Source organism: Stieleria mannarensis, from assembly GCF_014154935.1.
Lineage (GTDB): Bacteria > Planctomycetota > Planctomycetia > Pirellulales > Pirellulaceae > Stieleria > Stieleria mannarensis.
The window spans coordinates 1-56,171 of the sequence record NZ_JACEHH010000059.1; the positions used below are offsets into that span (position 1 = coordinate 1).

Below are 56,171 nucleotides of genomic sequence, written 5' to 3' on the forward strand. Positions count from 1 at the left end.
GTTAGCGAGCGGCCCGAGGGGTTCACCCCGCGTCCAGCGCCCCAAAAACGCCAAGTTAAGAATTAACCCTCCCTGGCAGGGAGGGTCGAGCCCAGCGCGGGGAGGGTGATTCGTGGCGTTTGACTGAATCCGAGCCACAACAAACCCTCCCCGCGTCGTCGCTTACTCCTCCGCGACCCTCCCACTGGGAGGGTGAATTCAATTGCTTGACGGCTTCATGCGTTAACTTGATGCCGATGGGATTCGGTGTCCAGCGCCCGCCACTGGCTCACGCCACGTGCTGGCACGCGACCTTACACCGTTTCCATAAACCCGGCGTCGTCGGTGATCACGATCGTGTCCAGTGCGGAACCGGCTTCACGCACCGCGACCTTCAACGTGTGGGTTCCGGCATCCAGATCAAACTGAACCGCTTCTCCGTTCTCGGTGACGGTTTGCCAGGTCATTTCTCCGTTGGTCACCTGCATGTGCCATTTCACCCACGGCCCGTCATCGATCGCGATCCAGAACGAATTGGACGCACCGTCATCGGCACTGACCAACGCGTGAATACTGAACACGCCGGCATGATCGACGGTGAAGTCATACGTCAATTCATCGCCGACCGACGGCGAACTGTAGTGCGGCGTCCCGTTGGACGCGACCAGGAATTCATTCCCGTCGTCGTCGCACTCAACCATCCAGTCACCGCTACGGTCCATCTGCGTTGCATCGATCACGATCGTGTTGCTCGACAGCTTGCTGACCATCCACTTGTCCAACTTCACGCCGTCCTCACGAACCTTCAACTGCATCGTGTGATGCCCGGCGTCCAAGTAAAAACTGGTCGCATCCTGGTTCCAACCGTCCGTCACCGTTTGCCAATCGAAGGAACTGCCGGTGTCCATGTGCCACTGAACCCACGGCAGGTCGTCGATCTTAATCCAAACCGAGTTGTCAGAACTGCGAGACGCCTTCACCAACCCGGACAATTCATAGTTGGCGGTGTGATCGACCGAGAACTGATACATCACCTTCTTGTGCGACGGCGGCGTGTTGTAATGTGATCCCGTACCGTTGGGAGCCTTGATGTACTTGCCGCCGGAGGCGTAACTGGAGCTGTAGACCTTCCACGGATGATCAATCCACTCGTAATCCTCCGCTTCAAACATCTTGTCGACCGCCGCTTCATACATCCCGGCATCGATCGTGTTGTCGCACTCGTGATCGTCCAAATGGATCAAGTCCGTCTTGCCGCTGGCGTCGGCATTGCTGCCGCTGTCGGCATCATGGCCTTGATACTGCGGCGAGAACACGAAGTCTTGTGGTGCGATGAACTGAACGTAGTAGTCGCCGCTTTCCAAGTCTGTGAATGAATACACCCCGTGGTTGTCCGTCGTCGTCGTCGCCACAACGTTGTGGGCCGAATCCAACAACTTAACGGTCACGCCCGGGATTCCCGGTTCGTTGTGGTCCTGCTTACCGTCACGGTCCAAGTCGTTCCAGACGTAGTTGCCGATCTTGCCCGATGGCGCGGCAACGGGATTCTTGTAGTGGCTGGGGTCGGAATCCGCAACGGTATCGGCGACCACCGATCCCACGTTTGCATAGACACCTGCGGCGAGGTGTTGGAATTTCACCTTGCGAATCTTGAACCGATCTTCCGGCGTGGTATCGGCCGTCGATGCGGCCAGCACCAGTACGTTTCCAGAGACCTCATTGCCGTTGAAGTCAGCCCAGCGCGAATAAGAACTGGTCGTGTTGCTGACCTCATTCAGCGCTAGTCCGTTCAGCAGAGCGTCGCTGAGTGTTTGATGGCTTCCGAACGCACCGGGGATCGTTCCGATCCAAATCGACAAGTCGCTGTCGTTGACAACGCTGTCCAAAAATGCCTGGTCGACGACGACGTTTTCGGAAAATTCGAACAATACAAAATTGTCGCGACCGACGTTGTCCACGCGGTGCGTGCCACCGCCGCCGTCACCTTCGCCGGAATCTGTCACTCCCAAGCCGCCGGAGAAAATCCCCAAGAAGGCTTCGGCCCAGATGCCGTTCGAATCTCGGCTAAACGCACTCGCGTTCACGGAGACTCCATCGGTCGTGAAGGTGCGGATGTTGCCATTGGCCCCGTCCAGACCGCTGCTGCCGTTGAAGTAGAACGTGCTGGTCGCCCCCGTCGTCGTCAACGATTCCGCCGTCGTGCTGTAGCTGTACGTCCAAACTTCACCGGGCGACAGCAACCCATCGTTGCCGGCGTCTGATCCGTCAAAGAGCGGTGTGAAGTCATCGCTGGTGTTGTTCGGTGTCCCGTTGTCATCGGTCACCACGACTTCTGCAAACGTAAACGTCGTTTCGCCGGTGTTGGTGACCGTGTAGGTCCAGGTCACCGGAGCACCGGGAGCAATCTGAACCGCTTCGGCCGGTGTATCGGCATCGACGCCGTTGGTCGATTTTTCGATGTCGATGTTCGGAATCCCTGGTGGTTGGGGCGCCGGGTTGGTGTAGTGACTGGGGTCGGAATCCGACGCCACGCCGATGTCCACCGAGGCGATGTTGCCGTAAATCCCATCGACCACGTGCTGGAATTTGACCTTGCGGATCTTGAACGCATCTTCGGGCGTGGTATCCGAGGTCGATGCAGCCAATACCAGGACGTTTCCGACGATTTGATCGCCGTTGAAATCAGCCCAGCGCGAATACGAACTGGTCGTGTCGTTGTCTTCGTTTGCCAGTCCGCTCAGCAAACCGTCCGAAAGCGTTTGATGGCTTCCGTAGGCGCCCGGGATGCTGCCGATCCAAATCGACAGGTCGCTGTCACTGACCACGCTGTCCAGATAAGCCTTGTCGACAACGATGTCTTCGGAGAATTCGAACAACACATAGTTGTCGCGGCCGATGTTGTCGACGCGGTGTTTGCCGCTTCCGCCGTCACCTTCGCCGGAGTCGGTCACACCCAGACCGCCAGAGAAGATACCCAGGAAGGCTTCGTCCCAGTTGCCGTTGGAGTCCCGGCTGAAGGCACTGGCGTTGACCGAAACACCGTCGGCGGTGAAGCTGCGGATGTTGCCGCTGGTGCCACTCAACGAACTGCTGCCGTTGAAGTAGAACGTGCTGGTCGCCCCGGTACCGGTCAGCGTTTGAGCGGTGGAACTCGCGGTGTATTCCCAATCTTCGCCGGGCGAAAGAACCCCGTCGTTCCCGTCATCGGGGCCCACGAAGGTCGGAGTGAAGTCATCGCTGGTGTCACCCGGCGTGCCATTGTCGTCGGTGACAATCACATCGGCCGCGGCGATCGGAGTGTCGCCGGTGTTGGTGACGATGTACGTCCAAGTGACCGGAGCCCCCGGTGCAATTTCGACTGCTTCGCCGGGCGTGTCGGCTTGCACGCCGTTGGTCAGTTTTTCGATGTCGATGTCGGGAGTGCCGATCACGACATAGTTGGCCGGGTCGTCGTCGGTGACATCGTCAAGTCCTTCAACGATGGGCGTTCCGACCACATCAGCGGTGTTGGTGAACTGGCCGGCCGAGGTGGCGGTGATTGTGGCGGTGTACAACCAAGTTTCGCCGACTTGCAGAATACCGTCGCCGTCATCGCCGCTAACGTAGACCGGATTGAAGGGTGTTCCACCGGCGTTGTCATCGGTCACGATGACGTCCTTCAAGTCGACTTCGCCGGGGTTGGTCACTTCATAGTTGAACGTCACCTGATCACCGACGTTGAAACTCGGGCCGGGACCGGTGTCGGCATCCAGGCACTCGACCATCTCGTTCGGATTGGTAAATTTCAAATCGGTGATCGCACCGCTGCTGGGGAACGTAACGACCAACGACGTGACTTCGTCGACATCGATCAGGATTCGCTGGAAACTGTTGTTCCCAAGTGCCGCGATGTTGAAGGATTGCTGACCCGAATTCGTCATCATCGTGACGACCGTGCCGCCACTCTCATCCGAATCGATGTCCAACAATCCGATGTGATCGATGCGAACTGCGGTGTCAAAGGTAAACGTGACCGTCCCGCCATGAGCCTCATCGTCGGGGTCATTGGAGTCACCGTCTTCGGAGATGATCAAGACATTGCCCAGGGCGACACTGTTTTCCCCGGTCGCACCACTTCGGCCGCCATAGCCGACACCCGGACCAGCGAAGTCTTGGTTGGGCGTGCCAAGGTCATGGTCACCACCGGTCGGCGTGGAACTATCAAAGATCATCGCGACGTCTGGGGCACCAGAGCGAGCATTGTCCGCGGAGATCGTGACCCCCAAAGAGGCATACTGGTTGTCGATCACGGTCCCTTTGGCGTACCCATCAAAGTCGATCACGTGCATTTCACCGCTACCGGCGACCACGTGCTCGACACATTTTTCGATATCAATTTCCGCCTCAGCACCAACGATGTAGTTCGCGGGATCGTTGTCGGTCACATCATCGGCAATCGGGGCACCGTTCTCATCGACCGGCGTTCCCACCACGGTGCCGATGTTCGTGAATTGGCCGATGGCGGTCGCGGTGATCTGAGCCTGGTACAGCCACGTTTCGCCCGGATCGAGTCGACCGTCCTGGTCATCATCGCCGACGTTGAAGAGGTTGCCGAATCCGTCGTCTTCTTCGACGGGATCGGGATTGAAATCGTCAGCCGTCGCAGTCGGCGTCGTGCCCGGAGTCGCGTTGTCATCGGTGACGACCACGGGGCTCAGTTCAACATCACCGGGGTTGGTGACGAAGTAGGTGAACACCAGCGTGTCGCCCAACTGAGCCGTGGGACCGGGCGGCGTGTCCGCGTCGACGCCGAAGTCGTTCAAGTCCGTGTTCGGGACGTCCGCGGGTGTGCTCAGATCAGCGCCCAGTTCGTTTTGAACCGCGAACAGGTTCTTCGTTTCTTCGACCAGCGCCGGGTTGCCCGAGGTATAGGCGGCTTGCGTCAGCGCGATCACTTCGGCTTGGGTGTACGCGTAGTCGACGTTGGGATTGGCGGCGTTCAGCAGTGCCGCGGTCGCGTGGCGTCCGAGGGCATTGAACCCGCCGCCGCCGCGGCCGAGGGCATCCAGCAACGTCAAACCGGCCGCGTCGCTGACGCCAAAGACCGAGTTATACGAGTCTAGGGGAGAGAACCCTGTGTCCGGCCAACCCTTCAGCGGCGCCGGTCCAAATTCCGAGTGCGTCTTCCAAAACCCCGGCGTCAGCCCCTCACCGCCGGTGGTCTGATCCGCGACGACCTTGACAAATTTCTCGATATCAATCGCCGGATTCAAAGGCGGAGGAGGAATAAAGATCCCGGCGTCCCAGGTCAGGTCATCCACCAAGCCCAGATTGATGACCTCGGTCAGCCCCGTCGATTGATCGGCGTCGCTGTCGACTTCATCGTTGGTTCCTTGATTCTGGCTTGTCAGCACGTACCCCGCGGGCAACGTCGAGGTCACAAACTCGACGAAGTAATCACCCGGTTGCAGGTTTTCAAACAGGTAGAACCCGTTGACGTCGGTGACGTCGGTCGCGATCACCGGTCCATCCGACCCGTCCGTTTCCGGAATCCCATCGCCATCGCCGTCGCGATAAAGATTCACCGTGACATTCTCGACGCCGGGTTCACCGCCATCCTGAATCCCGTCCAGGTCGTTGTCGTACCAAACGTAGTCGCCGAGGTTCACCAGAAGCGGTTCAATGGGGCCTACCGTCGGTTTATTCCCGCCTGAGAAATCCTGTGTGAAAACACCCGAAAACGAGGAGTCCTCGCTGTTGATTTGCACCCCGATGTCCAGTCCATCGAAGAACACTGGGCGAGGATCGCCCGACGGGTTGAGCGTTCCTGGCTGAGTAAGCTCGCCGCCGGTAACGATAAAGCGAAAATCAAAGTCAGCATCGGAACCCGCGTCCAGGAAGCCAAACTGAGATATTTCACCGGTCAGTAGCACCCCCGTGACATCGGGGGTGCCGTTAAAATCAAGGTCGATCTCGCCCGTGACAATAAAGTCATCCCCCGGGACCCCACCGACCAAACTGCCCGTTTGCGGATCAATTTCTATGGCAAGCTCGATTGTTGGATTGCCACCGACGAAGACAGGGAAAAATCCCGGAGATTGTTGGAACGTAATCGGTGGGGCCGCCGAAGCTGAAAGGACTCCAGACTGTGCGTCATATTGAGTTGTTCCATTAGAGCTTCCCGAAAACGATGGAAAGTCGGGAGTGATTCCCAACAGCGCCAATACTCGCCGATCCTCCAGTGATTGGACCAACAGCTTGCGTTTCGCCGTTCGCTTCCCGCGTTGTCGTTTCGGAGACTCGTGACGTTTCTTGGAGCGGAATGCAAATGGGTTTGAAATCATTGGAGCAATTACTTAGCGGGGTGGACTCAATGCGTTCAAGAATCGTGATAGCGATCGAGCATAATCCCAATCTGTAGATTGACGAGATTGGCGGCAAAAACACGCAAAAAGAACGGGAGTCCCCGTCGATTGTTCCGGTGGCGGAAGTCCCTTAATTAGAAAAATGCAGGAAAAACCATATTGCTAAACTCAGCTACAACACAAATCGCAAGGGGAATGCTGATTTATAATAAGAACGCATGACCGCAAGTCTGGGCAACGTACCGACCAAACGCAGAGACCTGTGTTCCTCCCAAGCCCCGTTCACAACGTGGCCCTTGATGTGATTTGGCGGCAGGCCGCCATGACTTCGAGACGGCAAAGAATCGTCAGGTCGGCAGTCGCCCGCCCAAACTGAACTGTGGGATCACGACTGGTTGCTGTTGTGAGATCGCGAAAGAAACGATCTAGGGGCGGCGGCGTCTCCTCACTGCCGCTCGATAACCCCGATTGTCGATCTTAAATCTGACAGAACGCTAACAGCTGTTGTCGATTAAACCATCTTGGCGAACGATGCCCATCACCTCAAATGCCTTCAGTTCGCTCCGGACAAACAAATCGCCACAGAGTCTGTCGCCCGATCTAAGCGGCTGCAGCAGGAAGCGTGAAAACTGATGAAGCCACCGCATTCGTAACGCTCTAGGCGATGGTTTACCAACCGCCTACAAAACTGCATTGCCCAGCGACGAACCTTCTCAGCAGAGCGCATCAAAGACGCGTCCACCGAACGACCAGATTTTCAGATCGTCAACCACTACTAGTGAAGAAATCACGCCCGCTGAAGTCGGGTGCACCATCAACTATTGCAACCGTGCCGCGACCGCAGATTAGCTCTTATAGAAACGTCTCGTATGTGAGCGTTAAATCGCCGACGCCTGCAATCGATCCGCTCGTTTTCGGCCGCTGCGACGTGTAAGTCCGATCCCACCCAACCCAACCAACCAAACGGCCATTGCACCGGGTTCGGGCACTGGGCGACCGATGTCCGCCGTTCCCAGGTTGGTGTTCAGGTAGGACGCCGTAAACGAGAAGTCGCGTCCGGTCTCCAGGCTGCCGATTTTGATCAGTACGTCGGAATTAAGAACCCCGTCATCAAAGTACTGACCTGAATCCGCTGTGGCGGCGAAGTACAATCGCCCATTGCTCGTGTACATCGAAGAATCGAGATCGGTAATCGTGCCCGCGAGAAGCGGGATGTTCGGCGAGCTCGCGTCTTCAGCACCACGTACCAGAAACGTTCCTGTCCCGATCAAGTTACCCGAGTCATCAATCGTGGCCTGCAAAGTGAATTGTCCAGGGGTACTGTTCAACACCGGCATGGATGACCAGTTCATCCCGTAAACCAAATCATTAACACCATTATAGGCCCCCAGAACAATCGGCGAAGTTGAGCCGTCCGTCTCTCGAAAGGAAATCGCAGTCCCTTTGGCAGAAAAAAGCCCGCTGGAACCAGTGAAGCTATACTCCGCGAAGTCAAGCGTGATGTCCGGGGCAGGTGCCGGCAACAATTGTCGCTGAACAATCCCCGCCACTGCAGGACGTGTCGCCAATGTGATGGTCAGCACCACGATGAGTGCGACGGCAATTCGCTGCAACTGTCTTGCTGCTGATAGATTCACCTTACTGTCTTCCATCTTCAAACCTTCCGATCGCCCGCTTTTGGTCGTGTACACACCGAGCTTGTCCGTAGGTGGCGAGTCTAAACCAATCACGCGGCATTGCAAGTAGCATTTGTCCACTCTTCGTGTGGCACTAGTGAGTGCCTATCGGACAACTTCGGACCCCACCGACAGGACGATTGGATCTCCCAAATCCCAAATTGTGCGAAACGCTTAATCCCTCCAGCCTAACCTCGACCGAGTGGTCGTGGTACTCTTTTATTCGCAGCAAATGCTTAAGTATTCTGGTATATCCTCACCTTAAGTCGTCGGGAGGCACCGAGAATGTAATCGATTCGACGACGACGCCGATCCCTCCTACGATAAGCAGTCCCCTGTCTTCAGCGGCAAATAGGACGCTACTGGATTGCTTCGATCAAGTCCTGCATCCCGAAATTACTCACCGAAGACAGGCCCGTAGCGGCCTATCGAATCAAATAGCTGTTGATGAATAAACGGGACAGTACTAGCCCGAATCGCAAGCGAGTGAATGTGCGGCGCCGCTTGATCGCGCCGCAGATTCATCGTCAATGGGCCAGTAAAACAGCGGTGCTGCAAATGCTCGCGTGCTTCGTCCGAAGGAGCCGATGAGGGCAATCCCGACCGCTCTCACGGACCGTAAATCGCTCGAACCATCGGCAGCATACCCCAAATCAGAATCGCTGATACACCGACGACGGCAAGCACGACCAACCCGGAAATCCCGGCGATTTTCATGAGTCGACGCCGAAATGACTTGCGAGCATTGGTCTCCAGTAAGCGGGCGGTCAACTCCATGGTGATGCTTTCAGCTTCGTCATGGGACGTCGATTCAACCACCGCAATGCGACGCGCATCGCTCGATGACGCTGCAGCGGACGCCTCCGCCGTCCCCGGATTTCCCACAGAGTTGGCTGACAGACCCCCTCCACCGTGAGCCGTAGGGGACGCTGTCGTGGCGTCTTTTCCGTCCGGCCCGGCAGATTTCACCAATCTCTCGGTGTCCAACGGCTCCGCTCCCTCGACCCACAGGTGAATGCCCCCTATCACCACCGATCGGTCCCCTGGACGAATCCGCCGAATCAGCGAACCGTTCGATCCAAGCCGTTCCGGGTGCAGTTCGATCAGCCACACGTCCTGGTCGAAGCAGACAATCCCGTGGTCGCAGCGCTCGAGGTCGGCGTTGTGAAGTCGGATCAAACTGGGATGATCCTCACCCATGATCGAGACATTGCGGCTGAGTGACTTTCTCCGCGGACCTCGGCCCCAATCCAGAATCAACGAAGCGGCTGGCAGGGCGTCCGAAGAGGCGTCCCCATCGCCGGTTTCAGCACCGAAAATTCCCCCGCCCCCAACGAAACGCCGGTGATCACCGGGTTCCTGGGTGACGTCAGCGCTGTCGTCGTCCAAATCAGATTCCTGGCTAAATCCGATCTCGTCGTGATCGTCCTTGAAGTAGAACTGGATCCGCGCTTTCCCAACCATCAGGACATGATTTTTGCTGACACGCCCCCAAATCGGAAATGCCAGCGGGCAGGTCGGCCAGACCTCGATCCGATCTCCACACGCAACCACCAAATAGACGACTGGCGGCAGCTTGGAATCGCCGATCTGCACATCACAGTTCGGGTCGGATCCGACGAGCGCGAACGGCTGCTTCAGATCAATCCACGACTCCTCGCCGTGTTTGCGGATCCGCGCCCCCCATCGCTTGGCAGCCCAAAGCCTCATGTTTTCGGAACTCTTCGTCAATGTTGGTACGGAGGTCGTTGCAATCAGCTCATTGGCAGTGTTCGGTACCATACGTCAAACACTTCTCCGGAGTCATTGAGAGACAAAACCCGCGATCGTAAACGGCCAAACGGGTGAAAAAACCATTTTCCCCAACGCGGGGCGAGAAAAGCGATTACGAGCGGCATGGATCTGCCGCCTGTACCATTCAAAACGAAACTCCCCTGGTTGGGTACAGCCAATTCTGTGGTTTTTCTACGATCCCCCTCACCCAACGGATAATAGAGATCGCACCGGACGCAAACGTGCGAAAAGGCACATCGACAGCCGTGCAGATACTGTCGAAGCTCCGCCCCCAAGCGGCCCCCAACGGCGCCCCTGGAAAGATAGGCAGGCTGAAAGGCCTGGGGGTTGTCGATAGCAACGCCTTTTAAAATTTGCCAATTGACGGCCACCTGGACGCGTCTATCCTTGCGGCTGACGCGAGAGGTGGGACGCACGTCCACCCGCAGGATTTTGATGCTCAAGGGGCAAACCTGCGCAGTGTCGAGTCGGGCCAGGGCTCACCAGAATTCAGCGGTGACGCTTGGCTAACTTGACGCTTTACCTTTGCTCCACCCACAAAAACGCGATCAAAACGGGGAAGAAAACGCCTCGCATCATTCCAGGCTAGATACACGATGGCTCGCACCAAGAAACGAAAGCACCCCCCAGGGGTAGCCGGGACCCACCCCACGCCCCCGAGTAAGTCCAAGTCACAGAAGCCCAGTTCACGCGGGGGGAAACGCAAGAACCGTTCCGGCGCGAGACGATCCGATGGCTCGGTGGGGCAAGCGGCACTGACTGAAAAACCGTATGCGCGCTCTCGCACCCAATCGGAACTAGTGCCCTTCCCCCCTCCGTCGAAATGGCCTGCGGTTTACTGGCAGGTGATCGCTGCCTTGGCGGTCGTGTTCATTTATTCCTACTGGCCTACGGTCCAATGGATGGTCGGCTCATGGATCAGCCAGCCGGATTACTCTCACGGATGGGCAGTCCCATTCCTGGCCGGGATGATCTGCTACTACCGCAGCGAATCGTTCCCGGGCGTTGCTCGAGGTACCTCATGGAGTGGGCTGTCCTTGATCGGTCTGGCGATTGTCATGCGACTGGCCAGCCGGTTCACCTACACCGATTTCCTGGACGCGTGGTCGATCTTGCCATTGGTTGCCGGTGCGGTCTGGTGTCTTCTGGGAATCCGCGCGATGTGGTGGGCCTTGCCTGCGATCGGATTCCTATTTTTCGCCGTCCCAATGCCTTACCGGGCGGAAACGATGCTCAGTTGGCAGCTCCAGGGCGTTGCGACGGACCTGAGCACGATTTTTCTGAGAGTCTTGGGTCAACCCGCTGTCGCGGAGGGGCATGTCGTTTGGATCGGAAATGAACGCCTTTCGATCGAGCAGGCGTGCTCCGGGCTGCGAATCTTCGTCGGCATGGGCGCGTTTGCGGTTTTCTGGGCAGCGGCCAACGTGCGTGGCTGGTCCGACAAAATCGTGATTTTGGTCGCGGCGATTCCGGCGGCGATTTTTGTCAACTCGGCCCGAATCGTACTGATCGGTTTCGGCTACCTGATGTTCGAAAGCGAGTCGGCGCGTCGCTTGATCCACGACCTTTCTGGGATTCTGATGATCTTCGCCTCCTTTGCGATCATGTGGCTGGTGAGCGTTTACTGGCAGCGGTTGTACGCACCGGTGAAAAAGCTGACGGCCAAGGAGATCCTGCGGGAGTCAGGGTTTAATTATGCCCAATCTTCGGATGGAGCCAGTGGAATCCCCCACCAAAGCTAGGTAGATTAACGGTTCCCGCAGTTTTGGTGGATTTCTGAGACTTTCCTGACGGCAGGACCGTTCCCCTTTCGGGATTGTATTAATCCATTATAGGGATTGTCACCAATGTTCCAGGATCGATGATCGGTTCGCAAAATCCTGCTCGGAGACTTTCTAGGAATCGTTAGTTTTCGAGCTAGCTTGGCCTTTCTTGTCGTTGCCTTCGAAACGCTTTCGCACCGCTACTTAGATCACCTCAATGAACCAATCCGTCATTGTTTCTGACCCGGTCATTCGTCAGCATCACGCGGGCGAATCCAAATCGTTTGACCCCTGGTTGTTGTGGGTCACCTTGCGTCGATGCTGGTACTGGGCTGTTCCGGTGGGCTTGGTCCTGGCGTGCCTGGCCGCCTTCGCCGTCCTGGCAACGTTCGAGCCTCGATACCAAGCCCAGCACTTGATCGAAGCCAACGAGGACTACATCCTGTACCGCAACGTGCTGAAGACGGTCGATGATTTGGCGCGAACCGAAAAGACGATCTTCTACAACGAAATCGTCCTCCGCCCAGTCCTCAGTGATCCCGCGTTGAGGGCGGCTCCCAGCCTCCGCGATCCCGACTCGGCGGAACGCAACCTACGCAACAATCTTTCCATCGCCGCTGCTGGGTCGTCGGCACGAATGATGGTCTCTTACCAAGACTCCGATCGGGAGTATGCCGCGAAAATCTGTAACGCGGTCGTTGACGCATACATGAACCAGCGTTCGGTCTTGGACCAGAAGCGTGTCGCCATTCTGGAGGAGTTGCTGGATCCTGAAATCGATTTTTGGAAGAACAAAGTCGAAGAGAACAAGGCCAGGGTTCGCGAGCTGACCAAGACCATGAAGGGCTATGATCCCAGCAGCCCGCTCGGTTTCACCCGCAATGAAAGCCGGATCGCCCTGTTGAACTCCTATGAAAGTCAGATCAACGACCTCCGCGTCGACATCTTCGAGCTGGAAGGCAAGCTAAAGCTGGAGGAGATGGAAAAAGAGAAGGCGGCCACACAAAAGCCCACGCCGGCTCCGATCGCTGCGTTTGTCCCGCCCGCGATCGAGGTGACCCGCAAGATCATCGGGCCTGCCGACATCGCCGGGTTTGTCAGCGCCGACGCGGAGGTCATCAACGCCCAACAGCAAGTGCAGCGCTTTGAGTCCCAGGTCGTCAAAATGGAAGACCTGGGAACGTGGCGGCTGTACCAATCCGAATACGCCGATGCGAAAAAGAAGCGTGACGAGTGGAAAGAAACGCTGGCCGAGGCAAAATCGGCAGCCGAAACCAAGGCGGTGACGGAATTGGAGGCGATCGCCGAAGCCGATTACCAACACCAACTGAAACAACGCGAAGAAAAAATCGCCAGCCTGCGTGCGGCACACGAAGAAACCCAGCGGATCGAACGCCAGAACCGTGCGTTGGAAGAGGCCCAGCAGAGAACCGAAACCGCGCGGGCGCTGCTGCGGATGATCGCCGAAAAGAAGGACAAGATCGACATTATCCAGTCGCAATTGGACAAGGAATCGGCCAAGTTCACCACCTTACTGGACGACTCCGCAAAGCTGCAATTTGCACAGGACGATCTTCGTCGTGCAACGGAGTTGTTGGTCAAACTGGAGGATCGCAAGGCCGCGATTCGGACCGAACGCCGCCAGGCCAATGCCGTGCGGACGGTCTCGGTCGCAACACCGCCCAAAGACCCCGTCGAAGACATTCCGTACAAAAAACTGCTCGGTGCGTCGGGAGTCGCCTTTGTCATTCCGCTGCTGCTGGGATTGCTGTGGGAGATGCGAACCAATCGGGTGACCGACAGCACAACGCTTGACACATCACGGGGCATCGCGCCGGTCATCGGCGAATTGGCCCGCTCGCCCAGTACCACCGCTGGACGCGGATCCAAGGGACGTCGGGTGTTCCAGGAAAGTGTTGACACAATGCGTGCGAACATCTTTCTGTCCAAGGAGACGAAGAATTCACGCTCGATCGCGATTGTCAGTTCGATGTCGGGCGAAGGAAAAAGCACGGCGGCATCCCAGTTGGCGATTTCGTTGGCCAAATCCAGCGGCAAGACCGTTCTGTTGATCGATGCGGACATGCGTTGCCCTGACCAACATGATCACTTCGGGTTGAGCCTGGAGCCGGGATTGAGCGGTGTCTTGACCCAGCAGTCGACGCTGGACGAAGCCATTCAAACCGAACTCGGCGACCTGATCCATATCTTGCCCGCCGGACGCTTGAAAGCGAGCCCGCACCGACTGATGTCACCGGAATCGATGAAGACGCTCGTACATGACGCATTGGAACGCTACGAGTACGTGATCTTCGACACTGCACCGGTGCTTTCGGCGGGCGAAACGCTCGCAGTCGCTGCATCGGTCGACACGACATTGGTGTGTGCGATGCGAGATGTAACGCGGATGGACAGTGTGATCCGAACGACACACCGCCTGGAATCCGCAGGGGCAAATGTGGCCGGTACGATCTTCAGTGGCGTCACGCCACGGCAATACGCCTACCGCTACGGTGACTACAACTACAGCAATTTCTCCAGTTTGCCAGGTGCGCCTAATTAGAGGGTGAATTCCCACTTTTTTGTGTCATTTTTGCAAGTGTAACTGTTCAAAGATTGCCCCACTTCTCCCTTTCTGCTTCGACATGCAATCACGCACACGCTCCGCCGATCTTCGCGACGCTGACGATCGACGCGACGATGAATCAACTGACTCGGACGCGCCAGATTCACAGGGCGCCGAAGTGGGCGAATCGACAACCAGCGACGTTTTAAAGGGTCAGCGTGCGTCGGAATCGGCTGGTGGTGAAAGTTCAAAAAAAACGGCCGCGGTGACAGAATCCGAATCGGCGATCGAGACAGCAACAGCTGGCGCAGCCGCAACAGAGGATCCTGCGATCTCAGAGTTTCATAAACAGAAACTGAAAGAGCGTCGGGAAGAGTGGCGAATCGATGTCCGTTTGCTAGCCGTCTCCGTCGCTGCCGTCGTGGTGGTTCTGGGACTCGGCACGGTCTCGTACTTCTACAATTCCAGTGCGGCAGCAGCAACGTTCCGGTTGCGTGCCGAAGAAGCCGCCGCGGTCGATGACGCCAATGAGGAATCGCGATGGTGGTCGCGTTACTTGATGATGGTGCCAGACGACGCCGACGCCTTGATCCAATCGGCATTGGCCGCCGACCGCGCCGCTGACCAAGCGGAACCGGACGAATTGTCTCGGCGATTGACCACCGCGCGGCGCCGACTGTCCGATGCCGTGGCGCGGCTCCCCGAGGAACGTTCCGCCGATCAAGAACAGTTGCGACGGCGTTTGATCGGACGTTTGCTGCAGTCCGGCGGCTACTGGCTGCGTGAGGCAGAAACGCAGCTTAAGGAGCTGGACGCCGCGATCGACGATGTTTTTGCGAACAAGGCGATGGCGCTGTCTCTGTATGGACAGGTTCAGGCAGAACTGTACGACAGCAATAACCCCAGTTCGGGACCGGCCAACAGCTATTGGGAATGGCTCTCGCGTCAGACGCCGACCTTGGTCCTTCAGCGAGCCGTCCTACTTGCACCGACCGACCTGGATGTCATCGCCGCGTTCTTGGCAGCCACAAAATCAGCCGATGAACGATTGGCCGTCGAAGCATCATCCAAGGGCCAGGATCAACAGGACGACCAGGATTCGGAAGACCAACAACGGTGGCGCAGCCAACTCGGTGATCACAAGGACCTGGTCCGCCAGTCGCTTGAGTATCTTGGCGACGTAACATCCGGTCGGGCGCGACTGGTCGAGTACTTTTACGGAATCGCCGGCGAAAATGCGGCGCAAGCCGAGCAGAGGTTGCTCGATGCGGCTTCCGACGTCGCGGCGCGGTTATCGCAGTTCGCCGAAGACGGGAGCTATTACGAAGCTCTGGACAACGTCGACCAACCGGCGAGTGAAAAACTGGTCCTGATTCGACGAATGCCCGCCGCGTACTGGGATTACCAGTGCCTGTTGGAAGCCAGTCGGTTGGTAGCCGCTAAAGCATCAGGCCAGGGCACCACAACGGCCGCCGCGGACCCATCGGCGCCAGAACTTTCGGCAGAGGAGACGTCCAGATTTGCTGCATTGGCCGACAGCTGGTACGAGCTGTTGATGGACGTCTCGGCGCCGGATGTAACGGCCAAGATGCGTGAAAACACGTTCTTTTATGCCGGTGTTCATGCTGAACTGCAGGGAGATCCAGAACACGCTATCGAAATTTGGAAGCGAGGACTTCAAGCCGTCAGCCTGGATAACCTGGAACTCAACGGAGCTATCGCGACGCGGCTCGCGTCGACCATCGCCGCGGAAGAGTCGCTGGAAGGCGGTGATGCCCAGGCCGCAACGTCGAACCGAGAGCAGGCGTTGAAGTCAGCCGAGGAAGCCGTTGAGGGCTTCGGTAAGGCGATTCAGGCGGAATCGGGTCGGTTGTTGCTTTCCACGACGATGGAGATGACTGATGCCCAACGCAATGAAATCGCCCAAATCATCGAGATGGCACGCTGGCGTTATAACGTAGCTCGTGCACAACTTCAGATCGCTCGTGACGGTGGCACCGACCAGATGTCACAAGCGATCGCGGGGTTAAACACGGCACTCTCAAGCACCGCAGACGTTCGCCCTCAAGAAAAAGCTCAATTGGCAACCAATCTCGCATCGCTGTATGCAAAGCAGGGCGTCTGGGATCTGGCCGCCGATGCTCTCAGCACCGCCTGCGATTTATTCCCAAATGACACCGCCCGTCACGTCTTGGCGGCCGAAGCCTGGACGCGAGCCGGAAACCGTGGACGTGCAGCCGAGCACTGGCGAGCGGCAGGCCAAGCGGCGTCACTGAATGTTCGCGTCCAAGCCGCACAAGCTGAGTTCAACTACCAACTCCGAATGCCTCCCGCACTTCGTGACTTCAGCAGCTTAAGAACCACCGTGGATCAGTTGGAGAGCGAAGTCAACCGGATCGCAACGGACCAACGCACGGCTGCGACGCCGGCGGATCAGTTCGAAGAACTCGAACTGTCGCTGCGAATCTTAATAATGTCGATTCCGCCGCAAGGGATGCTGGCCGAACAGCACCTTCAATCCAAACAGATGGCGATGCTTGCCGACGAGTTGGCGTCCGAGAAACAGGACAACGCCAAGATTCAGGCTTACGCAGCCGAGCGGCTTTCTGCGGTCGGCATGAATGAAAAGGCGGTCGAACGGATTGGGCAGCTGGAAAAGATCCTCGGCAAAAACTCCACGCCTTTGGCCGTGGTGAAAGCCCGAATCGATGCCGCCAACGGCAAATCGTTGGCAGCGGCCAAGCGACTGATCCAACAGATCGACTCCAGTCCGGACCAAAGCGACCAACTGGCTCGGCTTGCGGCCAACTACGCCTTGGCATCTCGCGACTTGGAATTGGCCTACCAAACCACGAAGCGAATTCCGGAGGATCGCCGTCTACCAAGTGACCTGTACCAACTGTATCGCCAATCAAAACAACTGGCCGCAGCAACCGAAGACAAATCAGCGACCGAGGAATTGGACGAAGAAGCCGAGCAGTGGTTCGCACAGTTGAAACGGTTGGAAGAACCACCCGTGGACGATGACAGCGATGTCAACTTGAAACGTTCGGTCGGTACGTTTTGGCGAATGATCGAGGTGGAGAATCACCTTGATGCGCTTAGGACGCGTGCCGGTAAGATCAGCCGAACCGACAAGGAGATGATTCGCACGCGTGGATTGCTGGATACCATTCTCCGACAACGTCCCCGCTGGGGACACGCCATCTCGATGCGGGGCTATTTTTCGGCCGTCCTGGGGCAGCACGAAGACGCGGTGGAACAACTCCGATCCGGCATCGCCGCCGGTGATCGGTCGCTGCGAACACGTCAATTGCTGCTTGAGCAATTGATTGCGCTCGGTCGCGACAGCGAAGCCGATGAAGAGATGAAACGGATGGCCATGTCCGTTGACTTCGTCGTCGATCCCTACGCCAAGCAGGACATCCGATCGGCGTTCAATCGCGGCGAACTGCTCGCCGCGGTCGACGCGGCGCGACAAAGTATGGAAGCCAACCCGACCGACACCACTCCGCTGGTCGTGTTTTCACGTGTCGCATCGACGGCCGTCCAATTGGATCGTGAACGAGCGGCGACGGGGAAGGGAAAAACGCGGTTGACGAACGAGCAACGAGACCAACTGGTCCAGGATGCCCGCGAAGCGATCGAAAAGGCGAAAGCACTGGGCAAGGAAAACCAGTTCGCGTTGGCGGCCGCGGCACTCGACCTGGAACTGCGACACGGAACTCCCCAATCCGTCGATACGGCATTGGAACAAATCAACGCTTCGGACTTGCCGGAGAACCAGCGACTGGTGCTCGATGCACGTGTTTCCGTCTCCAACGGGGACATCGACGCAGCCATCGAAAAACTCCGTCAATCCAACCAGTTACTGCCATCGCTGGCGGCACAGGTTCAGTTGGCCAAACTGCATCAAGCCCAAGGAAGCTCAGCGGACGTCGTGCAATCGCTTCGTGACGCGGTCAAAATGCAACCCGATAACGAACGGATGAAGATGGAACTTGCCAAAGCCATCGTCGTGCACGGGGGCGACGAGGCCGATTGGGATGAGGTCCAGCAATTGTTGCGCGGGGGAACGAGCACGACTGCGGAAGGTAAATTCGCTCACGCGGCGTTGTTGAGTGCCCGCGGCAATGGACAGCAATTGCTCCAGGCCCTCAGCTTGGCACGGGAACTGGCTCGCGAGCAGAACTCGGTCAGCCACGAAGCACAGGTTTTGCAGATCTCGACATTGATCAAACTGATCGATCGGATTGATGCCGACGACACGCCGGAGGATCCCGAGCGGCGTCGACGTTATCTGGACGAAGCACGCAACGCCAGCCAGGCTCTGGTCAGTGCCCGATCGGCCGGTCCGGTAGACCTGTATCGACACGCCGCTTTTCTGCTGAGGTACGGGGACGAGAGCGATCTAAAGACCGTCAAATCGCTCGCGGACCGCTTGCGTATTATGCCCAATGGAATGCTGCAATCGCTTGAATTGAGCCTTATCTACAACCAGCGTGCAGGGTCCGAAGAAGGAGTCGCCGGCTTGGTCAACGGTTGGGTGCGGAATGCAAAACCGGATCAAGATCGCCACCGAATCGGTGGAGTAGAATCCGCGGCAGGACGCGTCCTCTTGAATCTCGGATTCATCGAAGAGAGCCTGCAGTGGTACGAGAAAGCGTACCAGGCCAACGATGATGCATTGACCAGTTACATCATTGCGTTGTCTAAAGCGACTCAATACCCCAAGGCCGCAGAGGTTGCTGCAGCCCACTACCGCAAGGTCGGCGATGCTGTTTCAGCAACGCTGTTGATCGAAGCGTTGCTCGCACTTGATCCTCAGCAAGATATTTCCAAATACTCCGAAATTCTGGATGACGCAGTCGCAAAGCACAGCCGCAACGCCGGGCTGCTGGAAGGGGTCGCGACGCTGGCGATGCAGCGAGACACGCCGCAAGAGGCGATCAAGCTGTATAAAAAAGTGCTCTCCTACGACGCCTTTCGTGTTCGCGCCTTAAATAACTTGGCAATGGCCTACACCCAGGTCCCCGGGCTCGCGGCGGAAGGGCTGGTGCCCATTGATCGAGCGTTGAAGCTTACCAAACGCAACCCAGAGTTACTGGACACCAAAGGCACCGTGCTGCTGAAAGCGGGCCGCGCCAAAGAAGCACTCGCGGTCTTTGACGAAGCCCTGGCCTCGAAAAACGAACCCCGTTTTCTTTTTCACAAGATTCTCACATTGCTGGCACTGAAACAGCAACAGAATGCTGCCACACTCTGGGATTCGCTTGACCTTTCGACACTTGATCCGTCAGGCCTGACCAAAGAGGAACAGCAACAACTCGAGCAGATGAAATCCGACTTCGAGTCCTTCGCCACTAGCCAAATCTAGCAACTCCCAACTCCCAACTCCCAACAATGCCCACTCCGCCCCTAACCTCCCGCCGCCCCATCATCGTCGCACTGTTGATGTTGACACTTTTTTCCGGTGTCGTTCACGGGGTGCTCGATGGTCGCTGGGCGATGCAGGAAGACAAAACTGCGACCGGGGCGGCACTCAAAGAATTGCCCAAGAAGATCGGTGCGTGGACGCTGGTCGAAGAAGGGGACATTGATGAAAGTGCCCTTCAATTGCTGCGGTGCTATGGATCGTTCATGAATGTCTACCGCCACGATCTTACCAAGTCGCTTGTGACCGCTGCTGTTCTGTATGGTCCGCGGGGGCCAATCGCCGTCCATACTCCGGAGTTTTGCTACAGTTCCGAAGGGACCGATCAATCACGGTCGCGTTTGGTCGAAACGATCACGATCGGCGACACCGGACACCGGTTCTGGTCTGTCGAGTTCACTCGCAACGATGATCCGAGTGATAAATTCGAAGTCTGGTACGGATGGAGCACTGGTGGCGAATGGATGGCCGCAGAGCACCCCCGATTCTGGTTGACTGACGACTTGTACAAAATTCAGTTGTCGGGGCCGTCAATCGAATCATCCTTTAATCCTTGCGAGTCATTTTTGACCGCTTTATTGCCCCACCTTGAGCAACACATCAAGTGAAGGACGCTACCGTGTTTGAATTCAATGATTCCGATTCTGACAGCTCTGTCGCGATCAAATCTTCCGAGCCGGCATCTCACGGCTCCCGATCGGTTGTCTACGCGTCGCACGAATCTGACACCGCAAACTGCCAGTCGCGGCCTCGACGGAGCCCCCGTGTCAGCCCCGCGCATCCGGTCTATTTTCCGATCAAACACTGCTGCGAACGTCTGTTCGCGGCATGCTTGTTGATCCTGGTGTCCCCATTGATTTTGGTACTGATCGCACTGGTGCGATTGACCTCCAAAGGCCCCGGAATCTACCGCCAAGAGCGAGTCGGATTGAACCGATGCACGTTCGACGTGTTCAAGCTGCGGACGATGTATCAAGACGCCGAGGCCGATGGGCAAGCGAAATGGAGTCAGAAAGGCGATCCACGCATCACATCACTGGGGCGTTTTCTGCGACGCACCCATTTGGATGAACTGCCCCAACTGTGGAACGTCGTCACCGGTGACATGTCGCTGACCGGTCCGCGGCCGGAACGCCCGTGTATTTGCGAGAAACTGGCCGGCCATATTCGCGGCTATTACGCCCGAACGAACGTGAAACCCGGCATCACCGGAGTCGCCCAGATCAATTTGGAGCCCGATCGCACGATCAACGATGTCCGCCGAAAGCAGTGCTTGGACCTTCACTACATCGAAAACGCGAATGCCTGGCTGGACCTAAGAATGGTCTTCGCGACCGTGCTTCGCATGTTTGGGATTCGCGGTGCAGTGGTGACGCGCTGGATGGGGCTGTGTCGCAAAGACGTGCTCGAGGCTGCCGGGTTGAGCGAATCGGAACGCCACGGCTCAAGGACGATTGAATCGCTGCCTTCGCTCAAACCCTCCGACGCAACGCAGGAATTCGAGGCGATGGTTGCCGTTCAGGTGCCAGAGTTCGAAACCAAGTCTGGTGCCACCCGATCCCTGCGAATCGATCGAAAGAGCACTCCCAAGTAACCGATGTGATGCAAGCTCTTTGGCTTGTTGACCGTAGGGCAGGTTCCTCGGCCTATTCGTCATATCTACTTCAGCATCGACAAGCACCATGCGCACCCGCCATGCCAGCGGGACGCGTCAGCGACCGGCACCATGTCGCCCCCCCTCGTGCCACTGGCTCACGCTACGTGCTGGCATCGCCGTAAACCATGCGAGCGGAACGCGTTAGCGACCGGCCCCACACACCGTCCAAGCAACCACGTGCCGCTCGCTCACGCTTCCCGCGAGCACTCCACCTGCAACCGGGACGAGTCAGCGACCGGCCCCACGCACCAAAACACCCCGCTCGCGCAGAGCCATCAGCCCGACGCTTCACGCCCATGAATGCAAACCCGAAAACCACCGTGCCCCCATCACCCTAACCTCGACCGAAACTGCACTGACAACATCACGTCGACCACACTCGATGTGAACCGACCGAGCTCGGATCGCGCGACCAGCACGACCGCACCATTCCGACCAAGTCCACGCCTGGTGACTTGGTTGTAAAATTGAATCGAAAATCCGCTACACCAAACGTCGGATTCGTACTAACTTACCGCCCCACGCCCTGGGTAGCAGCAAACACGCTGTCACCCAAGCGGACGAAGTCCGCCCGGATCCAACCGAAATTCAACCCGCAAGTCGGCCCTCCCTTTATCCCCGCACAAGCCACCACGCTTCACGCCATTTTCTTGTCGTCCGCCTACCTCCCATTTTTCTGCCCGCAATTTTTCTGTCCCCCCCGCCCCATCATTCTGCCCCGTATCATTCTGCCTCTTCTCCACACGCCGCTCGCTCACGCTTCCCGCTAGCAACTTTTGATTACCTCCCATCATGCCTGTCCGCGTGACACCGACGTTGACCTCTGCTGACCAACTCATCGGCATGACTGCCGATGGGTATCGCTACGAACTTGTCGCAGGAGAACTTCGGATGATGTCACCTGCTGGTGGTCGTCACGGCCGTATCGCCGTCCGTGTGGCTCATTTGTTGATGCAGCATGTCGATGCAAGAAAGTTGGGTGTGGTTTATGCCGCAGAAACCGGGTTCCTGATCGACACAAGCCCCGACACGGTACTCGCCCCCGATGTCGCCTACATCAGCACCGCACGACACGCGACCATAGAAGACGAAACGGCCTACCCGGCCTTGGCTCCCGATCTGGCGGTCGAAGTGCTCTCACCGAACGACCGGTTCTCACGCGTTGAATCCAAAGCCTTCCAGTGGCTCGATGCCGGCACGAAATTAGTCCTGCTGGTCGATCCCGAAACCCAAACGATTCATCGCTACGCATCCCGAAAACAAATCGAAGTCTACCAACTCGGCGAAACCCTCGACTGCAGCCCCGCCGTCCCCGACTGGACGCTCACCGTCGACGACGTCTTTCAGTAACCGTTCCGCATTTTCTTGTCACCCATTTTCTTGTCTTCCGCCTACCTCCCATTTTTCAGCCCACCATTTTTCTGTCCCCCCGCCCCATCATTCTGCCCCGAATCATTCTGCCTCTTCTCTCCACCTGCGGTTAGCCTTTCCCAACCAACCGTCTCCTGATCCTATGTCCCAACCCAGCCACCTGCCTCACTACACCTACGGCGACTACTGCCAGTGGCAAGGAGATTGGGAACTGCACCAAGGCATACCGATTGCGATGACCCCTTCGCCGTTCGGCCGTCACCAATTGCTAGTCACGCGTCTCGCGTGGTTGATTCAATCCGAAATTGAAGCCAACGATTGTGACTGTCAAGCCATCGTGGAATTGGATTGGGTGGTCAACGACGACACAGTGGTTCGTCCCGATTTGCTGGTCGTCTGTGGTGAGTTACCTGATCGACATCTCCAATCACTGCCTTTGATGGTCGTCGAAGTGCTCTCGCCATCAACGCGATCCAGCGACCTCGGTTACAAACGCGAACTCTATCAGCGCGAACGAGTCCCCAATTACTTGATCGTCGACCCAGAAACGACCGACGTGACAAAATTGACACTCAAAGACGATGTCTACGTTTCCACTCAACATACCGCCACAAATCTGACCGTGCGTCTGACTGACGACTGCATCATCAACATTGACCGAGACAAGCTGTTCCGATAGCGATCGACCACCTTTCAGACATCATCGTTCTGCCCCCATCGTCTTGCCAGTTCTTCATCAGATTGCCTTCGACGCTTCCCGCCATTTTCTTGTCACCCATTTTCCTGTCTTTCTACTGCCTTCCATTTTTCTGTCCCCCCGCCCCATCATTCTGCCTCTCCCCCACGCGCCGCTCGCTCACGCTTCCCGCTGGCATTTTGTTGTCCCGTCCGTAAATCAGCGATCCTCCAATGCTTAACGCCCTGACCGTTGACGTCGAAGACTACTTTCAAGTCTCCGCGTTCGCCGATCGCGTCACGCGGAAAGACTGGGACAAATACGAATGCCGGGTGGAAGCCAACACGGACAAGTTGCTGGCAATCTTCGATCAGTACAACGTCCGCGGCACGTTCTTTGTCCTCGGCTGGGTCGCCGAACGATACCCGGCCCTGGTCAAACGCATCGCCCACGCCGGCCACGAACTCGCATCGCACGGCTATTGGCACCAACTGGTCTATGACCTCACGCCGGCCACGTTCGCCAAAGACATCGCGGACAGCAAGGACGCCATCGCCGATGCCTGCGGAATCGAAGTCACCGCCTATCGAGCCCCTAGTTTCTCGATCGTCGAAGAATCCCTGTGGGCCTTGGACATCCTGGCCGAAAACGACATCCGTATCGATTCCAGCATTTTCCCCATCGGCGGCCATGACCGTTACGGCCTGGCCGACGCCCCCAAAGAAATCCACGACATCGAAACGCCGCACGGAACCATCCGCGAGTTCCCGCCCAGTGCCTGGAGTCGCGGTCGCATCCACGTCCCCATCGGTGGCGGCTACTTCCGGCTGTTCCCCTTACCCCTGACGTTGAAAGCCATCCAAAAAGTACGCGAGCACGGCCGTCCCGCGATGTTCTACACACACCCCTGGGAGTTTGATCCCGATCAACCCAAGTTGTCCGGGCTAAAGCCCAGCACGCGATTCCGCCACTACGTCGGGCTAAAACGAACCGAGTCGCGGCTCACCAAGATGCTCACCGAATGCGACTTTGGGACCGTTTCCGACGCACTCGCCACCAGCGACTTCCAACGCTCCCCAACCAACACACCACTCGTCTCCACCCACTAACCCAACGCCCCCATCATTCTGCCGCGTATCATTCTGCCTCCCCTTCTTCATCGTTTTGCCCCCATCGTTTTGCCCCTAAACACCACCTGGCTCTTTTTGTCACAACTCGCTTCTCACCTCGCTTAACTCTGCCCCATGTCCATCGCCGAAACCCCACAACCGTCCGCATCCGCCGCCCAATCATTGCTCGATTCCATCGCATCGCGTCAGTGCAACGTCGGCGTTATCGGACTCGGCTATGTCGGGCTGCCCTTGATCGATGCCTTTACCAGCGCCGGGTTCTCTTGCACGGGCTTCGATGTCGACGCAACCAAAGTCGACTCGTTACTGTCCGGTAAGAGCTACATCAAACACATCGGCGACGACAAGATTACGGCTTGGCTAGATAAAAAAGCCTTCGACGCCACCGCCGACATGACGCGTCTCGGCGAGCCTGACGTCTTGCTCATTTGCGTCCCTACGCCCTTGGACGACGCCCGCGACCCGGATTTGAGATATGTCGTGGGAACCTGCGAAGCGATCGCCAAATCTCTGCGTCCCGGACAACTAGTCGTCCTGGAAAGCACGACCTACCCGACGACGACCCGCGACGTGATGGTCCCGATCCTGGAACAGTCCGGTCTGAAAGCCGGCGTGGACTTCTTCGTCGCCTACAGCCCCGAGCGGGAAGACCCGGGCAATCCGGATTTCTCCGCCGCCGGAATCCCCAAGGTCGTCGGCGCGATCAGCGAAGAAAGCCTGGAAATCGCCAAGAAGCTCTATGAGTCGGCCGTGGCCGGAGTCGTCCCGGTCAGCAGTTGCGAAGTCGCCGAGGCGGCCAAGGTTCTTGAAAACATCTATCGAGCCGTCAACATCGCGTTGGTCAACGAATTGAAGACCATCTTCGATGACATGGATATCGACGTCTGGGAAGTCATCAATGCGGCCAAGACCAAGCCCTTCGGATTTCAAGCCTTTTATCCCGGTCCCGGACTCGGCGGCCACTGCATTCCGATCGATCCGTTCTACCTGTCCTGGCTCGCTCGAAAACAAGGCTTGAGCGCCCGTTTCATCGAGCTAGCCGGCGAAGTCAACCGCGCGATGCCGGACTACGTCATCTCCCAGTCCGCCAAGTTCCTCAACGAATTCCAAAAGCCAATCCACGGCAGCAAAATCTGCTTGCTGGGAGTCGCCTACAAAAAAGACGTCGACGATCCGAGGGAAAGCCCGTCCTTCGAACTCATGGAACTCCTGCTCGAACTCGGAGCCGACCTGACCTACAGCGACCCCCACGTGCCGAATCTTCCGGAAATGCGACACTACGACTTGCCGGCGATGCAAAGCCAAGAACTCACCCCCGAGTTCCTCTCCTCCCAAGACGCCGTCCTGATCGCCACCGACCACACCGACTTCGACTACGAGTCGATCGTCAAACATAGTCCGTTGGTGATTGATACTCGAAATGCAACCGCAAGTGTCACCGACCGCACCAAAATTCGGAAATGTTGAGTTCAGTAGCTAGTGGCTAGACGCGAGTAGCTAGTAAGAACTCAGAATCAAACCACTAGCAACTAGCAACTAGCAACTAGCAACTAGCAACTAGCAACTAGCAACTAGCAACTAGCAACTAGCAACTTCGCATGTCCTACGAAGACCTCGATGTTTGGAAGCGTTCATCGCGACTGTCCGTAACGCTCTATCAAGAAACGAAAGACCTTCGCGATTTCGGGTTTCGAGACCAACTCACACGAAGCGGGCTATCCATTCCTTCGAACATTGCCGAAGGCTATGAACGCGACAGCGATGCTGAAATCGCACAATTCCTCAAGATCGCCAAAGGTTCCGCGGGCGAACTTCGTACCCAAATCCTGATCGGCATCGAAGCTGGCTTTCTGCCCCGTCCCGCCGCCAAGCAGTGGGCCGACGAAGCAAAGCAAATCGGCAAGATGCTTGCCGCTCTCATCCGCCACCACAAGAGAAGTCGCTAGTTGCTAGCTCCTAGTAGCTAGCAATCGGTCCACTAGCCACTAGCCACTAGCCACTAGCCACTAGCCACTAGCCACTAGCCACTAGCCACTAGCCACTAGCCACTAGCCACTAGCCACTAGCCACTAGCCACTAGCCACTAGCCACTAGCCACTAGCCACTCAAAATGCCCCATCTCGCCTGCGTCGTCGGTGCCCGTCCGAACTTCATGAAGATGGCTCCGCTGCTGCGCGAGATCGACCTGCACGCCGACCTTGAAGCGACGTTGATCCACACGGGGCAGCACTACGACGCGGCGCTTTCGGACATCTTCTTCGAGCAGCTTGATATTCGTCGCCCCGACGTTTCGCTGGATGTCGGCTCGGGAACCCAAGCCGTCCAAACCGCCCGAATCCTCGAACGAATCGAGCCGGTCCTCCAAAGCGGCGGCCCGTCGGGCAATCCCTTCGACCGACTGGTCGTCGTTGGGGATGTCAACTCAACCATGGCCGCTGCGATTGCCGCGGCCAAACTGGGCATCCCGATCGCCCACGTCGAAGCGGGCTTGCGAAGCTTCGACCGTTCGATGCCCGAAGAGATCAATCGGATCCTGACCGACTCGATCTCCGACATGCTGCTGGTTTCCGATCCGATCGGCGTCGATCACCTTCGTCGCGAAGGCCATCCGGAGGAAAACATTCATCTGGTCGGCAATCTGATGATCGACACGCTCATGCATTCACTCGAGCAAACAAAGGGGCTGACGATCCTGGATGATCTGGGGCTGACCGAAAAACGATATGGGCTGGTCACGCTGCATCGCCCCTCCAATGTCGACGAACGTGACACGCTGAAACCCATCCTGGACGTGTTGGTCGAGATCAGCCAGCGGTTGCCGTTGGTGTTTCCCGTTCATCCCCGGACCGCCAGCCGAATCGAAAGCTTCGGTCTCAGCGAGCTTCTGGATTCGGCACCAAACATTCGCACGATCGCCCCGCAAGGCTACCTTGAATTCCTGGCGCTCTCCAGTCGCTCGCGAGTCATCGTGACCGATTCGGGAGGGCTGCAAGAAGAATCCACCGCACTCCAGATACCCTGTCTGACGATGCGAGAAAACACCGAACGCCCGATCACGGTGGACCAGGGCAGCAGCACGCTGGTCGGCAACGATGCCGAATTGCTACGTGAACAATTGGAATCCGTGCTGTCGGACGATTACCACGTCGGAGGTTGCCCGGATCTCTGGGACGGTCAAGCAGCATCACGGATTACAAGCATCCTCAACAACGAACTGATCTCCGCCTAACACACTGCCCGCCCATCTTCCTGCCCCATCATTCTGCCCCGTATCATTCTGCCTCCCTGCCTTCATCGTCTTGCCCCCATCGTTTTGCCCCAACGTCTTGCCCCCAACAATCGCCGCCAAAGTCCCCAACACCATCACGGCGCCCCCCGCTGATGACCCGCCGCGACGCAAACGCGTGCTGTTGTTGACGCATCGATTCCCGTACCCGCCCAACCGTGGCGACCGGATTCGATCGTACAACCTGATGCGTGTGTTAGCCGAACACTTTGACGTGACGTTGGCATGCCCGCACGACGAACCGATCACGGACGAACATTTCCGGCACGTCGATCAGATTTGCCGGCAAACGATCACCGCTCCGACCGGAAACGAACGTTGGTTACGCGCAGGTGGTTCGGTGCTCCGCGGTCGAAGTTTGACCGAAGGTTTGTTTCATCACGCGAAGATTTCCAGCGAGATTCGCAAACTGCAGCGTTCTCGTCCGTTTGACGCAGTCCTTGTGTTCTGTTCAGGGATGTTTCGCTATATCGACGGCAACGACTTCACCGGCACCCCCATCGTCGTCGATCTGGTCGACGTCGACAGCATGAAGTGGGAACAGCTGGCAAGAGAGTCAAGGCTGCTCAAGCGGCCGATTTACGCTTGGGAAGCCAATCGAGTGAAGCGATTGGAACAGCGAATCGCGCGTCGTGCCGATGCGATCACGCTCGTGAGCGACGATGAAGCCAACGCTTTCCGCGGTCGAGTCACCACAAAGAGCCCGATCATCGGCGTCAGCAACGGAGTCGACACGGACTACTTCCGTCCTCGCCCGGCGACGTCGCCGGGCGAGGACGGAAGTAGAGATGCGAGCGGCGAGCAGCGAGATGCGAGGAATGCAGTCGAGCCGAGCGACGTGAACCGAGAAAGAACAGACAACGAGCCCTCCGACCCAAATTCTCGCCTCTCGCCGCTCGAAACTCGCAACTCTGCAAGCCACTCGCCTCTCGTCGCTCCCCGCTCACGTCTCATTTTTACCGGCGTCCTTGACTATCCACCGAATGTGGAAGGCATGCGTTGGTTTTGCAATGACATTTTGCCCGGACTGCGTGAACGACTCGACGTCGAACTTCAGATTGTCGGTCGTCGGCCGAACCAAGTGGTTCGTCGTTTGGGGGAACTGGAGGGGGTGACGTTGATCGGAGAGGTTCCCGATGTTCGTCCCTATTTGCTCGGAGCCGACATCGCAGTGTCACCGCTCAAGCTGGCGCGGGGAATCCAGAACAAGGTGCTCGAGGCGATGGCCAGTGGCTTACCCGTGATCACCACGTCCCAGTCTGCCGAAGGCATCGACGCGGAATCGGGCGAGCAGTTCATCATTGCCGACTCGGTTGGAGAGTGGCAAGACTCGATTCATGATCTTTTTTCGGATGCAGGCAAGCGAGAGGGACTGGGCCGACAGGCACGTCAATTGGTCGTCGATCAGTATTCTTGGTCAGCCCGACTGGATCGGATCATTCAATTGTTACGGCATTCCAGTTCAGCGCGGGCATCGCGTTAAACGCGAGTCAGACGCCCCACAACGCAGCAACCACAAGCGACGAAGAATTGATTAAAGGTAACACCATCCTCTGTTTCGCCAGCGGGTATGACGCACCGCCGACGAGCAAGCATCACGTGATGCACCTGCTTGCCGAGCACAATCAAGTGTTGTGGGTCAACTATCATGCGTCGCGGACACCGACCGCTAGTTCGTCCGACATGTTGTACATGGCCAAGAAATTGGGCCAAGTTGCCTCGGGTTTGAAGAACCCGCGTCCAAACTTACACGTGCTGACGCCGCTGGTGGTTCCGCTGCCGAGTTCGGATGTGGCGAAAAAACTCAACCGTGCACTCTTGATCAAACAGGTTCGACGAGCGCTCCGCAAAGTCGGCAAGGGGCCGGTCCAGTTTTGGACCTTCACGCCGGACGTGGGCTATCTGCTCGGGGCCTTTGAGGAAGAAAAGGTGATCTACTACTGCGTCGACGACCACTCACAATTCACCGGTTACGACGTCGATCAGGTATTGGCCGAGGAAGAGGACCTTTGCCGACGATCCGACTTGGTGATCACCACGTCGATGGCATTGCAGGAAGCAAAAAAGGGGTTCAATGAAAACACCGTGCTGATTCCCCATGGTGTGGACTATGCGCATTTTTCCAAGGCGCTGGACGAGTCGACAGTAGAGGCGCCCGAGCTTCAGGGGATCCCGCACCCACGGATCGGATTCTTCGGATTGCTTCGGGACTGGGTGGATCTTGACATGGTTGCAGCTGTCGCGAAACGTCGCCCCACGTGGCAATTTGTGATGGTGGGTGACGCGACGTTCGACTTGTCGACATATCGATCTCCCAACATCCATTTTCTCGGGCGAAAACCCTACGACTCATTGCCAGGCTATTGCAAGGGATTTGATATCGGCATCATTCCTTTTAAAATCAACGACCTGACGCTTGCGGTCAATCCGATCAAACTTCGTGAATACCTCGCAGCAGGACTTCCCGTCGTTAGTACGCCCCTGCCAGAAGTTGCGATCTTTCAACATCATGTGGGACTAGCGAACTCAGCCGATGAGTTTGAGTCTGCGATCGAGCGATTCCTAAGTGAGGACGCGGGCGAGCTTGTGAAAGAACGCTCCGCCGCTATGAGTTCTGAGACTTGGCCCGCAATTGTCGATCGAATTGGTCACCAACTTCAACGCTAGTTTGAATTTGGAAGCGTACTCTTGTGTGATCTCGTGACAACTGCTTCCGTCTCGTGTCGGATTCTCGGGATGGTCAAACAATGATCAACTTCACGCTTCACGTCGGCGCGCCCCGCACGGGAACAACGCGCATTCAAACCGTATTGGACAGCAATTATGATTTTCTGCTGACCAAAGGGGTTCTTGCACTTACACCTCCCCGTCCGGGAAAACGTAATGAACAGACCGTGCGATCCGTTATCGGCTTGGCGCGTGGTTCAGCGACATCAAGAACTGGCTGGGCTACGAAGCATCTAGCCCGACGAAAATTCAGTCGCCTTATTCCCGGTGGAGCGAGGAGTGCTGTTATTTCTGACGAGAGTATGTTGGGGCCGATTTTTGACCGAAAGACTGGGGTCGGGCTCTTTCCCAACGTTGTCAAAAATCTACGTCCGATGGTTCATCTGACTCGTAATCGTATCCAACGCGTGTGTCTCGCGATTCGATCATATGATTCCTTCATCCCGTCGGCGTACGCAATGGCTGCGCTGTATAACCGTGACAAATTCGCGGTTTCAGCCCTTCAGAATGCGCTAGTCAACCCCAACCGAGGATGGGTAGAGTTGATTAGCGACATCGTCGCTACCATTCCAGATGCGGAGATAATTGTCTGGCACTATGAGGATGTAGCGTTTGAGTCACAACTGAAAGCGGTAGTCGGAGACGTGTCAGTCGACAGCCTTTCGATCATTGATACTGGCGTCGTGAATGCTGCGCCTACCTTAGAGGCAATTCGGCACGTTCAGGGAGATGGTGTTATGGACGACCGGCACGCCGACACCATTGTTAAACAATTTGAATCAGGTAGGCGTTTTGACCCGTTTTCCGAGTCCGCAAAGAAGGAGTTGAGACTGCGATACGCGGAGGATTCCGATCGAATTAGGAAAATCGATGGGATACATATCGTCAGTCAGATGCAATGAGGTCTCATCAGCAAATCAGCGTAGGCATGGGATGTCTTTTCTGTGACTCCGGTATTCGTGTGCAAGGTTGTCCGCGATTATGGGAGTACGGCTTGATGCCTGACCGACGGGTTACTAACACATGTTGTGATCGGTTTGTTGTGAGCATGATGTCTTTTCTCTTGTCGGGTTTATGGGGCGGAGGAGCAAGAACGAAAATTCGACGTCGGAAGAGGAGCTATCACTCGAATTTTGTAGGATTGGTGCAGTGCAAAGCGAGTGCGTCGCGAGTAGCCGGAGATAGCGATGCACAGGTTGGAGAGGCATGGTCATGAGCAGCGGACGACGTAATGCCAAAAACCTTGCGATCAACTATTCAAGTTTCATTGCGACTGGCATGGTAATGTTGATGCTGTCGCCCTTCGTGATCCGCTCACTTGGACCAGTCGCTTATGGAATCTGGTCACTCTTGAACATGTTGATCGGATACATGGGGATCCTGGATCTCGGAGTTCGAGGAAGTACTGGAAGACACATTACGCTCTATCTCGGCCGAGAAGACTCGGTCGCGATTGACCAAACAGTCAGAACGAGCCTTGCTTGTTACACGCTGCTCGGACTTGTTATATTTATCGTTGCCGGCGTTTTGGGTGGAGTGTTTCCACATGTGTTTCCGTCCGTCCCTGCCGAGTATCGACCAGCACTTTTGGTGCTTGTGCCATTGATGGCGGTCAATATCTGGACGTCTGCCGTTGCGGCGGTTTTTGCGAGTGTGCTGCGGGCGCATGAGCGATTCGATCTCGCGTGTGCCGTCGATCTTTCGACGCTTGCCGTTCGCACGGTGGGGACCGTATTGGTGTTGCAAGCAGGTCACGGCATGGTTGGACTTGCCATCACTGTCGTGGCTAGCAATTTTATTCCATTGTTCGCGAACGCATGGCTCGCCAAACGCATCTATTCGCCATTGAGGTTTTGGCCGTTGGAGATAAACCGAGAGCGAATGCGGGAGCTGGGCACGTTCGCGGTTGGTACGTTCGTTACAACGGTTGCGCTTAAGGTCATTAACCAAACCGATTTGGTGATCGTGGGGTTCACATTTGATGTTGCTACCGTGACGGTTTTTTCGGTGGGCGCGATGCTAGTGAACTATTCCAACAACCTTACATCGCTCATCTACACCACATTTCGACCTTCTTTGCAGAAAGCGGTGGCTCGAAATGAAATGGGGGCTGCACGCTGGATCTTTTTTAGACAGGTCCGATTAGCAAATCTTATCGGGATCCCGGTTTACGTCGGTTTTACTCTCTATGGTGTCCACTTCATTCGGTTGTGGATGATGGGTCCAGGTTTTGACGCGTTGTCGGTGCAGTCTGCTGCGACTGTGATGGGAATCCTTGCCAGTGCTAGGCTACTAAACCTGTTTTCAAGTGGGTTCACCTCTCTGCTCTGGGCCATGGGAGATGTGCGTTTTAATGCAACGCTCGCGTTGACTCAGTCGCTGACGAATTTGCTGTTGTCCCTGTTGTTTGTATTGGCGTTGGGATGGGGGCTTTGGGGCATAGCGTTCGGGACCTTTGTCAGCGGACTTGTGGTACCGACTTTTGCGCTTCCGTGGTATGCGTGCAGGAAGGCAAAAATAAATTTATGGACGTACACCATTCAGATAGGTGGGCGAGTGCTCGTGTCAGCTGGCTTGTTTGGTTGCTGGTGCTATTTGGCTCAGCAGATCCTTCCCTGCAATTCTTGGACAACGTTTTTTGGTAGCGTTGCTCTCGCTTTGATCGGCTATGTACCGATCGCATTGTGGCTGCTCGTTCCAGAAGCAGATCGCTCTCGCGTGCAAAGCAAGATTCGTGCCCTGACCGCGATCGGGTAGTCGGATGAGTGTGTCAACTCAGCAAGTAGTTGCGAATGATGAAATGGGGATGTTCACGGCTGAGACGCCCGCTTTCCTAATCACGATTGACACCGAAGGTGACAACCTCTGGCACAGTCCCCGGGAGGTCACAACGAAAAATGCCGCGTTCGTGCCGCGGTTTCAATCGCTCTGTGAGAGATGGGGTTTTAAACCGACCTACCTGGTCGATTACGACATGGCGCGTTCGCGGGAATTCCAAGAATTCGGCTGTGATGCGATTCGGCGATCGACCGCTGAGATCGGAATGCACTTGCACGCCTGGAGCACGCCGCCGGAGTTCGAATTGACGGGTAATGACACGGCATGTCGGCCCTACCTCATTGAGTATCCGGAAGCTGTGCTCCGCGACAAGGTCGCTCTGATGACAGACCTTCTTGAGCAGACTTTCGGCGTCCCCATGCGTAGTCACCGTGCCGGGCGTTGGGCATTCAACGAAACCTATGCCAAGGCTTTGATTGACCAAGGGTATTGGGTGGACTGTAGTGTTACGCCGCATATCACTTGGAAAAACAACTATGGCAATCCCGCTGGTGAAGGAGGAATCGACTATCGCGACTTTCCTGAGCACGCGTATTTCGTCGATCCAGATGAAATCGGTCGGGTGGGCTGCTCACCGCTGCTCGAGATTCCGATGACGATTCGGCCGTGCAAATCGGGTCTGATTCGCCGGATACGCAGGCGGTTTGGAGAACAAGCCATTGTCAGCCGTGCCCTCAATCGGCTCGTTCCGGCACACACTTGGTTCCGCCCCAGACGAAAGAAGAACCTGGTTGACATGCTTGAGATTCTTGGCTGGGTGAAACGAAAGAAGATCGATTACGTTGAGTTCATGCTGCATTCGTCGGAGTTCATGCCCGGCGGTAGCCCCTGGCTGAGGAATGAGTCAGACATCGACGCTCTGTACGAGTCGTTGGAGATCGTATTCCAGGCCGCGACATCTGCACAATTCCGTGGCGCGACGCTCGCGGAATACTACCTTCAGTACAAGCATGAAAACTTACGACGGTAACGTGCTCGTTCTGGGCAGCGGCTCACGAGCATTCTTGACCGTGATCCGTTCACTCGGACGCATCGGGTTGAATGTCCACGTCGCGATGTTTGAGCCGGGTGAGTTAGCGCTAAAGTCGCGGTACGTGTCGAAGGTGCACGCCGTGCCGGCCTATCGGCCGGGTGACGAGTCATGGGTCGACGCAATGGAGGCGATTCTGAGCGAGACGCCGTTTCAGTTGGTAATCCCATGTACCGATCAAGCGGTTATTCCACTGCAGCTTCATCAGGAACGACTTTCTCGGCTTTCTCGACTGTATGTGTTAGATGACGCAGCGTACGAGATTGCGTTCAGCAAGATCAAAAGCGGCCAGCTGGCTGACAGCCTTGGCATTCCGCAACCGAAATCCGCGGTCTTGCATGCCGGTGACAGTCACGACGTCATCGCGGATTTCTCGTTGCCCATGGTCGTCAAACCGCCGTCATCGTTTTCGGCCAACGATCTCTCGGCAAAAAAGGGCGTGGTGCGATGTCGAACGCGCGGAGAACTCGCCACGAAATTGCAGGACTTGGATCGGTGGGGCAGCGCGATTGTCCAGGAAAACTTCAACGGCGTTGGAGTCGGTGTCGAGATGTTGGTCCGTCACGGGAATGTCTTGGTAGCGTTTCAGCATGTCCGAGTTCATGAACCGCTCGAGGGTGGCGGTAGCAGCTACCGTCGGAGCGCCCCATTGCATCCCGAACTGCTGGCGGCCTCCAAGTCGATGATGAAAGAGCTCGGCTATACGGGCGTGGCCATGGTCGAATTCAAGCTGAATCTGCAAACGACTCAATGGGTCTTTGTCGAGATCAACGGTCGATTTTGGGGGTCGCTGCCGCTTGCAATCGCCTCAGGAGTCGATTTCCCGCGGTACCTGTACGAGATGTTGGTTCATGATCGGCAAGAGTTTTCGCAATCCTATCGAACCCCGATGTTCTGCAGAAACGTCTCGCAGGACCAGAGATGGATGCGGTCTAATCTGACGGCGGACAAAAACGATCCGGTCTTGGCAACCCGTCCGCTGCGAAAGGTCGCGATGGAACCACTGAACCTGCTGCTCTTGCGGGAACGATGGGACACGTTGGCAATCGATGATTTGCGCCCCGGCATCACGGAAATCAAAAGTATCTTTGACGACGCGGCCAACAAGGCGATTCGCGTTTGTCGACGTAGGTTGGACAATACGTTGCCGGTCAAGAAATGGCGCCGCTGGCGTGCCTCGCAAAAGGCGACCAAAGCCACGAATATCCTATTCGTATGCAAAGGGAATATCTGCCGCAGCCCATATGCTGAACATTATGCGCGCCAGCGGTTGCCGAAGACCATGAGCGTCCGCTCGTGCGGCTACTATCCGGTCAGCGGACGCTCGGCTCCAGAGCTTGCTCAAAAAGTGGCGCGGCAACGAGGGATCGATTTGAGTAGTCACCGGTCGCAAGTCATTCACACTGAATTGATCCGCGAAGCGGACCTGATTTTCACCTTTGACGATCAAAATCGCGAGACAGTCCTCACGCAGTTTCCTGATGCATCCGATCGAGTCTTTGCATTAGGCAATTTCTGTACTCGGTTTCCCTGTCGTGTTGTCGACCCTTATGGAGGACAAGAGTCGGGGTTTCAAGCCGTCTACGACCAAATCGTCGAAGCGATTGACCACCTGTCTGATGTTGTTGGCGGAGAATCTGCCGTTGTGACGCCGATCGTCACTAAAGTGCGGAGCGACGCGAGCTAGCTTCGATGGGCATTCGAACGCTTCTCTGGGCAGGGTTCTTCTTCGGCACCTGTATTGCCGCATTCGCGAACCCGATCTGGGGCCTGATCGGATACATCGGTCACTACACCGTGGGGCCGGAAAGCCAGTGGTGGGCGTTACCGGTCAACAGTTTAGGTCTCCGTTATTCCTTCACTTTGGCCGGTTGTACAGCGATCGGCATCTTCTTGCACCGAATGAAGTCCACCTTCCGTGGTGGGCTGCTTCACAATCAACAGAAGCTGATCCTCGTATTCTTGGGGATCGTGTGGATGACAACGCTGATCTCGCCTGAGACCGTAGGGCGGTACACATCGGTAGATCACCCTTCGGTGAAATTGACCAAGGTGGTCATTTTTTGCTTCATGCTTTGTCACGTCGCAACGACCCTAAAGGATTTTAACCGAGTGCTGATGATTCTGGTCATCGGCGCGTTTGTGCTCGGGCAAAAAGCGTATGAAATGCCACGTTCAGCGTTCATAGGCGGGCGGCTGGAAGGTGTCGGCGGTCCCGACTTCGCCGAGTCGAATTTCTTCGCTGCGTTTCTTGTGGGGGTGCTCCCGATCATAGGCGTGCAATTCTTCCGCGCAACTGGCTATGTAAAACTTGTGTGCTTGGTCAGCGGTGTTTTTGTGACCAACGCGATTGTCCTGGCTCGCAGCCGGGGAGCCTTTTTGGCGTTGGCGGCAACCGCAATCGTTGCGGTCTTTTACGCGCCTAAACACCTTCGCAACAAGATCTACCTGGGGCTGATCCTGGCCGCGATTGGAGCGTTTCGGCTCGCCGATGAACAGTTTCTGGAGCGCATGACGACGATCTTTGTGAGCGCAGAGGACCGCGACTCATCGTCGGACATGCGTTTGGAAGCTTGGAAGGCAGGATTGCGAATGGTCCAGAATCATCCGCTGGGAATCGGCACCGGCAATTGGTACCAGCAAATTCCTCGTTACGCGCCTGATCTCGGAGGGCTGGATTCACACAGCACCTATGTCAAGCTGCTCGCCGAACAGGGATTTCTAGGGGCGATCGTGTTTGGATCAATCCTGTTGTCTGCATTCTTCACCTTGCGACGCGTGCGTCGGCGAGCGATCAATCTCCCGCCCGAATTGTCTATGGACTTTCAAATGCTATCGCTTGGTTTGACACTCTCCATGGTAGGTTTTTTTCTCTGCTGTGGGTTGATCACGTTGCTGTACATGGAAGCGCTCTGGTGGTTCTTGGTGCTTCCGATTTGCTTGGAACGCACTCTGGACCATAGCGAACAAAAATGGCTTGAGGAACATCAAGCAAATCGTCAGGGGAACTCCTCGCGGATGGGGAATCATAAAGGGGAGCATTCGCAATCGTTTCACGAGGCGACAGTTTAACACGTTGTGTCCACCAATCTATCGATGATACGTTTTGGTGGTGCGGCCGAGTTCCGCAACATCTCGAGATCGTTCCGTTGACCCATTCATTGACAACAGCCGAAAAAGATAACCAAGACGTTGGTCGCAGGGGCGTCCAACGCGTGGCGATTGTCTTGTCCGAACTGAGAGCGGGGGGGATGGAACGTGTTGTGGTCCATCTGGCCTGTGGTCTGCGGGACCGGTGCGTGACGCCGCGTGTGTTTTGCCTGCAGTCGAAAGGTCCACTTGCGGCGGATCTGGAAGCAACTGGCATCGAGGTTGTCGAAATCGGCAGCCATCGTTCTTATGACCTTAAGGGGGTTTTCCGCCTGGCGGCTGAGTTGAAGACGTTTCGCCCCGATGTGATCAATGTTCACGACTACTCAAGTTTGCCATACGCCGCCGTGTCCGGGCTGTCTGTGCCGCGTAGTCCAATTGTATTTACCGCACACGGGCTGCTTTACGAAGGATTTGATGGCAAGGAGGGGCGTTACCGACTGTTTGCGAAACGAGTCCGATCATTGACCGCTGTGTCGACGGAAGTTTCCCGGCGGCACCGAGAGTTTCTGGATTGGCATGACGGCATCTCCATCGTCCCGAACGGCGTGCCGTCAATTGAGACCTCTGCAGAGATACGACATGGAGTTCGGCAAGAGCTCAACATTCAAAACGACGAAGTTGTTTTCCTGGCTGTCGGCAACCCCCGGCCGGAAAAAGCTTTTGAGGATTTGATTTCCGCTGCAGCGAGTGTCGCCCGCGACTCACCAATGCGTCCGTTTTCGGTCTTGATTGCGGGCACGCTACGCGAAGACGAATACTGTACCCGTTTGCAACGCCTTGCCATGGAGTCTGCGGTACCTGGCCTTCGGTTGCTTGGCTTCCGTAGCGACGTTCAACGTTTGTATTCCGCAGCCGATGTGTTGGTCGTGTCCAGTCGAAGTGAGGGACTTCCGATGGTGATCTTAGAAGCGATGACTGCCGGGCTGCCTATTCTCAGCACGCGCGTGGGAGGAATTCCTGATGCATTGCCGAAGAACTGTGGGCGACTTGTTCAGGCAGGTAATCCCAGCGAATTGGCGAATGGGCTCAATGCATTTTTGTCCATGCCATCGCAAGAGTTGCGGAAGATGGGTGATCGCGGACGTGGCTATGCTCGACAACGATTTAGTGTGGACGCGATGATTTCACGCTACCTCGATGTCTTTGCACTTGGAAATACGTCGAACAAGCCGGTGCAATCGGCATGAAAATCCTATCGTTTTCGTATTGCTACCCGAATCAAAGCAACCCGACATGGGGTGTGTTTGTGCAACATCGGGTTGCGGCGATTGGCAAGAGGGCTGAAGTCCGCGTCGTGTCGCCGATTCCCTGGTTTCCGTTGATCGCCAGAAGTCAAAAGGATCCGGGACCGGCCGAGGATCACTGGTGTGGTCTTACGGTCTATCGCCCAAAGTTCTTGTGTACTCCCAAAGTCTTTAAATCACTTGATGGAAAACTCTATCGACGCTGGATTCAACCGTGGTTTGATCAGTTCGTTGATCGGTTCAAGCCTGATGTGCTAGACGCGCATTTCGTTTGGCCGGACGGCGTCGGTGTAGCTGGTTTGGCGCGCCGCGCGAAACTTCCGTATTCGATCACGCTTCGAGGAAAACTGTATCCCTGTCTTGAAGAGGCTTCTCAACGTCGTCAATGCGTTGACGCACTGGTTCATGCGGATCTGGTGATCAGCGTCGATCCGCGAATGGCTCAGGTTGCCGAGGATCTCGGTGTAGGGGCGGAGCGAATCAAAGTGATCCCGAACGGAGTCGAGATTGATCGATTCCGGATCGGAGATCGCATGGAAGCGAGACGCGAGTTGGGCCTGCCGCTAGATGGTCGCCTGATCGTCACCGTCGCACACCTCGGTCAGCGCAAGGGCCATCATGAAACGATCGCTGCACTTGAGAAACTGGCCCGTGACGTGAATCTGGTGCTGGTCGGCGGGCCCGGGCCACTTGGCGGCGATGGCAATAACTTGCGACAGCTAGCTGCCAGTCATGGAGTTACGGACCGATTGATCATTGCGGGAAAGCAATCGCACGAATTGATTCCTAAATACTATCAGGCAGCTGACATCAGCGTGCTCGCGTCGTGGCGCGAAGGTTGTCCAAACGCAGTGCTTGAAAGTTTGGCCTGCGGAACACCCGTCGTCGCAACCGATGTAGGGTCCGTCCGTTGGATGATCGACGATGGCATCAATGGCCGCGTCGTTCCTGTGCGTGACGCCGAACAACTGCGCGACGGAATACAGCGCGTGCTCGACGATCCACCTCCCTCGGATCGAGTGCGTTCATCACCGGTCGTCCGGTCATGGGATGCGGTTGCCGAAGACGTGCTGAATGCGTGGACCGGCGTCCTGCATCGTGCCCCTATGGCAGCGGTGGTAAACCCGTTGTCCAATTCCTCCAGAAGTCGTCTCGAATGCAACTAGTTCGAAAAATCAAAAGGAAGCCCTCCACGGAGCGGAGACGCAAGGTGCTCGCGCTCTGCGGCGACAGTCAAGTCGGCTTGTGGATGTTGCGGAGCCTGGCACAAAACGGTCTGACGGTCTACGCAGTGTGCAAATCATCCGAGGGACAAGCGGCACACAGCCGCTATTGCTCGGGCGCCTGGGCCTTGGATCAAGGCGACGATGCGGCGACGCCCGCAGAACAAGTCGTGAGACTCGCCAAGGAATTGGAAGTCGGATCGGTGATGCCGATCTCCGAGGCCTTTCATGCGTCGCTGATTCAGATTCGAGATCAGCTCGAACCCGAGATCCACCTCTTCTCGCCGTCGGCGGAGTCGTTTGAGAAAGCGACAGATAAAGAGTACCTGCACAACTTGTGTCTCGAGCTGGGCGTGCCAGTGGCGAAGGGGATGAGGTTGGATAAGCTGATCGCGAGTGGTCATGACACCTTGAAGTTTCCGTTGGTGTTGCGGACGTGCCGGCAGAATTCGGATGAGGGACAAGCGCCCTGGAAGGCGGCATATGCCCGTGACGCTGCAGAGCTCCAACGCCTTTGCGACGAAGTCCGTGACTGTCCTCAAAACGTTATTGTCCAGGAGTACCATAGCGGCGTTGAAGACCACGTCCACATGTTGATGCATCGCGGCGATTTGTTCATGGTTGGTGAATATATCGGAGAGTATCATTCGCCACTCGCAGGCGGAGTGACGGTCCAGCGTGTGTCGTGCTACCACGAGCGAGTCGTGAAAGATGCCGTACGTCTGCTTCAAACGCTTGGCTGGGATGGGGTCGCGACCTGTCAGTTTCACTATGACATTGAAACGGACGAATACATTTTCTTGGAAATCAACCCCCGGATGTGTGGCGGACAGCCGACGGTGATCATGGCAGGATTTCATTCGCCATTCCTGCTTTGGCAAAGCCACTTTGAACCCGAGAAGATGCGTAAAACCGGATACCGCAAGGGCCTTCGGACGCGGATCTTAGGGGGGAGTGCGAATTGGATGTTGGCGATGATTCGAGGCGATGAATTACCACCGGATCAGCAACGCTTATCTACCTTTGGAACGCTGATGCGGTTTCTTTGGAACTCCGGTCCATGGACAAAAGACGACTCATTCAGCATTCGGGATCCAAAGCCGTTCTTCATTGATCTGAAACAGATGTTTATCAAGCGTATCATGAAGCGGCGTGATTACAGACCTATTGATTTATCTTAGTAAAATGCACTGGTGCTGGTAAACAGATCGTGCTGAAATTGCCTACATCAACGGAAGTCACATGAGATCGGAGTTGTACGTATGGGTGTGATTGGCGGAACGCTTGGCTATTCAATCCTGAAACAAATCAGTCCGCGCACTCATGTGGAAAACGGTAAGCGGGAACCGGGTGCCGAATTGACGGCGGAGTCGATCAACGCGGATGACAAAGCCGAAAGTCTTCTTGGTGCCGATATTTTTGCCGCGGCACGCGACAAGAAGGTTGTCGACTTTGGCTGCGGCTATGGAATTCAAGTGATCCAGCTGGCGCAAAGCGGAGCGAGTGAGGTTATCGGAATCGACATCCGCGAAGAGGTCTTGGAGGTTGGAAGGCAGTTGGCAGACAAGGCGGGGGTCAGCGACCGCTGTAAATTCTATCAGCACTACGACGGCAAAGCCGACGTGATCCTTTCGGTAGACTCTTTTGAACACTTCGAGGATCCCGGGCAGATCTTGGCGATGATGGGTGAGATGCTGGCAGATGATGGTGAAGTGATCATTTCGTTCGGACCCACATGGTACCACCCGCGGGGCGGTCACTCGTTTAGCGTTTTTCCCTGGGCTCACTTGGTGTTTACCGAAAAGGCTCTGATTCGATGGCGAGCCGATTTTCAATCCGACGGAGCGACGCGGTTCAGTGAGGTCTCGGGAGGTCTGAATCAGATGACGATTCGTCGCTTCGAGAAGATAGTTCGAGAGAGTCCGTTGCGTGTCGCGTCATTGAAGCTCATTCCAATTAACCCGCTTCGCATTTTTCACAATCCTCTGACGCGAGAGTTTTTCACCTCCGTCGTCCAATGCCGGTTGACACATCGCAAAAACTGATCGGATTTGAACCGGCCATTGGGTTCGATACGCGTACCCATCGGTAAACCATGACGCATTCGTTCCACCAACCGAGCGTTTACATCACGTTTGATGTGGAGTGCAGTATGGGAGGGGCTTGGAGCAATGAAAGCCTCAAACCCGTTTCTCCCGCTCGCGGGATCTGGGGAGAGTATGGGGATCAGCGGCTGGGAATCCCTTTGATCGTCGACATTTTGAATGACTACGGCCTGGCGGCCACATTCTTTGTCGATGCGTTTACGGATGATCAGGGATATGACGGACAGACCGAACCGGTTTGCCAGTACTTGCTCGACCGCGGACAGGACGTCCAACTGCATATCCATCCGAACAAGAAGCACTATGGAATGAAGATGCGGGGTGAACCGTATCCGATGGAAGATAATTTTGCCGGTCTGAGTGCCGATCAGCAACTTGCACTGCTTCAAGAGGGCACCGAGCGGATGACGCAGTGGACCGGATTGCGTCCGGCCGCCTTTCGGGCGGGGAATATGGGCGCGTCGGAGCAGACGTTAAAACAGCTTGCAAAAGTTGGAATACGTGTGGACAGCAGCTACACTTTCGGGAGCCGATTTTGCCGGTTCGAACACACTGATCCGTTCAATGGGTCGAAGTGGTATGACGATGTGCTGGAGTTGGCTCTTTCCGGATTCTATCAGCCCAAGATTCCACCGCTGCGTCCGACGAAGAAGGTCGATCCCGTGGGGGTCTCGTTTGGTGAATGCCGGGACGCGATCAGCGCGATTTGCGGCGCCGGTGCGGATGCCGTGTTGATTTTGCATAGCTTTAGTCTGTTCAAGTGGCGTAATTCACAATTCGACGGAGGGCGGATCAATCGGATTGTGAAGCGACGATTTCGTGAAACGTGTCGTTGGCTGGCGGAACACGCCGCGAAATACCCTTGCCAGACATTTAAGGAAGTGGCCGCTGCCGTTGACGCCGGGATTTATCAAGCCCGCGAAGTGCCGCCATGTCATTTGGGGCGGCCGATCAGGGCATTGATTCGAAAGGGAGTGCAGGGCTGGAACAACGTGTATTGGACGTGAAAGAGGTTTGCGTTTCGAGACTTCCATACCGTTGGATTGTTCATTGCCGCTCCCTACTTGATAGGATGTCAAAGTCAAACAACCGAAGAGTTGCCAGTAATGTATTGCGAGCACTGGTGTACTGTTATGTGCTGGCGATCATTGGCGTCTGGTTGCTGTTTCACTCTGTTGGCGATCGTTGGTGGTTCGCAACCCTCTTGCTTTACGGGCCGAGGTGGGTCTACCTCGCTCCGGCCGGATTGCTGGTTCCCGCGACAATCGTGCTCCAGCCTGCTCGAACATTGATTCCACTCGGTTTGTGCAGCTGTCTTGCATTGTTTTCTTTGATGGGAATGAATCTTCCGTGGCGGTCATGGGGCGGGGCAAGTGAGTCGGATCTGTGTGTGTTGAGCTACAACTTGCATCGCTGCCGAGTTGACCAGAGGCGATTCTCTGAGCTGCTCGAGGAGCAACAGCCCGACGTGATCGCGTTTCAAGAATACGCGGGGTATCGTCGTCACGAATGGTGGCAGCCCGATGAGACTTGGTATAGCGCACGCCGCGGTGAGCTGATGGTCGTGTCTCGATTCCCCATCAAACGTGTCGAAATCTCATTCTCACGCTGGCCTCCGGACCAGAGGCCATTTCTCAATGCGATGTACTGCGTGTTGGAAACACCGCAAGGAGAACTCGGTTTTTGCAATCTGCACATCGATACGCCGCGTCGCGCCCTCGGCGCTGTGCTGGACCGTGAGCGAATTATCAAGTTTGAAAACGCAGGCTACGCGGATTATCGCCTGAAGTGCCGTCAACTGGAATCGAAGGAACTCCGGCAGTGGCTGTCAAGCTTCCCCGGCCCCAAGCTGATCGCGGGCGACTTCAATATGCCGACAGATAGCTTGATCTATCGCGACGATTGGAATGCCTTCCGAAACTCATTCGGTTGGGCAGGATGGGGCCTGGGTTTCACAAAACAAACGGTCATCCGTCAACATGAATACGGATTGCGGATCGATCATGTCCTGACAGACGATCACTCTACGCCATTGAAATGTTGGGTCGGGCCCGATCTCGGATCCGATCACTTGCCACTGTTCGCCGAAATCGCCAGACGCGATTGAGGTGTTGCCGTTGTGCTGATCCGATCGAGCGTTCCAGATCTGTTGTAACAGGCTCCTCGCGTCTTTTAACAAAGTCCGTCATCCATCCATGCAAACGAAATTCGAAACTGCACCGCCGGTTAATCCGTCAAACGATTTTGTCCAGCCGGGGGTCTACCTGACCTTCGACGTCGAATGCAGCATGGGCGGTGCCTGGGCAGATCCCAACTTGAAACCCGTCCCCCCGTCACGCGCGATCTGGGGTGAGTATGGCGACCAAAAACTGGGGATTCCACTGATCGTCAAGATCTTGGAAGATCACGGCTTGGCCGCGACCTTTTTCGTTGATGCATTCACCGAAGACCAGGGCTTTGAAGGGCTGACCGAACCGGTATGTACGTACCTGCTTGACCATGGCCAGGACGTCCAACTGCACGTTCATCCCAATAAGAAGCATTACGCGATGAAGATGCGCGGGGAGGAACACCCATTTGAAGACAATATCGGCGCATTAGCTCCCGATGCTCAGCTCGTTTTGCTTCAAGAAGGTGCTGATCGTCTTCAACGGTGGACAGGACAATCGCCGGCGGCCTTTCGGGCTGGGAATGGGGGTGCATCGGAAGAAACGCTTGTTCAACTTGAGAAGGTTGGAATCCACGTCGATAGCAGCTACACGTTTTCGGGATCTGCATGTCTGTTTGACCAATCCGAAGCGTACAACGGCTCCAAATTTTATGGAAACGTCCTTGAACTTGGACTATCCGGTTTTCTTCAGCCAAACCTGCCACCGCTGCTTCCCCAAAAAGCTCTCGACCCGGTCGGAATCTCATTTGCCGAGTGCCGTGACACGATTCAGTCTGTTTGTGACGCAGGGGCCGATGCGGTGTTGATCCTGCACAGTTTCAGTCTATTCAAATGGAAGAACGTTCAATACGACGGAGGGCGGCTCAATCGAATAGTCACCAGCCGTTTTCGACGGACCTGTCGCTGGCTTGCCGAGCACGCCTCCGAGTATCCATGCCAAACTTTCTTGGATGTCAGTCGAGCGGTCGATGCCGGAACCTATCAGGCCAGGGCGGTTCCGCCCTGTCGATTGAATCGCCCGCTACGTTCCTACGCACGCAAGGCTGCTCAGGTTTGGAACAACCTCTACTGGACCTAACCCCCGACGAATCAAATCTGAACGAGGAATCATCAATGCACGTTGAAGAACATCAGGGAGCCGAGGGGCCGTCGTCGGCGGACGAAGAGCAGCAACGCAAAGCGTACGAAGAGCAGTACTGGGACAAGAAAATGTCAGGCGGAGGCAAGCTGCTTTTTCGCCGCCATTGGTACAAGCAATACAACCGCTATCTGTGGCAGAGCGTCCTTAAGGAGCTTGGCGATCTGGAGGGACGCAAAGTGCTGTTCGTCGGTTGTGGTTCCTCCGCCTCCGCCGCCAAGGATCTTGCGTCCAGGGGGGCCGATGTCTGGTGCAACGATATTTCTCCGGCATCGTTGGATCAACTGATGAAACATCCGTTCGGCGACTTGGCCGAACGCATCCACCCGGTGGTCTCGGATGCCGAGAACACTCCCTTTGAAGATGACTTCTTCGACGCAGTCGTGGGTACCGCGATCGTCCACCACTTGGACATTCCCAAATTCTTCGACGAAGTCCGAAGAGTTTGTCGGCCGGGCGCCCGATTCGTGTTCTCCGAACCGTTGGGAACTAATCCTTTGATCGAGTTGTTTCGTCTCGTCACGCCCAGCCTGCGTGTCCCGACGGAGCATCCGATCCGACCGAGTGATTTAAAGTACTTTCGAGAGAACTGCGAATCGTTTCGAATGCTCGGTGAGGGGTTCCTATCGGCGCTCTCGTTTCCGGTGTTTTTTGTCGGATGGAAGTCTGCCGGACACGCTGTTTATCGAGCCACCCATGCGGCCGAGCTGGGCTTGTTTCGAGTCCTGACGCCTGCTCGTTGGCTCGCCTGGTCTGCCATTTTTTCCGGTCAGCTGCGAGGTGAAAGGCCTGCTGCGAAGACAACTTGACCGGCAGTTGCATACGCAAATGATTTACCCGATCGACCGTGCCGGGGCTGTAGCCGATCTTCGTCTACGCGTTCTCCGCGCTTGCCCACCGTGTACCCCACGCTGTACGCGGTTTCTCACGCTGAAACCTCGTTACGCGAACCACGCGATCGTCCGCTCAGTACGTTCTGGAACGAATATCTCAAAATGCTTCCCGTCATAGCCAGAGCGAACTACCGACTGCAGGAACGGATGCTTGGACGCAGGACGTTTGCGTTCCTCGATCAATTGGAGGAACGTCAGCGTTGGCCTCAAGACAAACTCAAACAGTTACAATTCGATCGTCTGAAGCAAATAGTGACGCATGCGTATGAAAAGACGGAGTACTGGCGGACGACGATGGAGCGGCAGGGGCTCACTCCCTCTGATCTCCGTTCATTCGATGATCTGTACAAGTTCCCTTTGCTTGACAAGGAAACCGTGCGCGCCGAACGTGAACGGATGGTTGATCGTGAGGGGCGGCGACGTTTGATGCTGGTCCGCACCAGCGGTTCTACCAATGAAGCGCTGCAGTTCTATGCCGATTCGGATCGTGAAGCTCAGATCAATGCCGCTCGAATTCGGGGGCACCGCTGGGTCGGGATTAACAAGGGTGATCGCGAGATGTACTTCTGGGGCTCGCCGATCGAGCTGAGCAAGCAGGATCACATCAAGCGTTTCCGCGATTGGTTGATCAACGACGGGTTGACCAACGGTTTCGAGATCAAGCCCGAATTGGTCAAACAATACTTTGAATACTGGATGCGATGGCGTCCCAAGTGCATTTTTGGGTATCCCAACAGCCTGATGTTGATGGCACTGATGTCGCAGCCACAAGATCTGGACCTCACGGCGCTGGTCCCTCGGGGATTAGAAGTGATCTGCACGACATCGGAAATGTTGACCGACGTTGATCGCGATCGGATCAGCAAAGCATTCGGCGTGCCCGTTTTCGATTCGTATGGGTTGCGCGAGGCGGGGCTGATCGGACACGAGTGCAAGCACCAGGTCATGCACACGATGGATGATCAGCTCCTGCTGGAAACCATTGATCCGCAAACGTCGGAACCGACCGAAGGGGAAGGCGAGTTGGTCGTCACCAGCATTTACAGCACCGTGATGCCGATGATTCGCTACCGTACCGGAGATGTAGTGACGTTGTCATCAGAGCCATGCCGATGTGGCCTGAGCTTGAACCGTCTGAAGATCAGCGGGGGACGCGTTGCCGATTTCGTGATCACGACCGACGGCCGCTGGATTCCGGGATACGCATTCATCTACATCTGTCGTTCGGTGCCAGGAGTGATCAAGTTCCAGGTGAGACAGGATCGGCCGGGCGAGATTCGCGTTGTTGTCGCAACCGACCATCAGTTTCCAAATGACGGCATTGAGCAAATCGCTAGCCAAGCTCGTGATCGGCTGCAAAGCGAGGATCGCGTGACCGTCGAAGTGGTCGAGGATATCCAGCCAGCCCGATCCGGCAAGTATCGGCCCGTCGTCAGCCGTGTCGCCGAACAGGCTTTGGCCCAGGCGAATGAATCATGAACAGCCGCAACACCGCTGAAGGCAATCGTCCGATGTTGGTTGATCTTGCGATCGGCCTGGGGCTCATTGTGACGGCGTTGGTAATCGCACTGTTTGATCTGCAGCATTCGGGTGAACAATGGCTTGAAGATGGGCCGCGATACTGCAACAACGCAGCCATGATGCGGGATTGGATGGTTGCCGGAAGCTGGTCCGATCCGATCGGGTTTGCGAAACAGAATTACGCGCAATACCCGGCACACAGCGTCCCCTTTCATCCCCCGGGTTACGCGTTCCTGCTGGGGGCGTGGTTTCTGGCGATTGGGATGTCGTATGCATCAGCGCGGATCTTCGTTGCGCTCTGCTTGGGGGTATCGGCATGCTGCTTTTATGGAATACTTCGACAGCAACGTTTGACACCGTGGATGGCCGGCGCGGCGTCGTTGCTTTTCGCCTCCTCGCCCGAGGTTAGTCGGTGGAGCCGGACTGTCATGTCTGAAATCCCAGGCATGTTATTCATCCTTGCCGGGACTTTCTGTTTCGTTCGCGCAGTCAATACGAATCGAGGAAGGTGGTTTTGGCTTGCTTTTGTGATGGCAGAATTCGCTTTCTTCTGCCGAGTCACCACGGCGGGCGTCTTGCCCGCATGGATGCTTTATCTGTTGATCACCAAGGGATTTCGGCGAACGGTATCGATCCATGTCGTGCTTCCCGCGTTGATCTTTCTTTTGATCAGTGGCAGCTGGGTCAAGTTTGCAAGTGCTTACGCTAGTTACGAGGTAGGGCAAGTCTTCGGAAACGGATTAATGGCCTACGCAGCAGCAGGCAATCTTACCATCTGGTTCTATGAACTGCCGGGGATGGTCGGCGGAGTAGCACTTCTTGCGGCAGTGCTGGGTGGTCTGCTGGCGATTCGGAATCCAAGGTCACGATGCAGTGCTTCTCTCTGGATTGCTTGGATCTTATGTTGTTACGGGTTTCAGGTTGCCCAGTTGATGCATTTTGAATCACGTTACTTTATCTTCGCAGTCCCTGCAGTTTGTGCGTTGGTTGGCGGCTTGCTGCTGCAATTGAACCGGTCACCTCGGTGGCGTTTGGTAGCGGGGATTGTCATCGCTAGTGCAGTGGTTCGAAACGCGGTCGCGGTCTATCACGCGCCTCGGGGTTTGCAAGGTTTCGAGGCGGTCGCTGCTCAGTTGGCAATCCAGGACGATCCGGGAAATGTTTTGGTTTCTTGCTGGTCCGATTCAGACTTGGTTTTCCGATACCGCTGTCACACGCAGCAGCATTCTCGACAATTGATTCGCGGAGATCGCGTCCTGGCGGTTCGCCTGCCTTACTATGCCCAGGTTGCTCCGAAAGTGTTGGCTGAGAATGCTGAAGATGTGCTTGACACGATTCGCAGGGGCCGAATTCGCTATGTCGTAACAAGTCCACCCAGCTACCCGTCTGGTTCCAAACACGACCGAAGACACGCTGATATGGTTTTGTTGCACACCGCGGCGCTGACGGAGAACACTCAATTCTCATTGATCCAGCGTTTTCCGGTGACCCTGGACTTCGGCAGCCACCGCGTTGAAGAAGCATTTTTATGGCGCTATGAAGGCGAATTGCCTGCCGGACCTAGCGAATTGCCCGTGTGGATTCCCACCGCAAAGTTGAACGCGAAACAGGTAGGGGCGGACGAGAAAGTCGGACAGGAGCGAGCAGGATGAATCAATTGAACAGGACGCGCCCGATGCGACCGAGATTAACCCTGATCGTGCCGGTCTACAATGAGGAGGATGCGATTGAGCCGTTCCTAAGTAGCGTGTCGGAGAAGCTTGGTGGCGTCGCCTCTGACTTGGAGATCCTATTCGTCAACGATGGATCCACTGACAGCACCATCGTTGTTTTGCGGGAAATTTCGAAACGCGACGACCGCATTCGGATCATCGACTTCGCAAGGAATTTTGGGAAAGAAGCGGCGCTCACTGCAGGACTCGATTTTGCCTCGGGAGATGTTGTCGTGCCGATCGACGTTGACTTACAAGATCCGCCAGAACTGATTCCTACCTTTCTGGATAAGTGGCGGGAAGGGTACGACGTGGTTTACGGGGTCCGTAGGAGCCGAGCAGGAGACAGCAGGGCAAAAAGGATCACAGCCGGCGCGTTCTATCGTGCGTTCAGCAAACTCAGCAAGACCGATATTCCGCAAAACGTTGGTGATTTTCGCTTGATGGACAAGCGTGTGGTCGTGGCTTTGCGGTCGCTGAGAGAACGCAATCGATTCATGAAGGGATTGTTCGCATGGACCGGTTTTCGGTCGATCGGTGTGCCCTACGAGCGTCCTTCGCGGAAAGTCGGGGTGACGAAATGGGGATGGTGGAAACTCTGGAATTTTGCGCTCGACGGGTTCGTCAGTTTTTCCACCGTGCCGCTTCGCATCTGGAGTTACATCGGAGGATGCGTGGCCAGTTTAGCGTTTCTGTATGCGACGATTATCATCATCCGTGTCTTGCTGTATGGCATCGATGTCCCGGGGTACGCGTCACTGCTGACGGTTGTCCTGTTCTTGGGAGGGATGCAGCTCCTTTCCATTGGCATTATCGGCGAATACATTGCGAGACTGTTTGAAGAGACCAAGCAACGTCCGATCTACATCGTCGGCGACGTGTACCAAGGTAACTCCATTGCCACACGCTATGACAGGGTGGATCGTCGGGCCAGCGTCTCGCTTCCTGAATCACGAGGCCATTGATTGGTCGACTTGTGGTTCAGGGCTAGTTGAGATAAGTGTCTCAAGCGAGAGCTGAAACAACGACATCAGTCGAACTGTGATTTCAACTGCGCAAGCGAGTGCGCATGTCCCAGAATTCAGGAATTGTGTTTTTCTTTCGCTGACGAGACAAACGCGCGTCGAGTAAAAATGCAAAAACACTGTCAATTTTCACCTTGCTATCGGAAACATGTATCCGAATGTGCGTCGCGCCAGATTTCAGTGTAATCATTACGTCCCGAAACAGGCCCGTCATGGTCGAACGAGCTGTCCAGTCGGTGTTGTGTCAATCACACAACTCCTTCGAGGTGCTTGTCGTAAACGATGGATCTGACGGTGAGAACGAGGAAGCTTATCAGCGGTTGGCTGAAAAATATCGCGGGAAGGTCGTCTTTCTGGATCTTGACCAGACACTAAGTGGTCACGGCCAATGCTACGCAGTGAACGTCGGAGCCCACCATGCCTCAGGGAAATTCCTAGGGTTCTTAGACGACGACGACTTCTGGATTGATGACACGCATCTCGCAAGGGTCAGCAACATAATTGCTGCGAGTCGCGGATCGGTGGATGTGGTACTATCGAATCAACAATCCTGCAGCAACGGCGACATAAGACTTGGTTGGCTGGCCGGCGTTGAATATTACGCGAGGGAAAAGTTAAAAGCAGATCAATTTGGCGCTTATGAGGTCACTGCAAAAGATCTTATGTCCTGTGGAGGATTTGGCCATCCTAATGCGATGATTGTCAAACATACCCTATTTGACGCGATTGGTGGATTTGATCGGCATCTTAGGTGCCAAACGGATCGCGACTTCTATGTGAGGATTGTCGACAAGGCCAAGAAAATCGCATATTCACCTGCTGTCACCGCACAGCATAGTGTCCCGGATAAATCGAAATCCGCCAATGTGTCGACTGGCACCCCCGATGACATTAAGCTGCTCGCGCGCCTCTACTATCAAAACAAGGCGATCATGTTCTCGGAGAAACGCGAAGTGAGATTCGCAGCGAGAAAGCACAAAGCATATACGCTTAAACGCATTGCAAGGTCCCGGCGGTTGCAACACGACTACCATACTGCATCGCATTATGCAGGTCAGGCACTGATGGTTGACTTTTCGTTGAAGTGGCTCGTCTACTACATGGACACTCAAGTTCGGTGTTGGTTCGCTCGTTCACGTTGACCGACTTCGCTTCTCGAACGAAATCGCCAACAAGGTCGAAGTGCGACGCACTTCCCAACGGTCCGGCGTGAGTGTTGTCGGCGGGGTCTAAGCGCAGGGGCAAGGCAATATGCCCGGGGAGGGTGTTGCGCCGCAGCCCTCAAATTCGTCGTGCCCCGCAAATGGCGACTCGTTCTTCCCTGGGATGATGCGTGGTGGTTTAGTCCACGCTCGACGAAGAATTGTGACTGGCTAAGGTAAATAGGTGCTTTACTAACAGCCTGCTAGCTTTCTAGGCGAGAAAGCATGCATCCTAACCGCTACCAAAACAAAGCAAACGCGACTTCCCGAGAACAATGTGCGACCTAACAAACGGCCTTGATCGCCCCTGCGGTGACATCACCATCCTGCTTGCCTCGTCTCCCATCCCCTCGCACCCGTCAACTCGGCTGATCTCCTCGGTACTCAGCTCGCTGCGATTCATCAAAGACCTTAAGAAGGACACGAAGGTATTGATTGCCCAAGACGGATGCGATGACTCCGACGTACTGCCAACGTACGACAGGTATCTGCACAAATTGGAGCGTCTATTAGACCGCAGTCCGCTCAATTCACGCATCGTCCGCAACCCAATACGAGGGCACCTGACAGGAAATATTCGGAACGCGATTCAATTCGTAGACACAAAGTACGTGCTAATGCTTCAGCATGACTTGCCGTTTGTCACCGAGTTCGAAATCTATCCTGTAATAGAGGACATGGAAGCTACCCCCTCATTTAAGCATATACGCTTTAATCGAAGGAGCAATGTGAAGGCCAAGTGGGATGCCCAGAGCGATCTGTTTGGAAAGCAGATGCAGGGCAAAAACTGCACATACACACGAACAGGTGCGTGGTCGGATCAAAACCATCTTTCAACCGTGGACTACTACAAAACTATTGTGTTGAGCGAAGTGAGTGATGGGACCTTCATGGAGAGCGTCCTGAACGAGCGGTCCCACCGTGACCACGAACGATACGGGACATACATCTACGGAGGCGTGGGGCACCCGGCTATGATCCGGCACATCCGAGGGCGAAATTCAAGTCGGTATGCTGCTAAGGACCAGTTTGCTATATGTTGCGATCTGTTCGGGAGGGGAGTTCGGAAAATCAGCAAAGGGCTCCGGGGGACTTGATGTGGTGCGATCGTCACCGGTGGTTATTTTTACTTTACGTCAGTGGATAGCGATAGGTCGAATTGGTTTTCGGACTGACAGGGCGGAAGCAGAGTGTAGCGAAAGAAGGTGCACGCTGGTTTCCCCGCTTTGAAATGGCCATGGCTTTATAAGAGTCATGCTGGATCGATACATACTTTAAGTCGCGCTACGACATACCTACCATACTTGCTTGCAATAGAGTTGCTCCATGGCAAACAATTCCAGTCGCCTGTATCTTAAGGCAAAGCGCGCACTGTCGAGGATGGGTGCGAGTGCAGTGCCTGGTCGTCAGTTTATTTTTTGCGCCTCTACCGGCCGGAGCGGAACACATACGCTGCGTCGCATATTCGAGCAAGTGCCCGGGGTCTGGGCGGAGCACGAGCCGTGGCCACGTTGCAACGGTGAGCTTCTTGAGAAATGGAATTCTGGGCGGGCAGATGATGAAGAGTTTTTCCGCGATCAAATCCGCTACTACAAGGTCCCTCGCATCATTTTTCGTGCAGGACTTGCTCCAGTCTATCTTGAAGCGAATCATCAGTTCATCAAGTCCTTTGCGGACGAGGCGGCGGAGTCGCTCGGCGGCAGGTTGAAGGTTGTAGTCTTGCGGCGATCTCCGATCGCAGTCGCAGCGAGCATGACGGGGCGGGGGGATGTACCGGGGACAGATAGGGGTAATGTATGGAATTTGAAACCCGACTGGCCGAAGAACTTGATTCAAGTCAATGAGTTGCTAACAAGTGAACGTTACTCGCATGCGTTCTATCGGTGTATTTGGTACTGTTTTGAAGTTGAGGCAAGAATTCAGCGGTTTCAGGAGAAATACCCTTCCGTTGAAACATTCGAATTGGAAACAGGTGACCTCAACAAGAGGGAAGATGTACTGAGACTGGCGGAGTGGATGGGGGTGTCGAAGAAAGGCATGGCGCATTTGAAGCACTCTTTTGCACCTCGCAAGGAGGATGCAAGCCATCGTACCCCCACAGTCCCTGAGGAAATCGATATTGCCGAATTGCGTAGCTTTTACGAAGGGCTCAATTCACGATTGGCACGCCCGTTGCCCGTTGATCTGGTGGTGAATGAACTGAAGCTGCAGCAGCGTTGATGCCTCATTAAATCTGGACATGCTGTGCCTTGGGAGCAAACGAAATTTGCAGTGTTGAGGCGTCCGCCGTGCGGAATGGTCGTTGGTGTAGTGACAGAATGTCGGTCTAGCCAGTCTTGCGTTGGCGGCATGCTGGAATTGTGAAGGCCCTGATTTGCAGTGCCCGCCGCGTATTGCCGGATGTCTGATTGGATCGCAAGGCGAGGTTATGGCTGTCGCTTCAAAGAATTTGAGAATGCCGATATGATCCAGTTGAAATACCGGCCCGACGTTGATGGCTTGCGAGCAGTTGCAGTGACGCTCGTTCTGCTCTTTCACGCCAATCTGGGTTTCTCGGGTGGCTATATTGGCGTTGATGTATTCTTTGTTATATCAGGTTTCTTGATTACTGGTTTGATTTTAAAAGACCAGGAGGCAGGCAAGTTTCGGCTAGCGAATTTTTGGATGCGCCGTATTCGCCGCATCATTCCGGCCGCGACCTTGATGATCGTTGTGGTGCTATTTGTAGGTTGCGTGTTGATGCTGCCAAGCGATTATGCAAGTCTCGGTAAATCTGCCGTTGCTCAGCAGTTGATGCTTTCTAATGTCTTTTTTTGGCTAGAAACCGGGTACTTTGATGGGCCTGCAGAACTGAAGCCACTTTTGCATACATGGTCACTGGCAGTTGAGGAGCAGTTCTATTTGGTCTATCCATTTCTTTTGATGTTTCTTTATCGTGTCGGTCGTCGGGCGACTTTCCTCGCACTGGCGGCGCTTGCGTTTGGTTCGCTGGTTGTTAGTCAATACGGCGTGATGCACCATCCGTCGGCCGCTTTTTTTCTCTTGCCCACAAGGGGCTGGGAACTGCTCGCTGGTGGACTAATTTGTTTTTTTCCGGAGCCAACCCGAATCAAACCACGCATTTTGGCGTTTTTCAGTTGGTGTTCATTGGTAGCGATCATTGCTGCAGGTTGGTTCTATAAGCCCGCGACATCCTTTCCTGGTCTGGCGGCCATTATTCCCGTTGCCGCAACTGCCATTTTTATTTACTGCAATGCACTACGGCTTAGCTTCCCAGCATCAGTGTTGGCGACACCTCCGATCGTCTTTGTCGGGCTGATTAGCTATTCCCTTTACTTGTGGCACTGGCCTCTGTTGGCGTTTATGCGATACAGTGCCGCCGAAGAGCCAAGTGTTTTTTGGAGAGTTTTGTCGCTATTCGGGAGTTTTGGGGTGTCGTTCTTGGCATGGCGATTTGTTGAGACGCCTTTTCGGAAGGTGCGCTGGCTTCGTACCCGACGATCTGTTGTTGGCGCGGCGTCGGTCAGTGCTGTCGCTGTTATCGGTTTCGGCCTCTGCGTGTTTGCAATGAAGGGGATGCCAAACCGCTTTCCAGAGGACGTCGTTGCGATCTTCGCTACGATGGAGGAGCGGGGCGCGCGTCATATCGTCGCTGAGAACGATGTGAAGTCTGGCAGGTTGCCTCGTTTTGGCAAGATGAATGCGCCTCCTGAAATTTTGATTTGGGGCGATTCTCATGCTATGTCGTTGGTTCCCGCGTTCGACAAATTAGGTAGACAGCATGGTATGGGGGGCGTTCAGGCGACCCACTCCGGTACGCTGCCACTGATCGGATTTGATAATTCACGAGAGTGGTCGGCATCGCATTCATTTAACGATGCTGTCCTCGAGTACATTGTGGGAGGCGACATCTCAACAGTCGTCCTGGCAGGGTATTGGAGCCGGGATTCCCATGAAAAAGGATTTGAAGAGAGTTATCGGAGAACTGTTGTGAAGTTGCTCGATGCTGGTAAGACCGTGCTATTGGTTCAAGATGTCCCGATACAAGAGGTTTGGCCTGCAAAGGCGATCATGCGAGCGATAAGGCTTGGTGGCGACGTTGCGGAATTGGGGGTAGACCTCCGAGACCACCGGAAACGTCAATTTCTTGCGGATACGACGTTCGCAAGTATACATCATCAGAATCTGATTGTGCTTGATCCGACGCCTTACCTAACAGATAGGAGCGGGGTGTGCAGAATGGTGATGGGCGGAGCAGCCCTGTATCACGACGATGATCATCTCTCGGTAGCCGGGGCCGAGCGACTGCTACCGATGTTTGAGGGAGCGCTCGGTCTGTCCGGAGGCGGTGACGCGGTGAAGTAGCCCGGTTGGATGGCTTGGGAGAACTAGTAGTTTCAATTGGCGTTGCCTTTAGGATCGCAGAATGTTGACGTTAACGAGATCGGTTGCCACTCACGACGGTCTTCTTAAGGAGTTTGTTTCCCGCTCTCGCGTTCCTATCACGGCGCAGG

The 56,171-nt window shown here is 55.7% G+C and carries 35 protein-coding genes; 32 read left to right on the top strand and 3 right to left on the bottom strand.

Annotated elements, in window-relative coordinates; all coding sequences use genetic code 11:
* Positions 1-293: 293 nt before the first annotated feature.
* From H1B37_RS27940 to H1B37_RS27950, 3 genes are all read right to left on the bottom strand, one after another.
* Positions 294-6,302 carry an SdrD B-like domain-containing protein gene (locus tag H1B37_RS27940; protein WP_182870577.1) on the bottom strand — a complete coding sequence of 2,003 codons (6,009 nt, stop codon included), beginning with the start codon at positions 6,300-6,302 and terminating at the stop codon, positions 294-296.
* Between the two features lie 899 nt (positions 6,303-7,201).
* Positions 7,202-7,975: a PEP-CTERM sorting domain-containing protein gene (locus H1B37_RS27945; protein WP_182870578.1), complete on the bottom strand. Its 774-nt coding sequence runs from the start codon at positions 7,973-7,975 to the stop codon at positions 7,202-7,204.
* Between the two features lie 633 nt (positions 7,976-8,608).
* A complete protein-coding gene (locus H1B37_RS27950) occupies positions 8,609-9,709 on the bottom strand; it encodes a hypothetical protein (protein WP_182870579.1) in 1,101 nt (366 codons plus the stop codon).
* A gap of 884 nt (positions 9,710-10,593) precedes the next feature.
* Between H1B37_RS27950 and H1B37_RS27955 the strand changes: the two genes are divergently transcribed.
* The 32 genes from H1B37_RS27955 to H1B37_RS28110 all read left to right on the top strand — a co-directional run bounded on the left by H1B37_RS27955 (position 10,594) and on the right by H1B37_RS28110 (position 56,022).
* Positions 10,594-11,535 (top strand): exosortase/archaeosortase family protein, encoded by a 942-nt coding sequence (locus tag H1B37_RS27955; protein ID WP_182870580.1) that lies wholly within the window; start codon positions 10,594-10,596, stop codon positions 11,533-11,535.
* A gap of 238 nt (positions 11,536-11,773) precedes the next feature.
* Positions 11,774-14,119: a polysaccharide biosynthesis tyrosine autokinase gene (locus H1B37_RS27960; RefSeq protein ID WP_182870581.1), complete on the top strand. Its 2,346-nt coding sequence runs from the start codon at positions 11,774-11,776 to the stop codon at positions 14,117-14,119.
* 397 nt (positions 14,120-14,516) lie between these two features.
* Positions 14,517-19,499: a tetratricopeptide repeat protein gene (locus H1B37_RS27965; RefSeq protein WP_182870582.1), complete on the top strand. Its 4,983-nt coding sequence runs from the start codon at positions 14,517-14,519 to the stop codon at positions 19,497-19,499.
* A 26-nt stretch (positions 19,500-19,525) separates the two neighbouring features.
* Positions 19,526-20,164, top strand: a complete 639-nt coding sequence (locus H1B37_RS27970) for an exosortase-associated EpsI family protein (protein WP_182870583.1) — start codon at positions 19,526-19,528, stop codon at positions 20,162-20,164.
* 11 nt (positions 20,165-20,175) lie between these two features.
* Complete coding sequence (locus tag H1B37_RS27975; protein WP_353620942.1) at positions 20,176-21,150, top strand: sugar transferase; 975 nt, start codon at positions 20,176-20,178, stop codon at positions 21,148-21,150.
* Positions 21,151-22,005: 855 nt separating this feature from the next.
* Positions 22,006-22,563, top strand: a complete 558-nt coding sequence (locus H1B37_RS27980) for a Uma2 family endonuclease (protein WP_182870585.1) — start codon at positions 22,006-22,008, stop codon at positions 22,561-22,563.
* Positions 22,564-22,726: 163 nt separating this feature from the next.
* The gene (locus H1B37_RS27985) at positions 22,727-23,263 is read left to right on the top strand and encodes a Uma2 family endonuclease (protein WP_182870586.1); all 537 of its coding nucleotides are present in this window, start codon (positions 22,727-22,729) and stop codon (positions 23,261-23,263) included.
* A gap of 230 nt (positions 23,264-23,493) precedes the next feature.
* Positions 23,494-24,369 (top strand): XrtA system polysaccharide deacetylase, encoded by an 876-nt coding sequence (locus H1B37_RS27990; protein ID WP_182870587.1) that lies wholly within the window; start codon positions 23,494-23,496, stop codon positions 24,367-24,369.
* A 135-nt stretch (positions 24,370-24,504) separates the two neighbouring features.
* Positions 24,505-25,857: a nucleotide sugar dehydrogenase gene (locus H1B37_RS27995; protein ID WP_182870588.1), complete on the top strand. Its 1,353-nt coding sequence runs from the start codon at positions 24,505-24,507 to the stop codon at positions 25,855-25,857.
* A gap of 131 nt (positions 25,858-25,988) precedes the next feature.
* Positions 25,989-26,336 carry a four helix bundle protein gene (locus tag H1B37_RS28000; RefSeq protein WP_182870589.1) on the top strand — a complete coding sequence of 116 codons (348 nt, stop codon included), beginning with the start codon at positions 25,989-25,991 and terminating at the stop codon, positions 26,334-26,336.
* Between the two features lie 164 nt (positions 26,337-26,500).
* Entirely contained in the window at positions 26,501-27,619 is a 1,119-nt protein-coding gene (wecB, locus tag H1B37_RS28005; protein ID WP_182870590.1) for a non-hydrolyzing UDP-N-acetylglucosamine 2-epimerase, read from the top strand.
* Positions 27,620-27,716: 97 nt separating this feature from the next.
* The gene (locus H1B37_RS28010; RefSeq protein ID WP_182870591.1) at positions 27,717-29,159 is read left to right on the top strand and encodes a glycosyltransferase; all 1,443 of its coding nucleotides are present in this window, start codon (positions 27,717-27,719) and stop codon (positions 29,157-29,159) included.
* A gap of 269 nt (positions 29,160-29,428) precedes the next feature.
* A complete protein-coding gene (locus H1B37_RS28015; RefSeq protein WP_220498406.1) occupies positions 29,429-30,343 on the top strand; it encodes a glycosyltransferase in 915 nt (304 codons plus the stop codon).
* A gap of 80 nt (positions 30,344-30,423) precedes the next feature.
* A complete protein-coding gene (locus tag H1B37_RS28020) occupies positions 30,424-31,305 on the top strand; it encodes a hypothetical protein (protein ID WP_182870593.1) in 882 nt (293 codons plus the stop codon).
* Between the two features lie 310 nt (positions 31,306-31,615).
* Positions 31,616-33,160: a lipopolysaccharide biosynthesis protein gene (locus tag H1B37_RS28025; protein WP_182870594.1), complete on the top strand. Its 1,545-nt coding sequence runs from the start codon at positions 31,616-31,618 to the stop codon at positions 33,158-33,160.
* A 10-nt stretch (positions 33,161-33,170) separates the two neighbouring features.
* Complete coding sequence (locus H1B37_RS28030) at positions 33,171-34,211, top strand: polysaccharide deacetylase family protein (RefSeq protein ID WP_220498407.1); 1,041 nt, start codon at positions 33,171-33,173, stop codon at positions 34,209-34,211.
* A complete protein-coding gene (locus H1B37_RS28035; RefSeq protein WP_182870595.1) occupies positions 34,192-35,958 on the top strand; it encodes an arsenate reductase/protein-tyrosine-phosphatase family protein in 1,767 nt (588 codons plus the stop codon). Before H1B37_RS28030 ends, H1B37_RS28035 begins: the two co-directional genes overlap by 20 nt.
* Before the next feature lie 5 nt (positions 35,959-35,963).
* A complete protein-coding gene (locus H1B37_RS28040; RefSeq protein WP_182870596.1) occupies positions 35,964-37,343 on the top strand; it encodes an O-antigen ligase family protein in 1,380 nt (459 codons plus the stop codon).
* A 77-nt stretch (positions 37,344-37,420) separates the two neighbouring features.
* Positions 37,421-38,611, top strand: a complete 1,191-nt coding sequence (locus H1B37_RS28045) for a glycosyltransferase (protein WP_182870597.1) — start codon at positions 37,421-37,423, stop codon at positions 38,609-38,611.
* Positions 38,608-39,834: a glycosyltransferase gene (locus H1B37_RS28050; protein ID WP_182870598.1), complete on the top strand. Its 1,227-nt coding sequence runs from the start codon at positions 38,608-38,610 to the stop codon at positions 39,832-39,834. Before H1B37_RS28045 ends, H1B37_RS28050 begins: the two co-directional genes overlap by 4 nt.
* Entirely contained in the window at positions 39,825-41,072 is a 1,248-nt protein-coding gene (locus H1B37_RS28055) for a carboxylate--amine ligase (RefSeq protein ID WP_182870599.1), read from the top strand. The genes H1B37_RS28050 and H1B37_RS28055 overlap by 10 nt, the downstream gene beginning before the upstream one ends.
* 81 nt (positions 41,073-41,153) lie before the next feature.
* Positions 41,154-41,936, top strand: a complete 783-nt coding sequence (locus tag H1B37_RS28060; RefSeq protein WP_182870600.1) for a class I SAM-dependent methyltransferase — start codon at positions 41,154-41,156, stop codon at positions 41,934-41,936.
* Positions 41,937-41,986: 50 nt separating this feature from the next.
* Positions 41,987-43,003 carry a polysaccharide deacetylase family protein gene (locus H1B37_RS28065; protein WP_182870601.1) on the top strand — a complete coding sequence of 339 codons (1,017 nt, stop codon included), beginning with the start codon at positions 41,987-41,989 and terminating at the stop codon, positions 43,001-43,003.
* 332 nt (positions 43,004-43,335) lie between these two features.
* Positions 43,336-44,103, top strand: a complete 768-nt coding sequence (locus tag H1B37_RS28070; protein WP_182870602.1) for an endonuclease/exonuclease/phosphatase family protein — start codon at positions 43,336-43,338, stop codon at positions 44,101-44,103.
* Positions 44,104-44,191: 88 nt separating this feature from the next.
* Positions 44,192-45,244 carry a polysaccharide deacetylase family protein gene (locus tag H1B37_RS28075; RefSeq protein WP_182870603.1) on the top strand — a complete coding sequence of 351 codons (1,053 nt, stop codon included), beginning with the start codon at positions 44,192-44,194 and terminating at the stop codon, positions 45,242-45,244.
* Positions 45,245-45,279: 35 nt separating this feature from the next.
* A complete protein-coding gene (locus tag H1B37_RS28080; RefSeq protein WP_182870604.1) occupies positions 45,280-46,113 on the top strand; it encodes a class I SAM-dependent methyltransferase in 834 nt (277 codons plus the stop codon).
* 186 nt (positions 46,114-46,299) lie between these two features.
* Entirely contained in the window at positions 46,300-47,676 is a 1,377-nt protein-coding gene (locus tag H1B37_RS28085; protein WP_182870605.1) for a phenylacetate--CoA ligase family protein, read from the top strand.
* Positions 47,673-49,370, top strand: coding sequence for an ArnT family glycosyltransferase (locus H1B37_RS28090; RefSeq protein WP_182870606.1), 1,698 nt, complete (start codon positions 47,673-47,675; stop codon positions 49,368-49,370). The genes H1B37_RS28085 and H1B37_RS28090 overlap by 4 nt, the downstream gene beginning before the upstream one ends.
* Positions 49,367-50,395, top strand: coding sequence for a glycosyltransferase family 2 protein (locus H1B37_RS28095; protein ID WP_286178285.1), 1,029 nt, complete (start codon positions 49,367-49,369; stop codon positions 50,393-50,395). Before H1B37_RS28090 ends, H1B37_RS28095 begins: the two co-directional genes overlap by 4 nt.
* A gap of 218 nt (positions 50,396-50,613) precedes the next feature.
* The gene (locus H1B37_RS28100; protein ID WP_182870607.1) at positions 50,614-51,597 is read left to right on the top strand and encodes a glycosyltransferase family 2 protein; all 984 of its coding nucleotides are present in this window, start codon (positions 50,614-50,616) and stop codon (positions 51,595-51,597) included.
* Between the two features lie 1,386 nt (positions 51,598-52,983).
* Positions 52,984-53,877: a hypothetical protein gene (locus H1B37_RS28105; RefSeq protein WP_182870608.1), complete on the top strand. Its 894-nt coding sequence runs from the start codon at positions 52,984-52,986 to the stop codon at positions 53,875-53,877.
* A gap of 180 nt (positions 53,878-54,057) precedes the next feature.
* Entirely contained in the window at positions 54,058-56,022 is a 1,965-nt protein-coding gene (locus H1B37_RS28110; protein WP_182870609.1) for an acyltransferase family protein, read from the top strand.
* Positions 56,023-56,171 lie beyond the last annotated feature (149 nt).

Coding starts and splice junctions, on each gene's coding strand:
- H1B37_RS27940 (WP_182870577.1), bottom strand. CDS start 6,302: ATGATTTCAAACCCATTTGCATTCCGCTCCAAGAAACGTCACGAGTCT.
- H1B37_RS27945 (WP_182870578.1), bottom strand. CDS start 7,975: ATGGAAGACAGTAAGGTGAATCTATCAGCAGCAAGACAGTTGCAGCGA.
- H1B37_RS27950 (WP_182870579.1), bottom strand. CDS start 9,709: ATGAGGCTTTGGGCTGCCAAGCGATGGGGGGCGCGGATCCGCAAACAC.
- H1B37_RS27960 (WP_182870581.1), top strand. CDS start 11,774: ATGAACCAATCCGTCATTGTTTCTGACCCGGTCATTCGTCAGCATCAC.
- H1B37_RS27970 (WP_182870583.1), top strand. CDS start 19,526: ATGCCCACTCCGCCCCTAACCTCCCGCCGCCCCATCATCGTCGCACTG.
- H1B37_RS27980 (WP_182870585.1), top strand. CDS start 22,006: ATGCCTGTCCGCGTGACACCGACGTTGACCTCTGCTGACCAACTCATC.
- H1B37_RS27985 (WP_182870586.1), top strand. CDS start 22,727: ATGTCCCAACCCAGCCACCTGCCTCACTACACCTACGGCGACTACTGC.
- H1B37_RS27990 (WP_182870587.1), top strand. CDS start 23,494: ATGCTTAACGCCCTGACCGTTGACGTCGAAGACTACTTTCAAGTCTCC.
- H1B37_RS27995 (WP_182870588.1), top strand. CDS start 24,505: ATGTCCATCGCCGAAACCCCACAACCGTCCGCATCCGCCGCCCAATCA.
- H1B37_RS28000 (WP_182870589.1), top strand. CDS start 25,989: ATGTCCTACGAAGACCTCGATGTTTGGAAGCGTTCATCGCGACTGTCC.
- wecB (WP_182870590.1), top strand. CDS start 26,501: ATGCCCCATCTCGCCTGCGTCGTCGGTGCCCGTCCGAACTTCATGAAG.
- H1B37_RS28020 (WP_182870593.1), top strand. CDS start 30,424: ATGATCAACTTCACGCTTCACGTCGGCGCGCCCCGCACGGGAACAACG.
- H1B37_RS28025 (WP_182870594.1), top strand. CDS start 31,616: ATGAGCAGCGGACGACGTAATGCCAAAAACCTTGCGATCAACTATTCA.
- H1B37_RS28035 (WP_182870595.1), top strand. CDS start 34,192: ATGAAAACTTACGACGGTAACGTGCTCGTTCTGGGCAGCGGCTCACGA.
- H1B37_RS28040 (WP_182870596.1), top strand. CDS start 35,964: ATGGGCATTCGAACGCTTCTCTGGGCAGGGTTCTTCTTCGGCACCTGT.
- H1B37_RS28050 (WP_182870598.1), top strand. CDS start 38,608: ATGAAAATCCTATCGTTTTCGTATTGCTACCCGAATCAAAGCAACCCG.
- H1B37_RS28055 (WP_182870599.1), top strand. CDS start 39,825: ATGCAACTAGTTCGAAAAATCAAAAGGAAGCCCTCCACGGAGCGGAGA.
- H1B37_RS28060 (WP_182870600.1), top strand. CDS start 41,154: ATGGGTGTGATTGGCGGAACGCTTGGCTATTCAATCCTGAAACAAATC.
- H1B37_RS28065 (WP_182870601.1), top strand. CDS start 41,987: ATGACGCATTCGTTCCACCAACCGAGCGTTTACATCACGTTTGATGTG.
- H1B37_RS28070 (WP_182870602.1), top strand. CDS start 43,336: ATGAATCTTCCGTGGCGGTCATGGGGCGGGGCAAGTGAGTCGGATCTG.
- H1B37_RS28075 (WP_182870603.1), top strand. CDS start 44,192: ATGCAAACGAAATTCGAAACTGCACCGCCGGTTAATCCGTCAAACGAT.
- H1B37_RS28080 (WP_182870604.1), top strand. CDS start 45,280: ATGCACGTTGAAGAACATCAGGGAGCCGAGGGGCCGTCGTCGGCGGAC.
- H1B37_RS28085 (WP_182870605.1), top strand. CDS start 46,300: ATGCTTCCCGTCATAGCCAGAGCGAACTACCGACTGCAGGAACGGATG.
- H1B37_RS28090 (WP_182870606.1), top strand. CDS start 47,673: ATGAACAGCCGCAACACCGCTGAAGGCAATCGTCCGATGTTGGTTGAT.
- H1B37_RS28095 (WP_286178285.1), top strand. CDS start 49,367: ATGAATCAATTGAACAGGACGCGCCCGATGCGACCGAGATTAACCCTG.
- H1B37_RS28100 (WP_182870607.1), top strand. CDS start 50,614: ATGTGCGTCGCGCCAGATTTCAGTGTAATCATTACGTCCCGAAACAGG.
- H1B37_RS28105 (WP_182870608.1), top strand. CDS start 52,984: ATGGCAAACAATTCCAGTCGCCTGTATCTTAAGGCAAAGCGCGCACTG.
- H1B37_RS28110 (WP_182870609.1), top strand. CDS start 54,058: ATGTCTGATTGGATCGCAAGGCGAGGTTATGGCTGTCGCTTCAAAGAA.